The organism is Paenibacillus intestini (genome assembly GCF_030803945.1).
Classification (GTDB): domain Bacteria; phylum Bacillota; class Bacilli; order Paenibacillales; family Paenibacillaceae; genus Paenibacillus; species Paenibacillus polysaccharolyticus.
Map to the genome: position 1 here is coordinate 346,029 of NZ_JAURUN010000003.1, position 57,671 is coordinate 403,699.

The window sequence follows — 57,671 nt, forward strand, 5'->3', positions numbered from 1 at the left end:
GCGGTGGATATTCCGTTTCTGGCACTAGGTGGAAACTCCATTCTTGCCTATCAATTACTTGATAAGTTGTCTGCACACATGGGACGTGAACTGGGACAGGAAGTACTCGTCTTTGGCAGAACGGTACAGGAAATGGTCGAATATCTTCAGGAACTTCCCGAAGAGAACAGGTCACTCGAAAATGAAATACGCCCGGATAATCAGTTGAACGTACACCGAGCGATTGCAATAACAGGGTTGTCCCTTCGGCTTCCTGATGCAGATACACAAGAGGAGTTCTGGAGCAATCTCGTTCAAGGATTGGACAGTGTGGATCAGGTGAGTCCGGAACGAGCTGTACGCTCCAAACGGCCGGATTGGACAGATTGGATTGGAGAATTAAAGAACCCGGATACTTTTGACCACGAATTTTTTGAAATGCCGACGGAACAGGCTTCATTTATGGATCCGCAGCACCGCAAATTGCTGGAGGTTGCCTATGAGGCGCTCGAGGATGCAGGCATGATCGTGGATCAGGAGGAAAAACGTGATGTCGGTGTATATGTTGGTATTAACCCCAGCTCCTACTTTGATCTCGTTGTAGATTACATGAATCGTAGCAAGGGATTCGAGGTGCACTCTCATGCGATGGTTGGCAATATGTCCAATATCGCAGCGGCATCGATCTCACACTTATACAATTTCACGGGCCCGGCGCTGGCCATTGATACCGCTTGTTCTTCCTTTCTCGTAGCCTTGACGCAAGCAGTGGCAGCGATTCAGGACAAACGTATCTCTGGCGCAGTTGTAGGCGGAGCAAGCATTTTGGCAACACCTCATGTGCACCAGTTATCACGTAATGCGGGAATATGCTCTTCTACACAACATACCAAGGTGTTTGATCAGGGAGCTGATGGTTCGGTTATTGGTGAGGGTGCAGTAGTTGTATACCTGGAGCCGCTAACAGAGGCAGTTCGCGCAAATAAACATATCTATGGCGTGATCCGTGGCACAGCGGTGAATAACGATGGGTACTCTTTAGGTATTATGGCACCTAATCCTCAGGGGCAATATGAAGTGCTACGAGCTGCATATAACGATGCCAATCTGAATCCAAAAGAAATCTCGTATATCGAGGCGCATGGATCAGGAACAAGAATTGGAGATCCCATTGAAGTGAATGCGTTACTCCGTCTGTTTCAGGAGAAAGGATACGGCGAAGGCACCTCTATCGGTCTAGGCTCGGTCAAAACCAATATAGGACATTTATTCGCAGCATCCAGTGGAGCTAGTCTGGCCAAAGTTTTGCTTAGTATGCAGCACAAGGAACTTCCTCCAAGTCTGCATATGAATAACCCTAATCCAGCTCTTCGCCTGGAACAGTCTCCTTTTTATATCGTTAATGAGCATAAAGATTGGACGGTACCCCAAGGAAAAACGCGTAAAGCTGGTATTAGTTCATTTGGTCTTGGCGGCACGAATGCCCATATTGTGCTGGAGGAGTGGAATGCACCGGCAGTCTGGAGACAGGACACGGAACGGGATCAATTGTTAACCTTCTCTGCCAAGTCAGAGCAGGCGTTGCAAAAGCTGATTCATAGTACGAAAAAGTATCTGGAAGAACATCCGGATCTCCGACTAACGGACGTGTGCTTCACACGGAACAGGTATCGAAAGCATTACCGTTATCGTGCCGCTGTCGCAGTAAAAGAGACCGGGGAGTGGAGTCAGGAAAGCTTGCAATTTGGCTTCAAAAAGAGAAGCCGAGCCGCCCGTGTCAACATCGTTGTTGGAGGAAATAAGTTGGAATTGGCTGATCAGGAGTATTGGGCGAACCTACTCGAATCCCTCATGCGTATCGTACCTTCCATCCAGGAGGTTCGTGGCATTGACGGTGGAGAACAAATGCTGTCCCAGCTCAAGCTGAACGATAAGGCGGATTCCACCCAGGCTCCAGATAAGCCGACAATCACGCTGAATCGCAGCAAAATAACATTCGGAAGTATTCAGGATGCAAACTGCCCGATGGCGAGTGCAGATATTGTTGTAATGCTGGCTACTTGTGATGGGGTCGAACCTGCGGGAGGTACAGGCAAAGAGAGTTATATCCACTTGTCCGGAGCGACAACGCTTACTATGGAAACACAATTAGCCTTGTTGCTGGGACAGCTCTACGTGCGTGGTGCTTCACTGGATTGGGAACAGTTGCATCCCGATGGAACGGGCCAGATCGTGCATTTACCAGCGCATCCATTCGAGCCACATGTACATTGGGTAGGGGCGAATCAGGGAACGGAGGTCTTGATATGACAAGAGAAGAGATTGAAGGGTTTATTAAAGGGGAAATCGCTGCCGCACTGAAACAGGAACCTGATGAGATTGATGAAGAAACGAATTTCTTGAAAATAGGGGTTTCTTCCGTCCAGGCACTCAAAATTATAAATCGTACACGTAAACATCTGCAGGTGGATATTAGTCCTGTTGCGTTGTTTGAATACAAGACGATTGCAGAATTCGCTTCATATCTTCATGAATCGCTTCTTCAAGGGGAGGCAGTCGAATGATTGAACTGGATTCGAAACAGGAGCAAGAGATTCTCCATGAAGCCGAGTTATTTGCTACCCGTGAGATTCGTCCTTATGCCTGGCAAATTCAGGAGCAGCAGTCTATCCCCCGCTCGTTAATTCGTGCTATGGCCGAAAGAGGGTATTTAGCTGCATCTATTCCACATGAGTATGGGGGAATGGGTCTTGGTCCCAAAGCATACGGACTGTTAACGGAAGTATTTGGTAAAGCACTTCCGGCGGTTCGAAGCTTATTGACGGTACATACTTCACTGGTGAGCGAAACTTTGGTACGTTTCGGATCGCCAGATCAAAAGTCGTCCTGGCTACCCAAGTTGGTCCGTGGGGAATGGATCGGAGCGTTTGGACTGACAGAGCCCGAGATCGGGTCGGATGCCAAAAACGTAAAGACAACTTGGCGGGAAGAAGCGGACTGTTATGTACTTAATGGAAAGAAAAAGTGGATTACCTTTGGAGACGTAGCGGATGTGTTCATTATTGTTGCCTCCCAAGAAGGGAGGAGTACAGCATTCTGGGTTGAACGTCAGTTTGACGGTGTGCAGACGCAAGCCATCGAGGGTGTAATGGTTGGTGGCGAGACAGGAATCGCTGAAATTGATCTTCATGAAGTTCGTGTGCCCAAAAGCCATCTGATTGGGCGTATGCACGAAGGCTTTGAGTACATCGTAAGCGGTGCGCTTGATCAGGGCAGATATAGCATCGCTTGGGCAGGACTCGCTATAGCGCAGGAGGCTTTGGACTCCATGGTGACCTATTCACGCAAGCGAAAGCAATTTGACCAAAAACTCAGTCATTTCCAGCTCATCCGCGGCATGATTGGTGATGCAGTAACGAAAGTCCATGCAGCAAGAGCGCTATGTTTGCGGGCAGCCGAGCTTAGAGAAGCCAAGGACCCGCAGGCTGTCATGGAAACAACGATTGCTAAATATTTTACATCCAAAATTGCAGTAGAAGTGGCAAATGATGCGCTCCAGGTTCATGGAGCCAATGGAATTAGCAGTGAGTATCCGGTATCCAGACTGTACAAGGAGGCTAAAATCCTGGAGATTATTGAAGGCTCCTCCCAGATGCAGCAGGAGATGATCTCACACTATGGGCTGAAAACCTATTACAAGCGTGGCGGTGGGCTATGACGATCTGCGCATTATTTCCAGGGCAAGGTAGCCAATATATCGGGATGTGCAGTGATCTCTTAGAGAGAGAAACGGAAGTCCGGTTGATTTTTGCCGAAGCGAGTGAGGTTATCGGGTTTGATCTCAGAGATTTGATTCTGGCCGGCTCACTGGAGCAACTGACACAATCCGAATATGCTCAGCCCGCTGTACTTACAGCAAGTTATGCGTTGTTTGATTCCTTCGTTCGCCGGACTGGAATTAATCCAGATTATGCGATTGGTCACAGCCTGGGTGAGATCTCTGCTTTGGTGGCTGCTGGTGCATTAAAGTTTGCAGATGCAGTCCGCTTTTCGGCTTCACGGGGGGCATTGATGCATCGTGCAATACAGGAACAGAAGGGCAGAGCAGGAATTGTCGTTGATATGAGTCAAGCAGAACTCGAAAACATCGTTGCCAATATTCGAGAGGTTCATTACGTGACTATCTCGGGGTATAACTCACCTAACCAATTCGTTGTTGCAGGTGAGGTGGGAGGTTTGCGTTTGCTGGATGATCTCGTGGATCAAGCTGGAGGGGAATTCATTCCCTTCCGCATGATGCCTATGAAAGCAGATGCGCCATATCATAGCGAACTGATGCAATTTATCCAGCCTGAGATGGACGCAATGGTATCTAAGCTTTCCTTTACCGAGCCTGCATTTGCGATATGTTCCACAGTGAATGGAGAGTTCATCCAAGCAGCAGAGGATATCCCAAGGTTACTGACAGCTCAGCTGTTGCAGCCGATTCACTGGATTCAGGCTTTAGCGCAAATTCGGCGGTTGGGTGCGAGCATTTGGATGGATGTCGGGCCAGGCCAGAGTGTGAGAAATATGATTGCCGAGTACGACACTTCAATCACTGCCTATTCGTTGGATGATTCGCAGGATCAGTCGAAGCTCCTGGCAATGTATGCGGCAGGGATTCAAACATACCGGGGAGGAGAAGCGCGATGATTACTACAAATATGATGGCGTATAACCAGCGAGTGAAACAACACCTTCCTGGCGGTGTGCACTATAATTTCCATCTTCCCTGGGAGGAGACACCGCTACACTTTGCCCATGCATCCCGAAGCAGGGTAACCGATATGAACGGCCGTGAGTATCTGGATCTCTATGCCCGCTTTGGTGCACTTATTGTAGGGCACGGTAACGAGGAATATAACGAATGCCTGAAGGATACGATTGATCGTGTTCTGTCGGTAAGCCATTGTGATCTGGACGCTGAGGCATTGGAGTTAATCCACCAATATGTACCTTCGGCTGAGATGATTCGGTTTGGGTTATCGGGTACAGAAATTGTGCAAAATGCACTGCGCCTTGCCCGCGCCTGGACAGGCAAAAATCGCTTTGTTCGTTTTGAAGGTCATTATCATGGCAATTCAGATAACATTATGGGCGGTAAAACGCCCAGAACAGGTTTGCCTGTACCTTCGGACTATCCTGGTGACATGAAGGGAACACAGGGAAGGGCAAGGGATGTCATGGAATCCCAATCCTATCTGCTACCTTGGAACGATGCTGCCCGTTTGGAAGAATTGTTTGTTGAACATGGTGATGACATTGCAGCAGTAATCATGGAGCCGGTTTGTGTTAACGGAGGCGGAGTCATGCCAGCTCCAGGTTATCTGCAAAGAGTGAGACAACTATGTGATCATCATCAGGTTGTACTTATTTTTGATGAGATCATTACAGGGTTTCGTATGGGACTTGGCGGGGCTCAGGAGATGTTTGGTGTTACGCCCGACCTGACTACGCTGGGAAAAGCGATTGCTGGCGGCGGTGTTCCCGTGTCTGCTCTAGTTGGCCGAGCCGATATCATGAAGCTGCTGGTGGACAAAAAAGTAATTCATGCGGGAACGTTTAACGGTTATCCGTTAGGTACAGCCGCGGTGAAAGCAACGCTCGAAATGTTGGGCCGCAATGGAGGAGAAGCCATGAATCGTATGAATCTTCACGCCGAGATGATTCATGACATTCTCACAAGGGAAGCAGCGAAGGTGGGGCTCCCCCTTGTTGTTCAAGGCCCAGCGGGATGCGCTTCCTATCATTGTTGCACCGAAGAACTTAGCAGTACGGCCGATTATACATTTGAATTGATGTCCTTTGATATTTTGTTGAATGGCAAGCTCGCGGAACACGGTATTCTTGTATCGACACTCTCTCGCATGTATCCGAACATTATGCTGGACATGAAAGATGTGGCCTGGTTCAGCGAGCGTGTCCCTGCGGCGATTGCGGAGATGAAAGAGCTCTACGATGAACTTGTCTAATACCGCCAGATCAATAGGAGGTGAGGTTAGGTATGCATAATCAGCTCATTGCAATCATTGGCGCAGGCGTTATGGGATGTGCTACAGCACTGGATGTTGCCAGAGCGGGGTATCGGGTCATTTTGCAGGATCATTCAGAGTCCGTGATCCTTCAGGCACCTGATGTCATACGTCGTGAATACCGTTCAGCCTGTTTCTTGAAACAAGGATACGGTGAGGTCCCGCTCGATATCATCATGGATCGAATTTCGTTCCAAATACAGGACGAAGGTGTGGAAGAGGCTAACGTCATTATTGAAAATGTGACCGAAAATATAGAGTCCAAAAAGGAAGTTTATGCGCGTTTGAGTCAAAAGGCCCGTCCAGATGCTCTTTACGCGTTGAACACAAGCTGTATTTCAGTAACCAAGCTGGCCTCCTTTTTACCTGATCCAAGACGCGCCATAGGTGTACATCTGATGAATCCGGTTCCGGTTAAATCGATGGTGGAGGTGATCAAAGGGCATCATACAACACCTGAGACAGAGCAAGAGATGGTAGCGTTTCTGGAGTCTCTCGGCAAAAATCCGGTCGTCATCGAGGATCTGCCGGGTTTTGTATCGAACCGACTCTCGCATTTGTTAATGAATGAAGCAGCCTTTATTGTGCAGGATGGTATCGCTACAGCTGAGCAGGTCGATGCCATTATGAAAAAGGGGTTTAGTTATCAGATGGGCCCGCTGGAAACAGCAGATCTGATCGGTCTCGATACCGTTGTGCATTCGCTTAAAGTGCTGTACGACAGTTATCAGGACCCCAAATTCCGCTGTTGTCCGCTATTGCAGAAAATGGTGGATGCTGGACACTGGGGACGCAAGACGGGGCAAGGGTTCTATGCCTATTAACGAAAGGGAGGCATGACCATGGAGAGGTTGAAGGATATCAAATGTGTCGTATGGGATCTGGATCACACGATCTGGGATGGAGTCTTACTTGAATCCGGAGATGTGAAGCTAAGGGCGCGCATAAAGGAGGTGATTGAACAATTAGACCGCCGCGGAATACTGCACTCCATTGCCAGTAAAAATGACGCAGAGCTGGCTTGGGCCAAACTTACCGAATTGGGCATTGCCGAGTATTTTTTATACCCCGAGATTCATTGGGATGCGAAGTCCATATCCATTCAGCGTATTCAGCAGAACATCAATATCGGAATGGATGCCATCTTGTTTGTGGACGACCAGCCTTTTGAACTGGAGGAAGTGAAAAGTGTACATGCGGATGTTCAGGTTCTTCATGCAGATCACTATGAGACGATGCTGAATGATCCGAGACTGATGCCTCGCTTTATTACAGCAGACTCTTCCCGCAGAAGACAGATGTATCAGGCAGATACACTTCGAAAGCAGGCGGAAGAACAGTATGAAGGTCCTTCGGAGAAGTTTCTGGCTTCACTTGGTATGAAGTTTACGATCTATGAAGCGACAGAGGATGATCTTCAGCGAGCGGAAGAACTCACGGTTCGTACCAATCAGTTGAATGCTACAGGGATCACTTACAGTTATGAGGAACTACATCAGTTGATGACTTCACAGGATTACTTGCTATTGGTGTGTGAACTTGAAGACAAGTACGGAACATATGGAAAGATCGGGCTCGCGCTTATTCATAAGCAGCCGGATATATGGAGACTGAACATGTTGCTGATGTCATGCCGCGTCATGTCAAGGGGGGCAGGAAGTGTATTGCTCACTTATATTATGCGTGAAGCGAGGCAACAGGGTAAGCAGATGCTTGCTGATTTCAGAGAAACCGGGAGAAACCGGATGATGAATATCAGCTATCGTTTTGCTGGTTTTACACAGCTGTCTGCAGATCCTGACGGAAAGATCGTCTTTTCGCATGATCTGAAGCAGGTTGTGGAGTTTCCGGACTATATTGAAGTTTGTGTGCCTGAAAGACAACATCAATAACAAGGGGGAAGAGCAGTGGATTATCGTCAGGAAATTCGAGAGTTTATTGGAAACAATCTTACCATGGAACATGAGGACGCTCAAATTAGCGACAACGACAACTATTTTGAAATGAGATTTGTCAACTCACTCTTTGCGATGCGTTTAGTGGATTTTGTAGAGCGCAGATTCCAGATTGAGATCGGAAATGATGATCTGGACTTGGCCAATTTCAGTACCATTAACCGTTTGCATGATCTCATTGAGAGAAAGCTTGCTGCCAAGGAGGTGGCACGATGATAACAGCCAATCAGTCATCTGTTCGTCCAGTGTCTAGCCCGGCAGCCAGTCCTTCCAATAAGTATATGTACCTGTTTCTGGCGATGTCCTTCGGTACTTGTTATGGTATTGCCAGCTTGTTCATGTTCTTTCCTGATTTTATTGTACCAATCACTGGTGAACTGCATCTGATGCATCCGTTAGCTATCGTTGCTCTGTACTCTCCTTCCATTGCCGGATTGATTACATGTTATTTAATGGGTGGCAAAGACGCGCTGAAAGGCATGTTCTTGAAGCTGGTTCCGCGAAAAAAAGATCTGTTCTGGATTCCTGTAATTATCGGTATTTCCATCGTATTTGCTTCATCGATGCATTTTGGCTCCCTGCTATTCGGCATACCGGTCCCCGATCTGACATATAGTGTACCGGAAATGATCTGGCTTGGCATTTTGAACTTGTTCAAGGAGACGGGGCTCATCGGCGGTTTATTTGGCTGGATTGGATTCTTACTTCCCTTCTTGCAAGGCAAGTTGAAAAACAATGTAACAAGTGGTCTGATTACAGGATTCCTGTTTGGACTATGGGTGCTTCCGGGTTATCTGATTTCATCTTTTGGCACCTCAACCACATACATATACTACGTGGTGCAGCTTATGGCGTTTATCGTATTTCAGAGCTACATCTTCAATGCTACCAGAGGTACGCTGTTATTTTACCTTTTGGCTTTCTGGCTTGTTGCTACAGGAAGTCAGATCGATCTGTATTACTTCAATCCGCAAGTACAGATCATGCAATTTTTCTTTTTCGTAACCTCGGCAATTATCATTCATATCGTCTTTAAACGCAAAAAAGTTGACACAACGCTCCAGACATTTCCTGCATATGTTCTAGACGCGAAATAAGCAATTAACGGTGGTGATGGAGTGATGGCAGAGACTTATCTTGAACGACTGCAGAAGGGCAGGGGGAACAGGCAGGTGATCTGTTTTCCTTATCTGGGTGGACACTCTCGGAGTTTTTATCCTTTAGTATCTCACCTTCCGGATACGGAAATATGGGCATTTACACCTCCCGGTCACGGGATGAATTCGGAAGAGCCTCTGGAACATATGCAACAACTTGTAGAGCTTTATACGAACGAACTGTTGCCTATAATTAAATCTGGCGCAACCTTGTTTGGGCACAGCTTGGGCGGAATTACAGCTTATTATGTTGCTCAGCGGTTACAACAGGAGCTTCCAGATGTAGCAAAGACATTGCGTCTTGTATTATCTGCCTGCAATACGCCTGCTGAATGTGGATTGAACCGTTATGACCAGATGTCTGATGAGCATCTGATTGATCACCTTTTTTCCTATGACGGTCTACCTAAAGAGCTCATCCACGAAAAAGAACTTTTGCAGTATTTCATGCCTGTAATTCGGGCAGATTTTCGCATGCTGGAATCCGCAGCGACACTTGAATGTCAGCCGCTTTCAGTGCCAGTGCTGTTTCTGTGGGGAGAACGGGACAATGCCGTTCCCCTTCAGTCAGCGCTCAAATGGGAACGATATTTTGATGTACCGATGAAGCTTCAGACCATTCGAGAGGGGACACATATGTTCATCATGCACCACCCTTCAACAGTGGCGCATTATCTGACAAGCTTTATGACTCCAGAAGTAGAACGACTGAACATAGTAGATAGATGAGAGGAGCCATGTTAGTTTATGCTGCTGAGAATGCTGAGAAACGACTTAATGAGGAAAAAAGGAATTACGGCTGCGCTGTTTATTTTTGTCCTGCTCGCTGCTTTGCTGGTATCTTCCGGTTCTCGAATGATCATGGAACTGACGAGTTCCATTCAGTATTTGTTCTCTGAATCGAAGACACCTCATTTTGTGCAAATGCACTCTGGAGATCTGGATCAGGCCAAAGTGAACACATGGGCTGAAGGAAATGCAATGGTTGAGCAACATCAGATTGTCGAGATGGTTAACATCAATGGAGCCAACCTTTATCTTGGTACAGAGTCCGAGAAAAATACCGTCATGGATATTGACTTTGTTACACAAAATCAGCAATTCGACTATTTACTGAATCTGAATAGTGAGATTATCCAAGTTCGTGATGGCGAGATTGCTGTACCTGTGTATTATTTACAGCAAAATAAATTAAATATCGGTGACCAGGTTCGGATCAATAATGGGGCTTTTGAGCGTTCATACACCATTGTTGATTTTGTGCGTGATGCACAGATGAATCCATCTGTTGTGCACTCGAAGCGTTTTATCGTAAGCCCGGATGATCTGGGGCAATTGAAGCAAGGGGTCGGAGAGATGGAATATCTCATTGAGTTCCGACTGCATGATCCTGCCAAAACAAGTGAGTTCACCCAAGCCTATCAAAATGCAGGGCTTCCTAACGCTGGCCCGGTGGTGACCTATGGTTTGTTCCAGATTCTCAATGGGATGACAGACGGAATTATTGCAGCCGTTATTATTTTGGTCAGTCTGGTGCTGATTCTGATTGCGATGCTGTGTATTCGTTTTACCATGCTTGCCACTATTGAGGAAGATTACCGCGAGATCAGCGTCATGAAAGCCATTGGTATCTCAGAGAAAGATATCAAGCGGCTCTATTTGGTCAAATATGTGTTTATGGCGGGTTTGGCTTCCATCTTGGGTTACATCGCTTCCCTCGGAGTGAACCAGCTTTTTGTATCTAATATTATGCTGTATATGGGGAAAGCACCGGCTACATTACTGCATTTCGCCGTGCCTCTACTCGCAGCAGGTTTGATTTTCACCATGGTTGTTCTATTCTGCCGCGCTGTGCTTCGTCGTTTTCGTTCGATCTCTGCTGTGGAGGCCCTTCGCACTGGAAGTTTGGGGGATACACAGATCGTTCGCAACCGTTTAAACCTGTCACGTAATCGCTGGTCTTCCGTGCCTGTTTTCCTTGGGTTAAAAGACGTGATGCAGCGTGTCAAAATGTTCCGTTTGTTATTATTCGTATTCATCGTCAGCTCATTTATTATGATCGTACCGCTTAACTTTTTGAACACACTTCAGGCTCCAAGCTTCATATCTTATATGGGTGTAGGGCAAAGTGATATTCGAATTGATCTTAGGCATACGAATGATGTAGAGCAGCGTTATGCTCGTTTGGTGAATCAAATTGAAAACGATGCAGATGTTCAAAAATATTCACCTCTCGTAACAAGCCAGTTCAAGATTCGTAATGCAGAAGGTAGCTACGATAATCTGAGCGTGGAGAGCGGAGATTTCAGTATATTTCCTTTGTCTTATCTAAGTGGAAATGCCCCAGCAACAGATCGTGAGATTGCTCTCTCGGATGCAAACAGCAATGATCTCAAACTTAAAACGGGGGATCAGCTGACCTTGCAAGTGGGCGGTCAAGACCAAGTGATGACGGTCAGCGGCATTTATCAGGATGTGACGAATGGCGGAAAAACAGCAAAGGCGCTTTTGCCATACAACAAAGATAGTGTGCTCTGGTATGTAGTCAGCTTGGATCTGAAAGACCGCGGTGTGATGGCTGCCAAAATTGCAACATACGAGAAAGATTTCTCGCCAGCGCGTGTAACGGATCTTCAAGGATACTTGAATCAAACGCTTGGTGGTACGATTCAGCAATTAAAGCTGGTGACCACACTTGCACTGGCCATCGGAGTATTCATTTCTATTTTGATTACCTCACTGTTCCTGCAGATGATGGTTGCCAAAGATAACAACGATATTGCTGTATTGCGAAGCATCGGCTTTGCGTTATCCAAGATCAAATTGAAGTATGTCGTCATGTCACTGGTCATCCTCATTGTAGGTGTAGCCGCAGGCACAATCTTATCCAATACACTGGGTCCAATGCTGGTGAGTGGCATTATGTCCTCTTTTGGTGCTTCAAAGATTGTATTTGTAATTGATCCGGTGCAGGCGTATGTACTCTGTCCATTGCTGCTGGCAGGAACGATCATTATTACAGCCTGGATCAGCATTCAGTCGATTCGGGAAACTAGCATTTCGAAAATGATAGTGGAATAGGGAGGCATAACGAAGATGACAACAATACTAGAAGCTAGAGATGTGAATAAATCCGTAGCGATTGGCGAGAATGAAGAACAGCGCATTCTGAAAGATATTAATCTGCAACTCAAAAAAGGAGAGTTTGTCTCCATTATGGGCCCATCCGGTTCGGGTAAATCGACCCTGCTCTATAACATCAGTGGCATGGATCAAATCAGTGCAGGCAGTGTGTTTTTCAACGGTAAACAAATATCGGCTTTCCCGGAGAAAGATTTGGCGAGTCTACGCTTGACCAAAATGGGTTTTATTTTCCAGAACATTCATCTGCTCAAAAATTTAAATCTGCTCGACAACATCATCCTTTCTGCTTATCTGGCCAAAAACAGCAACCGGGACACGATTAACAACCGTGCAATGTCATTAATGAAAAAAATGGGAATCGACGAACTGGCTGAGCATAACATTACCCAAGCTTCAGGGGGACAACTGCAACGGATTGCGATATGCCGGGCTTTGATCAACAATCCGGATATTTTGTTCGGAGATGAACCTACTGGAGCGCTGAATTCAAAATCAACACATGAGATCATGGACATTCTTGGCGATATTAATGCCACAGGAACAACGATTTTGCTCGTTACACATGATGTTAAAGTTGCAGCCCGCTCGGAACGAGTACTGTTTATGATGGACGGCAATCTGGTTGCAGACAAAAACATCGGAAAGTATGACCGGGACAAACAGGATTTGAAGGCGAGAGAAAGTCGGTTAGGACAATGGTTGACGGAAATGGGGTTCTAAACTTAGAGCTTCATGACTAGAATAGACCGACAGTCGGTCGAGAGGTAATGGAGGACAGAATATGAGATTGATGAAAAATCCGGAGGAACGCAGAAATGAAATTTTGGATGCAGCCGAAATTCTGTTCGTGACCAAAGGGTATACCAAAGCAACGATTATGGATATCCTCCAGGCTTGTGATATTGCCAAAGGCACATTCTATTACTACTTCCAGTCCAAAGAGGAGGTTATGCATGCCATCGTTATGCGTTTTATTATGAGCGGCGAAGCTGCGGCGAGGCGTGTCGTGGCAGATCCCGAGCTCAGCGCGCATGATAAAATTTTCCGCATCATTATGACCCAGAATCAGCCTGATGATCGCAAGCTTGGCGTGATCGAGCAACTGCACAGCGTGCAAAATGTAGAAATGCATCAAAAAAGTCTGGTTGAAACGGTTCTCCGTCTCAGTCCCATTCTGGCAGAAGTCGTGGAACAGGGCATTCAGGAGGGGGTATTTCATACCCCTGCTCCTCAGGAGAGCATTGAGTTTTTACTTGTTTCCTCGCAGTTTTTGCTGGATCAGGGCATTTTTCATTGGCAGGAAGAAGAATTTCAGAAGAAGGTTAGAGCTTTCAGTCAGATTATGGAACGGGTTCTGGGTGCTGAACATGGAAGTTTTGCCTATGTAACGGAATTATATTTCCCACATCAAGCTTAACAAGTAAAGGAGTCGTAACCATGGAACAAACTGCTCACAAATCATTTGGTAAATTTCTGATTGTCTGGTTTGGTCAATTGATCTCGATGATTGGTATCGGACTGACCGCGTTCTCTCTGGGGGTATATGCCTTCGAAAAAACAAATACGGCAACCAGCGTTGCGCTGATTACGCTATTTACGTTTTTGCCCAACATCTTGCTTCGCCCGATCGGAGGGGTGATGGCTGACCGATTTGACCGCCGTACGATGATGATTATTGGTGACCTTGGCTCTGCGGCTGGTCTGGTCTTTATTCTGTCGATCATGCTCACGGGTGATATCCAGTTATGGCATATCTATGTGGGTGTGGCGTTCAGCTCGGTGTTCTCGGCGCTGCAAAGTCCGGCATATAAAGCGTCAGCAACTGACTTGCTGGATAAGGATCAGTTCTCCAAGGGCAGTGGCCTAGTGCAACTTGCTGAATCTTCCAAGTTTTTATTTTCACCGATTATCGCAGGTATTCTGCTTAGCGTGACAACGATTGAAGTTATTATGATCATTAACATTGCGACGTTCCTGGTTGCCATTCTGGCCGTACTCGTTATTCGCAAGAGCATGAAGGTGGAGCGAGAGGAAAAGGACGATCGCAACTGGCTGACCGATATTCAGGAAGGCTGGAGAGAGGTTGTCACCAACAAAGGTGTGTTGCTACTCGTTATTATCATTTCTCTGGTTACCTTCTATCTCGGGTTCCTAGAGACACTCATTGGCCCAATGTTGCTCTCATTCACCGATGCCAAAACACTCGGAACGTTTCAGTCCGTTAGTGCGATCGGTATGCTGATCAGCAGCTTGTGCATCGGTATTTTCACCATGACGAAGAAATATGCGAGTGTGCTGGTTGCAGGTTTGGTCATGTGTGGTCTGGCGTTCTCCTTACTGGGTGTTTCGACGAACATTTACTTTATTATCTTTGCGGGTTTTCTGTTCCTGTCCTCCCTGCCATTTGTTAATATGAGTGCAGATGTATTGGTGCGGAACAATATTGCCAATGAAAAGCAGGGCAGAGTGTGGGGGATTATCGGTATCCTGTCCCAGCTTGGTTTCATTATCGCGTACAGTTTGGCTGGATTTCTGGCGGACCATGTGTTTAACCCACTGCTAGTGGAGGGGGGAGCGCTGGCATCCTCCGTGGGTCAGATCATCGGAACCGGACCTGGCAGAGGCATAGCGTTGCTGTTTATCATTGCGGGCCTGTTCGTTATTCTGATTGCGATTATCACGTCACGTTTGAAAATGATCAAATCACTGGAGCAGAGCAGTGATATCGCTTCACCTCCCGATGTGGGCGGTCTTGCGCATGATTAATACATTTATAGTGTTGTAGGAAGCAAGATAGCCCTCCGTCTGATCCGTGTATACCGTTCTTAACCTTAAACGGCGTACAGTTGGTTCAGACGAGGGCTTTTTTTGTATAAAAGCTACAATCCGGTCTAACCTTTCACTGCACCGGAAGTCAGACCTCCTACAATATACTTTTGCCCGATGAGGAATACGATCAGAACTGGCAGCGAGGTGAGTACGATATCGGCGCTGACTAGATTCCATTTGGCGCTGAATTGTCCGAAAAAATTGTAAACCGCCAGCGTCATTGGCCACATCTCTACGGTGTTCAGCATATAGAGCGGCGCCGTGAACTCATTCCAGACACTCAGAAAATTCAGAACAAATACGGTAACCAGCACCGAGGTTAACAAAGGTACAATGATTCGAAGAAACAGCTTGATTCCATTGCAACCATCCATAATTGCAGCTTCATCCAGCTCTTTCGGAATGTTGCCCACAAACGCATACGTGATGAACAGGGAGATGGGAATGCCCATCGCGGTATAGAGCAGAATCATGCCTGCGTGGGAGTTGATCATCCCGAGTGATTTCATCACTTCCATGAGCGGAATATAGTTTAGTGGCAGTGTGATGCCCAGAATCAGAAAAAAGTACAAAAACTTGCTCAGTTTCGAATGATTGCGGGATAACGTGAACGCAGAGAACGCCACGACAAACACCAGCAGCAGAGATGACACGCCCGAGTGCAGCAGACTGTTAAAAAAGGAACCTCCCAAGTGTCCTTGCTCATAGACGATTTTATAATTTTCAAACATAAATTTCTCGGGAAGCGTAAGCCTCAGTACCTTGGCTTCGGCGTCTGACTTGAATGAATTCAATAGGATAACGGCAAATGGAATCAGTACAACCAGACTTAATAGCCAGGCGAGTACATTTAACGTCAGAGACATGATTTTTTTTCGAAACCGCATATTAATATTCCACCTTTCGATTCATCAAACGAATGATGAAGAAAGAGATGATCGCCATGATGACAAAGAGAATGGTAGATAGCGCGCTCCCGAGCCCCCAGTATCCTTTGGCAAAAGATGAATAAACGGCCGTATTGATCACATCCGTAGCATTGCCCGGGCCCCCGTTTGTCAGAACGTATACCGCATCAAAGACACGCAGGCCATACGTAATATTGAGGACGGTGGCAATGGTGATGGTAGGCAGCAGCATAGGTATGGTAATACGGAACAGCTTTTGAATAAAGCCCGCACCATCGATGGATGCAGCTTCATAATAATCCCGTGGAATGGCGAGCAGTCCCGCGATAAAAAGCACCATGATATACCCCATGCCTTTCCACGTATCGACGGCCATAATCGATGGCATCGCCCAAGTGAGAGAGCCCAGCCAGTTCTGGGCGAGTGCATCCAAACCGATGGAACGCAGTGTAACATTAACGAACCCGTTGTTCGGATCAAGCAGGCTTTTGAACACCAGACCTACAATCAGGAAGGAGAGGACTTGGGGCGAAAAGATAATCATCCGATGCCAGTTGGCAGCTTTTACACCGCTGACCAGCAGCAGGGCAAGGAACAAGCCCAGAACGGTTTTGGCGAAGGAGGTAACCACCGTAAACAGCACTGTATTTTTAATGAAAAGCAGATAGGTCGGATCACCTGCCAGAATCGTGCGGAAATGCTCCAAACCAATAAAGTTTTTCTCCGAACTGTAGCTGTTCCAATCGGTGAAAGAATAATAGGTACCCAGCAGGGCAGGAGCAACGATGAACAACACATATAGTAAAATCGCTCCGGATGAGAAATACCAAGGGTAGATTTTGTTCGTATTCATAACCCGTAACACCAATCCTTCCTGCCAAACGGGAAGAAGCACCCCAGCGTTTGACCAATGGAGTAACTCCATTCCAGTTGTGCATTTGTTTCCGAAATAACCTTCGGCTGTTACTGCCACTTCTCATCCTTCAGCACTTTGGCTTGTTCGGCGCGGCGTTTATCAATATTTTGCAGAATCTGATCAGGGGTCATCGCTCCCGCAAACATGCCTGACAAGTCTTTACCGATATCCATCCACTGTGGATCGATATATTTTACGGCAGCCTGCATGACGGTGCCCTTCTCATGATTTTTCTCATAATCAATGTAGTCCTGTGTCAGCTTCGGTTCGATCTCGGGCCAGCAGATCGTCAGATTTCCTTCGCCTCCATCAAACACCTGTTGCAGATGTTCATGCTCGGTAATCCAGCGGAAAAACTTCAACACTTCTTCGGGATGTTTGCTGTTTTTGTTGCCAAACATGGCCGCTGAACCGCCGGGGTTCACACCAATCGTCTGATTGTCTCCCCAAGGCATCACGAAGAATCCCATATTATCTTTCATCGCCGGATAGGCTTCAGAGACTTCCTTTTCCGTGCCTGGAACACGCAGCAGCATTGCAGCTTTTTCCTGTCCAAATGCTTCAATGCCCGCTTCTACTGTATTGGATAAGAAGTCTTTGCCGAAATAGCCAAGATCAGCAAATTCTTTCAATTGCTCGATAACGGTCTTCAATTGGGTCAAGTCTGCGACCTTCATCTCATTATTGTTCAGCTTTTCATAGGTTCCTGCGGCCTTCTGCTCATAGTTCGGCCCGGTCTCGAACAACGGCAGCACCTGATACCAGCCGCTTGCTGGAGCTTGATAGAATGGAATAATATCTTTATCCTTAATTTTCTGGCTAATCGCTTTGAATTCGGCATAGGTCGTAGGAGGCTCAATACCTAGGTCAGCAAAGATACGTTTGTTATAGTACACATACCAGATTTTCGTAGGGGCAAAAGAAACCCCGTATACCTTGTCATTATGACTGACGGTAGGCAAGATCTCTTCTGACATCCGTCCCGTAAACTCCTCATTGGTCAGATCAATTGCATTTTCTTCTGGTCTGACATTGGCTGGCATGCTCAGCGGGTCTACATCTACATTGAAAATATCAGGAGCCTCACCGGAAGCCAGTTTTACCTTGATCAGATCACGCCACTGCGCGTCAGGAACCACCTGAAAATCAATTTTGACCCCGGTTTCCTGCTCGTATTCCTTCGCCATCGTCTGCATAATCCCCGTTCGTGGAATACCGGATTGGCTTGTGCCGAAGGTCAGTGTGACCTTGCCTGTGCCTTCCGCGTTTTTGTTCGAGTTGCAGCCAGCAAGCAGCAGGACAGAGAGAAGCAACATACTTGTCATTGAAAAAAGAAATCGTTTTCTCATTTTGAACCTCCCTAAAATTCAATCATTTATGCACTTGCCGAAACGCTTTATGTAAGCGTATTCTTATGTGGATAACTTTACTTTGAATAACGAGTAGGCTCAATAGACAAAAGCGTTCTTCGAGGTGGACATTTTCGAAGTCATCGAAGATACGCAGATGTTGATAATGAAGACGGGGGTATGGAATTGCGGTATCGATTCAGAACATTACAACAGAGTTTGTTTGCGTATTATTCAGCGGTATTTATTACGTTTTCCCTTATTGTGGCTGGCCTGTTATATGTGTATCTCACCAGTGATATTCGTCATCGAAGTGAAGAGCAGCAAAAACAATTGGGGTTGTCCATTGTTAGTCATCTGGATCAGGAAGTTGTGAAAATGAACAATTTCTCCATGAACATCGTATATTCCAATCTGGTCAAGGAGCATTTCAGTCATTACTTGTCTCCGGCAGAGGGGGTTGAACGAACGATGACAAGTGACCCCTCGCTGTATAAGGACACGACTACACTCATTGATGTCATTATGGCGATTATTAGCAGCTCCAATACGGCCAAACAGGCTAACATTTACGATGTGAATGGAAAGATGCTGGGGGCGGGAGTATTCAACGGACAGCTTCCGGTAGATCTGAAGCAGCGCCCCTGGTATAAGGAAACCTGGGAACGGAGTGGCTGGCGTGTCATTCGTCTGTTACAAGGTGGTGCATTGCCCATGCCCACCGGGGAAGGGAGAACGGATCAACCTTATATCTCGCTTACACGGGTTTACAAGGATGGCAATTACGTCAGTCAGGGTGTCGTTGAAATTTTGCAGCTTGCCGAAGACCTATTCCAGTATTTGCACGAACTGCAAGCAGGTAATAAGGAACTTCGAGTTTATGTGCTGGATGAGCAGGATACCTTGTTGTACCCGCTTCCTTCAGCCACGATAGATGCTGATTCCTCTTCAGCTGGCTATTCGGAAGATATGAAACTGATTCAACATCGTACATCTCCGCCTGAAACGATGCAGGAAGTCACCCATTCGCCTACGGGGTCAAGGCAGATGATGACGTATATGACATCGCAGGAAACCGGATGGACTGTTGTTGTCATGCAGTCCAAGCAGTCCCTTTTCGCCAATCTGAACCGGATGGCATTGATCTTTGCAGGTGCTACGCTAGCAACCCTGTTGATTATTTTGATGTTTTCGTATCTGATCTCGAAAAGGGTTACTCTGCCGCTTCATCGGTTGCAGCGCATTATCCAGAAAACAGGTGAAAACGACCTGATGTCAGGTCAGGAGGCTGGTCAGTTGTTATTCAAGCTGGACCATCCTGCGTCCATCCGGGAATTGGCAGAGCTGAATGATACCTTCATCCGGTTGAATCAGCAGCTTGTGCAGTCTTTTCAAGACCAGATGGCCATCAAATCCCGGGAAACAGAGGCGAGGTTGCTGGCATTGCAGTCACAGATGAACCCGCATTTTCTATACAACAACATTACCAATATAAGCATCATGGCGGAGGAGGGCATGAATAAACAGATCGTGGTGTTCTGCGATCATATCGCTTCTATGCTTCGTTACATCTCTACTTCTGGTAAAAACGGCGTCCCGTTATCTCACGAACTTGAGTATTGTGAACGGTATCTTGAATGTATGAAAATTCGCTTTGAGGATGATTTGCACTACGAGTTCTCGATCCCTGATGAGATGAAAGATATCCGGGTTCCGATGTTGATCATTCAGCCTTTGCTCGAAAATACGATGAAATACGGTTTGAGTGATACACTGCCATGGAAATTGCATATCACAGGTGAATTGCATATCGATCAGGAGAGCTGGCAGATTCACGTTGAAGATAATGGCCCAGGCATGGAGCCTGAAACGCTCGCACAACTTGTGCATTATATCGATGAATCTCAGGAATGGGATCAAATGCCTCAGCTTGAGATTAACGGGATGGGACTCAAAAATATCTGGGCTCGCTTGAAGTTGTGGTATGGTCCGGCAGCCAGGATGTGTATCGAAAACAAATCTACCGGCGGTGTCAGCATTCGTATAAGAGGTTCCATTCGAAAGGAGTAGGGTCGAACGTATGAATATAATGATGAAATACAGAACCATAATTGTAGAGGATGAGGCTTTAATTCGTCGTAATGTGTCACGAAAGTTCAAAGAGCTGAATACACGGTTTGAAGTCATCGGGGAGGCGAGAAATGGTCAGGAGGCGTTGCAACTTATCGAACAGAGTGTACCTGATCTGGTCATTACCGACATTCAGATGCCCGTGATGAACGGGCTTGAACTAGCAAAATATCTTTATTTTGCTTACCCGCATGTTAAAATTGTTATCCTTAGCGGGTATCATGAGTTCGAATATGCACGGCAGGCGATCCATTATAAAGTCGAAGATTATTTACTTAAACCGTTGTCGGAAGAACAGCTTCGTGCGCTGCTGGATGCGATGGAGCTGAAGCTTGGAAGCGCTGTGGATTCACTGTCACATGTAAGTGTCGTGCTGGAGGATCAGGTGAAAACGGAAGATATTGCAGCGTCAGTTAAGCTCTATCTCAAACAAAACTACATGCATGAGATTACATTGCAGGATATGGCAGCACAGATGCATTTCAGCGTAGACTATCTGGGGAAATGTTTTAAAAAGGTAACAGGGGAGACACCATTGAAATACTTGACGGGTCTGAGACTAAACGAGGCAAAACGTCTGCTTGCAGCGTATGAGCATATGGATATCAAGACCATTGGCGGAGCGGTAGGGTATGCGGATTCACATTATTTTAGCAGGATTTTCAAAAACAAAACGGGCCTGTATCCGAGCGAGTATCGGCAACAGTGGGAGGAACAAAAAAAGCTCTGTCCATGGATCAAGACAATCCCGATGGGCTGAGCTGATTATTGGGATAATGCTTCTTCCGTAATTTTGCGGATATCAAACGGGGAACGGTTACCTTCTTCAATGATGTCAGGCAGAATGTGATTGAGGAAATAACGAACACAGTGGAGGTCAATATTTTTGATCTTGATCAATGCGTAGCGGTACATGACAATGAATTCTTTTTCCGTATTGCCACGTTGTAGCTCTGCAAATGCTTCATACACTTGATCCATTTTATCAGCTACTTCAAGGATAAGCCCTTCAACGGAGTTGTCTTTACCTTCGCGCAGTTGTCTGCGGAAAATATCTTGAAACTCAGGTGGGATATTCTCATTAATAAAATGGGATACCATGCCTTCTTCCACCTGTTGCAACATGGAACGAAGCTCCAGCGAGTAGTGTTTAACCGGTGTTTTGATATCACCAATGAAAATTTCGCCATAATCATGGCTACTGGTGATCTCGTATAGCTTCTTCCAATCGATACTTACACCTTGCTGTTCTTCGATATCGGCGAGTGTTTTGGCGTATTGTACGACTTTCCAGGAGTGAGCAGATACACAATGTTCTTCGAATTTGAATTTGCCAGGGGTACGAATGATACGTTCAAGATCGTTCAGTGATCGGAAGTACGTATGGATTCCCATAAATGTGATCATCCTTTGCTAGTTTGGGTGGTCGATACACCGACTATACTGTGGTTATGTTAACCGAAGATTAACGATCTATACACCCTATGTAAATTTGTAAAAGGAAGATCAAAAAGCCATGTGGGATGCTGAATCAGATTCAGTATCTCACATGGCTTTGAGTATATGTGAAAGTAAGGATATCTTGTATTCATGAAACTATTGATAGTAATACTATCAGGAACATAGTCTGCAGGAGGTGTATTATGCTTTTTTGCGTACCGGTGAAGTGTACCAGTAGGCCATACCAACAAACAGGGCGCCGCCGATGATGTTACCAAGTGTGACCGGAATCATATTGTGGAACCAACCAGCCAGCGAGATCGTATCCGGGTGGTTAGGCAACAGCCACGCCAGGGACAGGAGGGTCATGTTGGCTACACTGTGCTCATAACCGCTTGCGATAAAGGCATACAGACACCACCAGATGAGAACCAGTTTGGCGATATCTTCTTTGGAGCGGGCAGACATCCAGATGGCTAGACATACGAGCCAGTTACAGAGAATGCCGCGGAAGAAAAGCTCAGTTACTGGAGCACTCATTTTTTTGGCAGAAACAACGAACAGAAGATGCTCCGGGGTGGCTGCTTTGAACAGACCGCTCCCTACAATCAGCAGGCTGAGCAGGACGGCACCGATCAAGTTGCCGAGAAAAACAAGTCCCCAGTTTTTTAGCGTATCATTCACTGTGGTTCGTCCGGCGAGTGTGCTCATCGTAAAAAACATGTTGTTCCCTGTGAACAGTTCTGACCCGGCAAAGATCACCAGCGTCAGGGCGAGTCCGAAGGACATGCCCATCAGCATCGTTTGCAGTGGTGAGTGTGCGGCAAGCAGCGGAGCCCCGATACTAAAAATCAGGATAATGCCGAGCCCCACATATGCGCCTGCCATTAAGGCAGCGACCATGTAACGTGGCAAACTTGCATTCATCTGATCTCTCTTTTTGACGGCAGCTTCAATAATTCCTTCAACACTTGGTGTATACATCACGGTTTCCCCCATTAGTCAACATCAATCGCAATCCCCATTGTTACGGTAGAGCAGAGGTTATACAGCAATCCAGACCTGGTCATTCTCTACCTTGACCGGATACATCTGCACTTGACCGTTGTCTGGTGCTTGCACCTGACCTGTTGTCAAATCAATTTTCCAGTCGTACAGCGGATCATAGAGATAGTGTCCAGAGACAATGCCTTCCGCCAGCGGCCCACCCTTAGGGTGGGGGTTATGGTTGTCAGCAGCAAAGATGGTGCCATCCGAAGCACGGAATACCGCAAGCTGCAGATCTTCGATCTCGACAACTCTGCCAATGCGTGGCAGAAATTCATTTATAGCTCCAGCCGGGAAATACGTGCCTGTTTGTTTGGTTGTCATCGTAAACCACTCCTTTTGTATCAATTTGTTTCTCTATTTGAATCCCATATAATCTAATTTGGTTTATGGGCGAGCCGTAACTTCAATGCTATGGAACATTTTGCTTTGGCCTTCTTCATCACGAATCGCTTTTTGCCATGGTTCTTCCACCTGTGCAAGGGCAAACTCGATCCGTTCCATCAACGCTTTACGTTCCTCAACGTTATCCACAACAACCGAGCGGATGTGCTCCAGACCCATACGTTCTACCCATTCGGAAGTACGCTCCAGATAGTTACCTGTCTCGCGGTAGTACTGCATGATAGCTCCGCACAATTCGATCAGTTCATCATCGGTTTTGACTTTGCACAGCGAGTCAGCGAGCCTTGCTTTGATTCCGCCGTTACCACCGATGAAGATTTCCCAGCCGCCGTCATTGCCGACGATCCCGATATCCTTCGTACATGCTTCTGCACAGTTCCGAGGACAGCCGTTCACGGCATATTTGAATTTGGCTGGCAGATCGAGACGTTCAAATTTACGTTCGATTCTCGCACCCATGGCCATCGAATCCTGTGTGCCGAAGCGGCAGAATTGGGAGCCAACACATGTTTTAACCGTACGAAGCGATTTCGCGTAAGCGTAACCCGAAGGCATATCCAGCTCAGCCCATACTTTAGTCAAATCTTCTTTTTTGACGCCGATGAGATCAAGACGCTGACCGCCTGTCACTTTAACCGCTTTGATATCATATTTAACCGAAACGTCAGCGATCTTTTTCAGATCGGCTGGTGTCGTTACCCCGCCGTACATCCGAGGTACAACGGTGTATGTTCCGTCTTTTTGAATATTGGCGTTCATACGTTCGTTAACAAACCGGGATTCTTTTTCATCTTCGTGTGTGTCCGGATAAATCATGCCCAGATAGTAGTTGATGGCCGGACGACACTTCGAGCAGCCCTCAGGCTGGCTCCAACCAAGTACATTCATGACTTCCTTGCTCGTTTGCAAGCCTTTTTCCCGGATTTCAGCTACAATCTCATCCCGTCCGAGAGTTGTACAGCTGCAGATTCCCTGTTTGCCACCGGCAGTGAAATTATCTCCAAGCACGTATTGTAAAATCTGTTCAACCACTGGTTTGCATCCTCCGCAAGAGCGGGTTGCACCTGTGCAGGCTTTAATCTCGTCAACTGTAGTTAGACCCTGATTGGTGATGACATCCACGATGGCGCCTTTGGTTACGCCGTTACATCCACAAACGATCTCATCCACCGGCATCGTTTCAACAGACGTCGTTTTTTTATGACCGCCGCAACCTGTACCCATAAGGGAACTGTACAATTCATCTGTCATTTCAGTCTGGTTTTTGATCAGTTTCTGCAGTTCAGCGGAATCCGTAATGTCACCAAAGAGTACAGCACCTACCATTTTGTTGTCACGAAGCAGGATTTTTTTGTACGTTCGTTTCCAGTCGTCTTTTTGCGAAATTACGTTATGTTCCGGGCTATCAATGAATTCGCCAGTAGAGAAGACGTCTACACCCGAAATTTTCAATTTGGTGGATACAACCGAGCCTTCATACGGAGCTGTTTCGACTCCGCAAATATGTTTCGCAAGAATCATTCCTTGTTCAAACAGTGGCGCCACAAGTCCGTAACACACACCGCGATGTTCATTACATTCTCCGACAGAGTAAACGTCTTTCAGTGAAGTCTGCATGTAGTCATCCACGATGATACCTCGGTTGACTTCGATCCCACTCTCCCGAGCTACCGCTATATTCGGTTTAATACCAACCGCCATGACCACAAAATCAACATTCAGCACAGATTCGTCGGCAAAACGAATACCTTCAACCCGTTCACCACCCAGTAGTTCGGAAGTTTGAGCGCCCATTTTGAACTTGATTCCCTGACGTTCCAGTTCAGCTTTCAACATGGCAGAAGCCTGAGGATCGAGCTGGCGTTCCATCAGATCATCCATAAGATGCACAACAGTAACGTCCATACCGAGTTGCACAAGTCCCTTTGCAGCTTCCAGGCCTAGCAGTCCGCCCCCGATGACAGCTGCTTTTTTGTATGCTTTTGCAGCTTCCAGCATGATATTGCAATCGGCGATATCGCGGAAACCAACGACACCCTGCTTGTCATGTCCGGGTACAGGGAGGATGAAAGAATTTGACCCTGTTGCAATGATAATTTTGTCATACGGAGCACGGTGTCCATCTTCGGTTACTACTTCACGAGTCTCGGCATCAATGCGGGCAACCGTGGTTCCTGTGTGAAGCGTAATGCCGTAGTCCTCGTACCAGTGGAGATCATTAAGGACAATGTCATCCAGCGTTTTACTACCTTCAAGTACGTAGGACAACATAATACGATTGTAGTTAGGATAAGGTTCTGTACCAAAAACCGTAATATCAAAGCGTGAAGTTAATTTTAGAATTTGTTCCACCGTGCTGATTCCGGCCATACCATTACCGATGACGACTAATTTTTCTTTATTTCCGTTCATGTGTGTAGCCCTCCCTTGGATAAACCTGTACATTTACCAACATTTTTAATGGCTTATATTTGAATTATACATCGACTAACTCAATCATAATGTGATTTATTTCACTAATTACGATAGAACATTCATATTAAAATAAGTGTGATGACCGTCACGAAAACAAAAATATTTTTAGAAATGAGAAATACGAACTATTGTTCTTATTTTTGGTTCGAGGTATGATCATAGTGGGGTCGGTTACGTTCCCTATTTTCTCGAAAGGACGTTTTTGCATCATGATGGGAAGATCCCACCTGATTATCGGTACAGGCGTTTCACTTTCAGTGTTGCAACTCCTTGGAATGCAGGTTACTGCTCCGGCTGTAACCGTTGCACTAATAGGATCGTTGTTGCCAGATATTGATGAGCCTAATTCATTGCTGGTATCGAAAGCATTGCCGAGCAGTTTGATTCGACTGTTGCAGACGATTCTTTTGCCTGCGGCTGTGTTTGTGTATTTTTACGTTCCGGCCAAACCGTGGAATCTGCTACTTGCTGTATTCATTGGGCTTGTGTCGTTCCTGCCTTCGCGATCACTGCGTAAAGTATTGATGTTTGCCATTGGACTGGGCTTGGTCTTTTATGGTCATGCTTTTGCTCCGTGGAATCTGATTGCAGGCAGCCTGCTTATGCTGTGCACGACACTTACACACAGGGGCTTAACCCATACCTTGTATGGAACAGCTGTTTGGACGGGGTTACTGTACAGTACAACGCAGCAGCAAGGCCCAGAAATTTGGGTCGCTGGAGGTTCCGCTTATGCTCTTCATCTGCTTGCCGATTCCTTGACGAATCGGGGGATTCGTCCATTGCCGCCATTAAAACTGCGTATTCGGGCAAATCTGATGAGTACGGGAACCAAACATGGAGCAGTTGTAGAAAATGTCTGTGTAATCCTGACACTGATTTTGGCATGGTTTGCATTCTCGCCTTTATTTCTGTAGTACAACCACAAACGCCAGCCCATTATTTATGGACTGGCGTTCTGAAATCAAGAGCTTAACTTGAGTAGTCGCTATGTTGACACGTCTCGAAATCGCTGTTGTTTGATTACACATCAAGAACAAGCAAGTTAGACTTTAGTAGGTGTACCGCTAAGTGTATCGATATCTGTAGAACCAAAGGCTAGTAAAACAACAAGAATAAGTACAATTAGCATTTCGGCAAAACCGACTCCATCAAACTCAGACATCACAGCCACCTCTTTTCATGCTTGCATTTAGGAATTTATACGCTGCTGAAAAGCCTGAATGACATCGTTCAGGGTCATATCTCGGCCCGTTTCATCCAAAAATTGTACTAGTTTATCTGAATTAGAGGGTTCAATCTTTTGGAGTGTTTTATACTGGCCCACTAATTCTACAACTAATGTGGCTTCTCTAAACAGCGTGACCGCATCCACTCTTAATTTCCCGCTAACCAATAACGCGGCAACAATCAATTCAAGTTTTTTACCTTTTAAATTGCCACTCAGAAGGGTATTTGCGGCATTAGTTTTTCTGGAACCTTTATTTGATTTTCCGTTCCTTCCCATTGCCATACAAAGTTCCCCCGCTGTTTGATGTATTGGTTCTTCATCTTTAGTTAACTAACCTTCCATTATCATATCTTATGTATCTCGTGCTCAACATGTTCAAACGATCCATATATTTATGTGACAATTAAAAAAAGAGATACCCCAAAAAAGATTCAATGAGGTATCCCTATAGTTTAAAGCTTTAAATCGTTGAATTATGCCTATATCAAGCGTTATTAATAATGGTTTCCATCGTTGAACGATCGAGACCTTTCACGAGCTTCACAATTAATTCTTTAGCCGCATCGTAATCATCCGTATGAATAATGGAAGAAGAGGTGTGAATATATCGGCTACAGATGCCAATTACGGTGGAAGGTACACCAATACCGCTCAAGTGAACCTGACCCGCGTCCGTCCCGCCCGGCGAGATGAAGTATTGTGTCTTGATCTTATTGGAAGCAGCAGTGTCCTTAACATACTCAACCATTCCACGATGCGTGAACATCCCTGGGTCGAAGATACGGAGCAATGCGCCCTGACCGATATGACCAAAGGACTGTTTGTCACCCGTCATGTCGTTCGCCGCACTACAGTCCAGAGCAAAGAAAATGTCCGGCTGAATGAGATTGGCTGCTGTACGTGCTCCGCGAAGTCCCAATTCTTCCTGAACCGTTGCACCGGAATAGAGGATATTCGGTAGCTTTTCTTTATGCAGTTCTTCTATCAGTTCAAGCGCTAGACCAACACCATAACGGTTATCCCAAGCTTTGGCCATAATTTTCTTAGGGTTAGCCATCGGTGTGAATTCACAAATCGGTACGATCTGCATTCCCGGATGAATCCCCCACGATTCTGCCTCCGCACGATCATCTGCGCCAATATCCAGATACATTGAATTCAAGTCTACGGGCTTGCTGCGCTGGGATTCATCCAGCAAGTGGGTAGGTGTAGAGCCGACAACGCCTGTAATCCGGCGCTCAGGAGTAATAATCTGAAGACGCTGTGAAAGCACAGCTTGACTCCACCATCCACCGAGCGGACGGAATTTGATCATACCTGTTTCCGTTATGCCTGTTGTCATGAAGCCAACTTCATCAAAATGTCCGGCCACCATGACTTTAGGGCCAGATTCATCTCCGCGCAGAACACCAAAGAGACTTCCCAGGCGATCCTGTACAAATTCATCGGTATATGCGGACAATTGCTCTTTCATCCAGCCGCGCAGTTCACGTTCGAAGCCGGAGGCGGAAGGGAATTCCGTTAATGTGCGAAACATGTCCAACGTTTTTTCATTCATGTGTTAACAACTCCTCTGTTGATATGTATATCAGGTCACAGTAAAACGGTTGCTGGCCTGGTGTCCTTTTTTTCGTACAAAGGACTCGTTATTAACCACTGGTCACATTATAGTATGAACCTTGCACAAGTGAATGTCCATGTTTATGTTACGTTTTTAAGGCATGATTTTGCGTGTTTAGTCTGGATTTTCCGTTTTTCTGTCCGCTGTTGTCTCAATCTTAGAGTTGCCTTCATGCATATGATTATAAAAGGGAGCCATATTCTTTGTAATCAGGCTGTCCTGTTAAACGACGTTTTAAGCGTAGGAAGGAGCCGGGATACAAGATGAAGCCTCCTGAAGAAGGAAATGAGAAGGTGCTGTTCATTGTACTCTTTATTTTACTCGTCATCATTCTTCTTTATTTATAGACCAAACAGGTTGTGAACTACAACTAAGCGGCGTGATTTATATAACTTCCCCATCTCTTTCATTTTGGAAACATCTGCTGTTTCTCGCCGGATACATAACCTTCCCGATAATAACAAACAATGTATAGAAGTGCTCCACAATCGCCATTCAGCTATAACTGCAAACCATTCACATAAAGGAGGTCCTGTGCTTGCCAGAACAATCTGCAACTGGAAAGAAGAAAACTTCATCGTTGTCGATGGATGAGAAGGAATATAAAAAAGTCGCCAAAAAACATGAACCTTCACGCCCAATTTTCAAAAATTGTATCAAAGCTTTTCTGGTGGGGGGAACCGTCTGTTTGATTGGACAAGCGATCCAGGAAGCGTTTATGGCTGGGTTGGACATGACATCTAAGGAGGCTTCCAGTCCTACTGTCGCGGTCATGATCCTGATCTCCGTGATTCTGACCTGTCTTGGTGTGTACGACAAAATTGCGCAGTGGGCGGGAGCGGGTACGGGTGTACCGGTGACGGGATTCGCGAATTCCATGTGTTCTGCTGCCTTGGAGCATCGTGCGGAGGGTCTGGTGCTCGGTGTTGGAGCAAATATGTTCAAGCTTGCCGGTTCCGTCATTGTTTTTGGGGTCGTTGCAGCTTTCATCATTGGAATTGTATATGCCTTTTTGGGCTTCGGAGGTGGACATCTATGAAAAGGCTGGGCCGCCAGACCTGGGAGTATGAACATCAGCCGCGAATTATAGGCAGAGCTACCGTTGTAGGCCCAGATGAAGGTAAGGGGCCGTTATCTTCTGATTTTGATTACATTTATGATAACCTTGAGATCGGTGAGAAAACGTGGGAAAAAGCAGAGCGTAAATTGCTGGAAAAAGCCTCTCAGCTCGCATTGGTGAACGCCAATATTACGAAGGAAGAACTGCATTATTTTGTCGGCGGGGATCTGATGAACCAGATTATCAGCAGTTCATTTTCGGCAAGGCAATTGGGTGCACCCTATCTTGGTGTATTTGGAGCCTGCTCAACCTCAATGGAGACGTTAGCCCTTGCGTCCATGATTGTCGATTCCGGTGCCGGCGATTACGTACTCGCTGGAACGGTGAGTCATAACTGTACGGTGGAAAAACAGTTTCGATATCCGACGGAGTATGGTTCCCAGAAACCGCCGTATGCACAGTACACCGTCACGGGTTCTGGCTGTGGTGTTGTTTCCCGCACAGGACAAGGCCCATATGTAGCAAAAGCCACGATTGGCCGGATTATGGATCTTGGTATCAAAGATCCTTTTAATATGGGTGCAGCGATGGCACCGGCAGCCGCCGATACGATTATTTCTCATTTTAGAGATACCGGGCTGGAGCCAGGATACTATGATCTCATCGTTACAGGTGATCTGGCTTCCGTCGGTTTGCCTATAACGAAGGAACTTTTGCATAAAGAAGGGATTCCGATGGAGCAGACTGTTTTTAACGATTGCGGACTCATGATCTATGATCGGGAGAATCAGCCTCAAGTCGTTGCCGGAGGAAGCGGCTGCGGGTGTTCTGCTACAGTTACTTATGGTCACATCCTGAACCGGATGCATAAAGGGGATCTGAAGCGTGTGCTTGTAGTTGCAACAGGAGCGCTCCTGTCTCCACTCTCATACCAGCAGGGTGAAAGCATTCCTTGTATAGCACATGCTGTCGCAATTGAACAGGAGGGGTAAGAGATATGCAATTTCTATGGGCTTTTATCGTAGGTGGTCTGATCTGTGTAATTGGACAGCTGTTGATGGATGGTGCGAAGCTAACACCCGCGCATACAATGAGTACACTGGTGGTGGCTGGCGCGGTAGCAGATGCCTTTGGTTTGTACGACCCTCTGGTGAAATTCGCTGGTGCAGGGGCGTCGGTTCCGATTACAAGTTTTGGAAATTCTTTGGTGCACGGAGCTTTAACTGAACTGGAAAAAGAGGGATGGATTGGCGTGATTACCGGTATTTTTGACCTCACCGCGGCAGGGATATCGTCGGCGATTATCTTTTCTTTTCTCGCGGCACTGGTTGTTCGTCCAAAAGGTTAAATTTAAAATATATACTGTGATAAGCAAAGGCTTCGGATCTATATGATCCGTGGCTTTTTTTTGTCGTACCGATGCGGTAAATGCGGTGAAGCTGACGACTGGAAACAAATTGTGAGTTCCTTCGAGTGTACTCGTGACGTTGGATCATGTACAATAAAAGGAAATCTGTATGCTTTTTTAGGAGGTTAGACCACATGCCTGTGCGCAAAGAGTCGATCCAAATCATCTCTGCAGTTCGTTCAAATCTGGAGTCCTGCATTATGGGGAAGTCCTTTGAAATTCAACTTTTACTTACAGCTTTGCTAGCAGGTGGACACGTTCTGATTGAAGATGTACCGGGAACGGGCAAAACACAGCTGATCAAAGCACTATCGAAATCCATGCGCGGGGAATACCGGCGTATTCAATGTAATCCTGATATCCTGCCAAGTGATATTACAGGAGTTTCTGTTTTCCATCCGAAGGATGAGCGTTTTTATTTCCGACCGGGTCCGGTTATGACCAATATTTTGCTCGCAGACGAGATTAACCGTGCAACGACGAAAACGCAATCTGCATTGCTTGAGGTCATGGAAGAGCGCAGTGTGACCGTAGACGGTGACACGTACGATCTCCCGCATCCTTTTATGCTCTGTGCTACACAGAATCCGATTGACTTTGAGGGGACGTATACGTTACCCGAAGCACAACTCGACCGCTTTATGTTAAAAATCAGTCTCGGTTATCCCGACAAGGATATTGAAAAGACGTTGCTGAAGCAACATCAGTCGGGCCAACCGGTAGATCGGCTTGAATCCGTGACTCACATGGATCAGATCTCGGCTATCCAGCAAGAGATTAAAGAAGTGTTCATTGGAGATCCTGTGATGGACTATCTGCTGGATGTTGTTCGCCACACGCGCACACACCCGTCTGTTTTATTAGGAGCTAGCCCAAGGGCTGCGATTTCCTTCATGATGGCCGTAAAAGCTTTTGCCTTCTTGCAAGAAAGAGACTACGTGCTACCGGATGATGTGAAAACGATGGCTCCGTATGTCATCTCTCATCGTATTGTACTTCGTCCCGAATCCAGATTGGACAGCATGAGCTCAGAGGCCGTTCTGAACGCTGTATTACAGCAGGTTCGTGTGCCTGTATCGATGGGGCAATAGTTGATGAGACCGCTTTTGACTACAGTCAATCGAGGCTTACGCCACCCTCGCGTATGGGGCATCGCCGTGGTGTGGATGTGCTGCGTTGCGTACGTTTTATTTCAAGGAGGAAAGACCTCACTTATGCTTTTGTCCATGGTGACGCTACTTTGCCTGTATCTTGCGATTGCTGGATTCAGCGGTGTGAAACGGGCTCAGGGCGTACGGAGGCTCTCTTCCGGACAGGATCATGAAGAACTGCTTCATGCCGGTGATCAGGTCCGCGTGAAGCTGAACTTGACCATTCCAGGATTTCTTCCGCTTCCTTATGTGGTCGTGCGTGAGATGTTACATCGACATAATGGGGAATCATGGTCATTTAAGGAAAGTCTGATCCCGAGTATGCGGGGAACGGGTGAACTTTCCTTTCAAACTCCGCCGCTTGAGCGGGGGAAATATGTTTTCTCGGAAACGGAATGTGCTAGCGAGGATATTTTTGGATTGATCGAACATCGTGGAACATTCAAGGCCAGCGGTGAATTTCGTGTTTTACCTCGTACGGTATTTATTCCTTATTGGCAGCTTTATGATCGCAAGTCACGCTTGTCTGGACCACAAACAGCCTTGACACGTTCACGCAGGGAAACAACCCAGATCAACGGTGTGCGTGACTACGTTTACGGGGACCGTCTTTCTCGCATTCACTGGAATGCCACAGCCAAAACAGGCAACTGGAAATCTAAAGAATTTGAACATGAGTCTGTGCCTAAAACCATCCTGGTACTCGATGCGCTCGCCGGAAGTTATCCGCACGGTGAAGCATTCGAACTGGCCGTTTCTACTACAGCTTCTCTGCTAGACTATGGCAGTAGGGAGCGCATGGGCATGGGGTTGTTAACCTTGGCTGATAAGTCATCCTTCATGCCTCCAAGTGAAAGTCTGATTGAACGGCAGAAGATGATGCATCATCTTGTGGATATCCAGGATAACGGAAAAGATGCTACCTTGTTGCCTGGAGTTGAGAAAATAGCGCGTCAGTTCCCACAGGGAGCTTATTTTGTTGTCGTTTCTCCACAAAAAGATGAAAAGATAATTGAGCTACTTCGTTGGGCAGATACACGTGGCATGACTCCATGTCACATTTTGATTGATTCCAATGAATCCCGCCAAAGTAAGGAATGGAACGCCATGTTGCGTGGCAGGGGCACGAGATCATTCACCGTTGCTCATCTGCAGGAGCTTCCAACGGTTATGGGGGGAGGTTCGGTATGAATGCCATAAGAAATGAAAGTTTGGGATTAAAAAGATCCTGGTATCATGCGGCATCTCTGCTATGGATTTTTCTCATTGCGCTGCAATGGATATCGTTCACCCAGGAGTCATGGTATACCGAGACAACTTCGCTGGTGCTGTGGACTCTGGCGGCTGTAAGTATTCTGGAGGTCATTCTTCCCTTTAGAATGCTGTATCGAACGATAATCAAGGCGGTTGTTCTCTTGTATATTTTGCATAAAACGTTGATTGATTACATGGTTTACATCCCTTATGGAACGCTAACAGAGCGTGTGGAGCAATTTATCTTGCACATGCCTCCGTATGTCTGGTTTTCTTTGTGTGCATGGGTGATGTTGGAGGCTGCACTTCGCCTTGTAAACTCAACCCGCCGTATTCTGGTGTTCCTGGGAGTTAATATCATATCTCTAGGCATCCTGGATTCATTTACTCAAATTCCGCTCTGGGTTGAGATCGCTTGGGTGATGTTTGCAGGTATGGGGTGGCTCGTATGTCAGCACTTCCGTAATTATCAGCTGCAGTACCCGCAGGGCTGGAAACGAATGATTCGGTATCCTTATAAAATACTGGCGAATATTGCTATCATATTCTCATTAATTATTGTTGCCAGTGTGAACATGCCGGAAATTCCGCCAACCTTGACCGATCCGTACACCGCTTGGCGGAATTACACGGGAACATCCGCAAATCAATCCGGGAATGGAGTACTGGATATTCCTACAGCGACGGAGTCAGGATACAGCCGCGAGGACAGTCAGCTTGGCGGAGGATTTAACTTTGATTACACCCCAGTCATGTCAATCACGACCAGTGACCGAAGCTACTGGCGAGGGGAAACGCGTTCTGAATATACGGGTACGGGCTGGGATGAGCCTGGACGTGCTTCTATGGAGAATGTGTCAGCCAGTCAAACGCTGGAAAATGAAGAGGCTGGTAAAGTAAAAACGAAAAAAGTCACGCAGAAAGTAACGATGTTGAATGACACGGTATATCCCATTTTGTTTGGTGCGTATTCCATATCACAAGTGAGCTTGGTGAATGGTGAAGAAAGAGCGGATCGTATGCTTTGGAATACAGAGCGGGCGGAGTTGCACGTGGTCACATCGCGTCAGCAACCGCAATATCCCAAAAACTATACGGTTGTATCCGAAGTGCCGATTATCGTGGAAGACGAGCTTCGTACCAAATCAGCAGATGCTCTGTATACCAGCAATCCGGCAGAGGACAAGTATTTACAATTACCTTCCCGATTCCCCGAAAGGGTAAAGGATCTCGCAGCCGAGGTTACTGCGTCTGCAAAAACACCGTATGAAAAAGTAGCATTACTGCAAGACTATTTACAACAAAACTTCAACTACACCAACAATCCGGATCTGTCCCGGAAAGTGAGCAATGATTTTGTTGAAGGTTTCTTGTTTGATATTCGTGAAGGGTATTGTGATTACTTTTCCACCGCGCTTGTGATGATGGCAAGGGCCGAAGGCATCCCAGCCAGATGGGTAAAAGGTTATGCACCTGGACAGATGTCCCTGAACTCGGACATGCAGGCTCCACGTCAGCCGGGTGCGCCCATTGAAACGACCTACACGGTTACGAATGCGGATGCTCATTCGTGGGCAGAGGTATATTTTGGCGAATACGGATGGATTCCGGTTGAAGCAACCCCGGGATTTGATATGCCATTGCTGACCGAATCACCTGAAGTCCAGCCGGCTGATCAGCCAGAAGATCAACCAGAGGAAGAACCGGTTCAAGAAGAAAAACAAGCACCAACGCCTGAGCAGACTACAAACATGATTCCAACCTTTGTGATCTGGATTGCCGCTGCTGTTATCGTACTGTGGGTAGCCTATATGTTCTGGCGCAACCGCCTTTCGTTGCGATTCTTGTTACTTCGCCTGCGGACCGGCAGACCGCTGACACCTGAACAGAAGGTGCTGGCTGAAACAGAACGCTGGATTCGTTATGCGAGAAGACGAGGTCTAACGCGCAGTGGTGACGAAACGCTTCGTGAGTCAGTAACTCGCTGGAGTCAGCTTAGACCATCTGCCCAAACGACTTTTGAAGAGTTATTAATGAAGTTTGAACAGACCCGCTACAGTCCGGCAACGGTAACCGCCGATGATTGGAAGGTTGTCTATCAGGCAGCTCTGAAGCTGCGGAAGGAACTGAAAGCGGAACGGGCATAGAACATGCCCGTCCCGTTTTTCCTTTTTTTAACGTGATAAAGGGTGTTTTCATTTTCAGGAAAGACAGATTTGTGATATAGTGTGTCGTATGAAACTGAGGTGACTTCTTTGTTTAAAATGTTAATGCCCAAGCTGCGTGTAGACACAGTTTTTGATATTGATTTGGATGAACTGTACGCTCAAGGGTATCGTGGAATCATAACTGACCTGGATAATACGCTTGTTGGAGCCAAAGCACCTGATGCTACACCAGAATTGATCGAATGGTTCGCGCGTGTAAAAGAGGTGGGATTCAAGCTGATGATTGTGTCCAATAACAATCTGAATCGGGTGTCCCTGTTTGCGACTCCGCTGGATATCCAGTTTGTGCATAGTGCACGCAAACCATCGAATGTACCGTTTCGTAAAGCAATGAAGATGATGGAGCTTGCTCCCGAAAAAACGATTGTTGTAGGAGATCAGATGCTTACCGACGTTTATGGAGGGAACAGACTTGGACTCTATACGGTTCTGGTGCTGCCCATTTCCATCGGAGATGAGGGCTTTATGACTCGCTTTAATCGGAGAGTAGAACGGATTGCCCTGTCGAATTTGCGTAAGAAAGGCTTATGGCTTGAGGAGGAAAAGAAGAAATGACAGAACCGCATAACGGCAATATTGCCGTAAGATGCAGTGGATGCGGCGTGAATTTGCAAACGGAAAATCCGGATTTGCCCGGATATCTTCCAGAAAAAGCACTTGACCGTGAACCGGTCATCTGCCAGCGCTGTTTCCGTATCAAAAATTATAATGAGTCATCATCTGTAACGGTGGATCAGGACGAGTTCCTGGCTCTGCTCAGCAAAATCGGGGATAAGGATGCACTCGTCATTCATATCGTTGATTTGTTTGATTTTGACGGCAGTATTATCTCTGGCTTGCAACGCTTTGTTGGAAACAATCCGGTACTGCTTGCCGTAAACAAAACGGACTTGGTGCCTAAAGTTACCAACTGGAACAAAGTTCGGAACTGGGTGCAAAAGCAAGCCAAAGAACAAGGCCTGCGGACAGTAGATGTTGTGCTCTGCAGTGCGAAGCAAAACCAAGGCTTTGACCGTCTGCTTGAGCTTGTTGGCACGTACCGTGGAGATCGGGATGTGTACGTTGTCGGTGGAACCAATGTCGGTAAATCGACACTGATTAACCGTTTGATCCGAGACTACAGCGATCTGGAACAGGAACTGACGACCTCGCGTTATCCGGGAACGACACTGGATATGGTGAACATTCCGCTAGACGATGGAAAATATATTATTGATACGCCGGGAATTGTGTATCCTTGGCGCTTCAGTGAAATTGTATCCCGTAAGGATCTGGCTGCAATTATGCCTGAGAAACCGCTTAAACCTGCGGTATATCAATTGAATTCCGGTCAGACACTGTTCTTCGGTGGGATGGCCAGGTTTGATTTTATTGAAGGGGATCGCCAATCGTTCACTTGTTTTATCAGCACTGCGCTGGATATTCATCGGACAAAATTGGAACGGGCAGATGATCTGTACCGTGATCACCTCGGAGAATTGCTTTCTCCGCCAACCCGTGAGAATGCCGCTGAGATGCCGGAATGGACGAGACATGAATTCCGGATTAAACGTGGCAGTCAGTCGGACATATTCATCTCTGGTCTGGGCTGGATCAAGGTTAACGGAGATAAGGGTGCTTTAGTGGCTGTCCATGTTCCAAAAGGCATTCGGGTGCAGATTCGTCCTTCCCTGATCTAGTTTGGATGGCGGGACCTAATTCCAACAACGGATCAGATCGGAGGCGTATCGATGTCAGCAGAAAATAAGTTCAATTCTTCACTTCCCGTACTGCTGGGTGTAATGGGTGACCCGATTGCTCATTCCAAATCTCCGGCCATGCATAATGCTGCTTTGCAAGCAGCAGGTGTGCACGGAATGTACATGCCGCTGCATGTGCAGCCTGATCAGCTCGAAGCTGCTATTCGTGGCATTGTTGCCTTGGGTTATCGGGGTGTTAATGTCACGATTCCGCATAAGGAGCAGGTGATGCAATACCTCGATGTGATCGATGACAGTGCTCGCTTAATTGGAGCAGTCAATACGATCGTGAACGAAAATGGCAAGCTGACAGGGTACAATACCGACGGAATCGGATATGTGCGCTCGTTGAAAGAAGAGGCTGTTCCTCAGCTTGAAGGGAAAAGGATCGCTGTTCTTGGCGCAGGCGGCGCGGCAAGAGGTGTTATCTATGCGCTTGCTCTGGAAAAGCCCGAACAGATCAGCATCCTGAACCGCACAGCTGACAGAGCACTTACTCTTGCTACGGATCTGCGAAGCCATGGTCTGGGAAACATCTCTGGCAACGGGATGCAGGATGCTCGAGCTGTACTTGCCACGGCAGATATCGTTATTAATACGACAGCAGCGGGCATGCATCCACATGTGGATGATGTTCCAGTTGATCCTGCATGGATTCGCGAAGGGGCAGCTGTTAGCGATCTGATATACAACCCGCTCGAAACCCGTCTGCTCCGTGAGTCCCGTTTGCGCGGATGCACCGTGCATGGCGGACTCGGAATGTTTGTTTATCAAGGGGCCGTTGCATTTGAACACTGGCTTGGCATTCCCGCCCCTGTTGACACGATGAGACGAGCAGTACTGGATAGTTTTGAAAAATAATAATTGAACGGCCAGGCTCTGAATCAGCCTAGGGCTACATGCAGGGCCTGCTCAACATAAGGAGTATGAAGTATTCATGTTAACTGGTAAACAAAAGCGCTTTTTGCGGTCACAAGCACATCATCTGACCCCTGTGTTTCAGATTGGTAAAGGGGGCACGAATGAGCATTTGTTCCGTCACATCGAAGAGGCCATTGAGAAGCGCGAACTGATGAAAGTTCAAGTGCTCAACAATAACCTTGACGATAAAAATGAAATTGCTGCAGAGGTAGCTCGTGAAACAGGCAGTGAGCTCGTACAAGTGATTGGGAGCACCATTATCCTCTACAAAGAATCACGTGACAATAAACAAATCGAACTTCCAAGATAAGGAGCGTGGCGCGGGTGAAGATCGGCATCATGGGCGGTACGTTTGATCCGATCCACATGGGGCATCTGCTGGCAGCAGAAGCGGCAAGGGATTCGCATGCTCTGGATGAAATCTGGTTTATGCCGTCTCATGTCCCGCCTCACAAACCCAGTGCAGGTGCGACGGGGCAACAGCGCCTGGAAATGACTGAGTTGGCTGTGAAGCAAGCTACTCAGTATGAGGTACTAGGTATCGAAATGGAGCTTGGCGGCGTATCTTATACGATTGACACCATGCGTGAATTGTGGCGCCGTTTCCCTGAGCATGAGTTTTATTTTATCATTGGGGCGGATATGGTGAATTACCTTCCCAAATGGGAAGAGATTGAAGAACTGGCGTCCAAAATGACCTTCATCGGTGTTGGACGTCCGGGCTTCCAGCTACATCTGGACGATTTACCGGATGCATTGCAGGGACGGGTTCTGCTGGCCGAGATGCCTCTTGTTGATATTTCATCTACGGCGATACGCAGACGACTGGCGAAGGGGCATTCGGTGCGGTTTATGATCCCCGATGCAGTTCATCAATACATTGTAAGGAGCGGTTTATATGGCACTAAGCCGTGAGGGGTTAATCGAGGCTGTCTCTGCACAGATGCCGGCCAAGCGCTGGAAACATACGCAGGGTGTCATGGAATCAGCCGTTGTCTTGGCTGAAAAGTATGGTGCTGATCCGGTAAAAGCGGATATAGCAGCGATTTTACATGACGTGGCCAAATATTGGCCAGTAGCCGAGATGGAAGCCGTTATTCGTGATAACGGATTAAATATTGAACTTTTACATCATGATAAGCAGCTTTGGCATTCGGAAGTGGGTGCCTTTGTAGCTGAACGGGATTATGGTGTGTCCGATTCAGAGATTATTAACGCCATTCGGTGGCATACTTCTGGTAGGGTAGGGATGAGCCTGCTGGACAAAGTGGTATGCCTTGCCGATTATATTGAGCCGGGACGTGATTTCCCGGGTGTAGAGTACATTCGTGAGCAGGCTCAGCGCAGTCTGGAGGAAGGTTTGATTGCCGGTTTTGATTCGACGATCAGCCTATTGCTCTCCCAGCGCCGTGTTATCTACCCGCTTACGGTGCTCTCACGTAATGACTTGATTGCACAATTATAGATTATGGAGGTTGGTTCATGACAGTATCATCGAAAGAACTTATGAACATGGTGGTTACCGCCGCTGACGATAAAAAGGCATCAAACATTGTAGCACTTGACCTGAACAATATTTCACTGGTTGCCGATTATTTTGTGATCTGCCACGGTAACTCCGATACACAGGTACAGGCGATTGCTACAGAGATTCGTAAACAGGCTCATGCAGCTGGTGCGACAATTAAAGGCATTGAAGGCATGGACTCTGCACGCTGGGTGCTGATGGATCTTGGCGATGTCGTGGTTCACGTATTCCACCGCGATGAGCGTGAATATTACAATATCGAGCGTCTCTGGTCTGATGCCAAAGTGGTGGAAACGGTATGAGTTTGATTGCAGGAACAGTCGTCTCGCTACCGGTTTCACGTGAAGTGTCTCCATTTGGCTATTTTTTGACGACAGGATCGGAAGATGTATTGCTTCACTACACCGAGCTGACTCGGGATATCAAGATTGGTGAAACGCTGGAGGTTTTTGTATTCTTTGATACAGAAGACCGCCTTGCTGTTACGATGAAAAAACCGTACCTCACGCTGGGTGAGATGGCTAAACTGGTCGTAGCTGATGTGCATCCGCGCCTTGGCTGCTTCCTGGAAATGGGTCTTGGTCGCCAGTTGTTGCTTCCAATCCGTGAGTTGCCTGAACTTGAAGAACTGCGTCCCCAAGTTGGGGATGAGGTGTTCGTGATCATGGAGCATGACAAGCAAGGACGTCTGCGTGCCAAATTGGCCGGAGAACGTGAACTTGCTCCGCTTGCCTTCCACGCGCCAACCACATGGTTGAATGAGTGGGTGGAAGCTCTGGTGTACAAGCCGCTTCAGATGGGTACATTTGTACTTGTTGATGGTGGTGTGCTTGGTTTTGGAGCGATTGGCATGATCCATTCTTCGGAGCGCAGTCATATGCTTCGTTTGGGTGAAAAGGTGAAATGTCGGGTTACGCTGGTGCGTGAAGACGGTCGTGTAAATTTGGCGATGACACAACGCAAAGAAGTTGGGCGTAACGAAGACGCAGACAAGCTGCTTGCTTTTATGAAAGAGCGCCCTATGGGCGGCATGCCTTATTCCGATGCGACACCGCCAGATATTATCAAGCAACGTTTTGGCATTAGTAAATCCGCGTTCAAACGTGCTCTCGGTAAGCTGATGAAAGATGGCTTGGTGGTACAAAAGGAAAACTGGACGTACTTGTCTGATTCTGCGCCAAAATCACAGCAGGAAGAGAAGTAGACACAGGCGAGGCATAGCCGAATACAGCATGGATGTTTCGAGTTAGAGCATTCATTTTGGTTGAAATGTTGCATGTATCATGGAGCCGATGCTTTATGCATCGGTTTAAGTAAGGCAGGGCCAGACTGGGTAAACACCGGAAGCCCTGCTTTTTAGTTTGAATTTTGATCCGATCCGATGAGGAAAATGAAATTGAAAGTGCGGTGCCGACATGTCTTACCGGAAATTTGCCTACGTTTACGATGAATTAATGGAAGATATGCCTTATCCGGACTGGATAAGGTTTGCAAGAACAGCTTGGGAACAACATGGCATGCCCATAAGTGTGGCTGAGCTTGGCTGCGGAACGGGGTCCATTACGATCCCGCTGGTGAACTCTGGCTTTGAAGTGACGGGTATTGATCTCTCCGCAGATATGTTATCTGTTGCGCGTAGCAAAATGGAAGCGACACCTCAGGGACACCGTCTGTACAGGGAAGGCAGTGTACGCTGGGTACAGCAGGATATGCGGGAGTGGAGAGTGCCTGAACCTGTAGACTCGGTCATTTCGTTCTGCGATTGCGTGAACTATTTGCTGGAATCTGAAGATGTCACTCGAACATTCGAGCGGACGTATGAAATGCTGAAGCCGGGAGGTACATTCTTGTTTGATGTACACCATCCAAATACCTTGATTCGGTATGATGAGGAACAGCCGTTTGTGTTAGATGAACGCTCAGTCTCATATATCTGGACGTGTGATTTTGATCAGGAGCGGTGTGAGATTGAGCATCATCTGAGCATTTTTTCTAGATTGGATGAGGGCAACAGAGATACGTATCAGCGATTCGAAGAAGTTCATACGCAACGCGCTTATGATCCAGACTGGATGAAGCTTGAATTAAGCAAAGCGGGTTTCCGGGATGTGAAGGTGTATGCAGACTTTGAGTGGAAAGAAGCTGGAGATCACGCACAGCGTCTGTTCTACGTGGCTGTAAAATGATTGTTTAAAGAGAAAATTATAATGAGCGACGCTAAACTAATTTATATGAATATGAATATGAATAAGAAACTGTCCTTGTGCAGCGTGTAAGTATGTTGCTCGAGGCAGTTTTTTTGAACATATATGATAAAAAGTATTGCCGCTTGAAGCAAAGAGAGACATAATGAATGAAAAAAGGAAAGCGTTTTCTTAACATGCAAACTATATTTCAATCACAGGGAGAGTTGTAGAGATGGAAAGTACATATAAAACGAGATTGTCCAAAGAACAGCTGGATCAGATCATTAAGCATCACCTTGCTGTAACGATTCAAGATTACGAGGAAATGATCGATGGCTGGGCAAACCATGCTTATAAAATTTTTCTTGACGATGGACGAAAAGTTGTCCTAAAAATCGCACCTGCGGCTACGACCAATCTAATGCGCTGTGAACAGGATTTAATGACGGCTGAAGTGGAAGCACTCCAGCTTGTTGCTGAGCTTAAGGATGTTCCTGTGCCTCTGGTACTCGCATATGATGCTTCACTACTCATGGCTCCCGCGCAGTATTTCATTATGGAGTTTATGCCCGGGGTTCCATACAACCAGGTGAAAGAAGATTTTACTGCCGAAGATCAGGAAGTGGTTGAACAGCAGTTAGGCTGGTACAACCAGCGAATTAACGAGATTAAGGGAGAGCGGTTTGGTTATTTTTCCGGAAAGGACAGACAACGTGCGACGTGGAGAGAAGCTTTCTTGATGCTCATGCATGATATGCTTGCAGATGGTGAAGAGGCAGGGGTTGATATCGGCATCGATTACAATGAGCTGAGACGGTTGATTGATGAGAAATCAGATGCACTGGATGAAGTGACAGAACCTTCCCTGATTAGCTGGGATCTGTGGGATGGCAATGTGCTGGTCCAGGATAAGCAAATTACGGCCATTATTGATTTTGAACGCTCATTATGGGGCGATCCGCTAATGGAGCATTATTTCAGTCATTTTAACTATACTCCGGGTTTTCTCAAAGGATATGGACGTGAGGTTGAGACAGAGAACGAGCGGAAGCGCAGAAGTTTATATGATTTGTATTTTGATCTTGCGCTCCGAATTGAATGTGATTACCGTAAGTATGATAACAAGGAGCATATCGAATCTACGATCCGTAATTTGCAGGAAGGCATTGAACGGTTTAGAAAAATGTGAGAATGCCAGTTGACATGTGAAGGGCAATAAAGTCTGACTTGAGAGAAAGAGATTGTGACATGTCATATTGACTTTGAGCTTGCATTTTTATATAATGCTTCCTATATTGTATACATATTTCGATGATAAGGATCAGTAGTGGGTGCTGTACATGACAGAGAGTCGGCGGTTGGTGCAAGCCGATTGACAGTATTTTGCGAACTCGCCTTGGAGAAATGCGGTGATTACAAAGTTCTATGCCTTGGGTGCAGGACTGGAAATCCGCATCGGTTAACCGCCGTTACAGGTCTAAAGGGAGTGGATGACGAAGCACGTTCGTCCGCTAACTAGGGTGGTACCACGGGAATTCAACCTCTCGTCCCTAGCGCTGCAAACGCTACGGGATGCTGAGGTTTTTTTTGTTGTTATAAAGCGCGTATAACCTGAAGGAGGAATTATAGATGAGTGAGAATCATCAGCCGAAGCACGGCTATCAGCCGCAAGTGATGGAGAAAAGTTGGCAGCAATATTGGGATGACAACAAAACGTTTAAAACAGGTGAGGACCCGTCCAAACCGAAGTTTTATGCACTGGATATGTTCCCATATCCGTCCGGTTCAGGACTGCACGTAGGTCACCCGGAAGGATATACTGCAACTGATATCGTATCCCGTTACAAACGGATGCGTGGATACAATGTGCTGCACCCAATGGGCTGGGACGCTTTTGGTCTGCCAGCAGAGCAGCACGCACTGGATACGGGGGAGCACCCGCGTCATATCACATTCCGCAACATTGACAATTTCCGTCGTCAGATCAAATCTCTCGGATTCTCATATGACTGGGATCGTGAGATCAGTACAACAGACCCTGAGTATTACAAATGGACACAGTGGATCTTTATTCAGCTGTACAATAAAGGGTTGGCCTATGTCGATGAAGTGCCGGTGAACTGGTGTGAAGCATTGGGCACGGTTCTGGCGAACGAAGAGGTTATTGACGGTAAGAGTGAACGTGGCGGACACCCGGTTGTACGTAAACCGATGCGTCAATGGGTACTGAAAATTACGGAATACGCAGAGCGTTTGCTGGAAGATCTGGAAGAGCTGGACTGGTCGGAAAGCATCAAGGATATGCAGCGTAACTGGATCGGCAAATCGACCGGGGCTGAAGTGGTTTTTGCCATCGAAGGCCGTGAAGAAGTAATCAAAGTATTCACAACCCGTGCAGATACATTGTTCGGTGCAAGTTTTGCCGTTCTGGCTCCAGAGCACGAATTGGTTGACGCGATTACATCCGAAGAACAGCGTGAGGCAGTGAAAGCTTATCAGGAGCAGGCTGCGCGTAAGAGTGATCTGGAACGTACGGACTTGGCAAAAGACAAAACAGGTGTGTTCACAGGTGTATATGCGATCAATCCGGTTAACGGAGCGAAGCTGCCGATCTGGATTGCTGACTATGTACTTGCTGGCTATGGTACAGGAGCTGTTATGGCTGTTCCGGGCCACGATGCACGTGACTGGGAATTCGCGAAGCAGTTTGACCTGAATATCATTGAAGTCATTGCCGGCGGAGATGTTACAAAAGAGGCGTATACAGGTGACGGCGCACATGTGAACTCCGATTTCCTGAACGGTTTGAACAATGAAGAAGCTGCGGCGAAAATGATCGCTTGGCTCGAAGAGAACGGCAAAGGACAAGGAAAAACAACGTACCGTCTGCGCGACTGGCTGTTCAGCCGTCAACGTTATTGGGGAGAGCCGATTCCGATTCTGCATCTGGAGGACGGGACGATGAAGACTGTGCCAGAAGATCAATTGCCACTGTTGCTGCCTGACATTGACCAGATCAAACCTTCAGGTACAGGGGAATCCCCACTGGCAAACGTGACCGATTGGGTAAATACGGTTGATCCGGAAACGGGTATGAAAGCTCGCCGTGAAACTAACACGATGCCACAATGGGCGGGAAGCTGCTGGTATTACCTGCGGTTTATCGATCCGCACAATGACAAGGAACTGATCTCACAGGAGAAACAACAGCAATGGTTGCCAGTTGACCTGTACATCGGTGGGGCAGAACATGCTGTACTACACTTGTTGTATGCTCGTTTCTGGCACAAAGTGCTGTATGATCTGGGTGTCGTACACACGAAAGAGCCGTTCCATAAGCTGGTTAACCAAGGTATGATTCTGGGAACCAACAATGAGAAAATGAGTAAATCTCGCGGTAATGTCATCAACCCGGATGAGATTGTTAACGAATTCGGTGCAGATACACTGCGTCTCTATGAGATGTTTATGGGTCCTCTGGAAGCGACTAAACCTTGGAACGCAAACGGGGTAGAGGGAATGTATCGTTTCCTGTCACGCGTATGGCGCCTGTTCATTAACGAAGATACTGGTGCGATTAATGAGAAAATTACAGCTGACGGTGGAACCGACGAGTTCAAACGCACAGCACACAAAACGATTAAAAAAGTGACGGAAGATCTGGAACATCTGCGCTTCAACACGGCGATCAGCCAATTGATGATCTTCATCAACGACGCGTACAAAGCAGAGACGCTGCCTCGCGAAGCGATGGAGAACTTCGTTCAATTGCTGTCACCTCTGGCGCCGCATATGGCAGAGGAACTGTGGAATCGTCTTGGACACGAGGGTGGAATCTCTTACGTAGCTTGGCCTGCATACGATGAGTCCATGACTGTGGATGCAGAAGTGGAAATCGTAGTTCAAGTGAACGGCAAAATTGTAACTCGTGCGACGATCGCGAAGGATCTGGATGCACAGGGAATGCAGGACTACACGATGGAACTTGCACCTGTGAAACAGGCGCTGGAAGGCAAGACTATTCGCAAAGTCATTGCCGTTCCAGGCAAACTGGTTAATATTGTTGCCGGTTAATCTCGCTGGCACGGAATACCTCATCCAGTTTGACTAAATCTTCATCGTATTTTTCATGTGTTGTATGGATCAGACTATCAAAAACACCATCGAGGTTGTTTCTCAGCAGCGCAAGTGCCTGAGCGGTTATTCCGCCAGGTACGGCGACACGGGCTTGAAGTTCTTGTGGAGTATAACCTCCCTCGGTGAGCAGTTTGCCTGTACCTAGAAGCATCTCACCGGCAAGGGCGCAGGCGTCGGCACGTTTGATACCTGTCAAGCGCACAGCACTTTCAATCCATTGCTCCAAAAAGAAGGATATGAATGCAGGGCCACAGCTGGAGAAGTCAGATGTGATTCGAGTGCAGGCTTCATCCACTTGATAAGGTTTGCCGATATGACTCATTAGGCCTTCGAGCAGTGAGCGATCTTCTGCCGTCATACGTTCACCATGGATGAATAGGCTTGCTCCGCTGCCGACCTGATGTGTAACACTGGGGATAACCTTGGAGACTTTGCAAGGAAGCGAAGATTCCAGATGGCGCAGCTGCACGGGGCTGGTGATCGAGACAATTATGTGATTGGAATTCACAACAGGCAGGATATCATCAATGACATGTCTGAATTCCAGCGGTTTCACGCACAGGAAGATGATGTTGCTGCGAATGACTGTTTCCCGATTGCTCTGTGATTCATGCAGCCCTGGATAACGGAGGGAAAGCTGACGTACTTTGGATGGAGTTCGATTGCTTGCTGCAATCTGACGGGGTTCGAGTGCACCGGATTGGATCAGGGCATAGATCAACAGACTGCCCATGCTGCCGGTTCCGATAAATCCAACCTTCATTGGTTTAGGCCTCCTTTCATGCTTTACGGTAATGGCGCAGTTTCTTCCCTCTATTGTATGCATCAGGGTCTGGTTCACATGACATGAAATTATGTAACTTAGATAAGCGAAATCATGAAACGGTTCGGAAGCACCGCCCGTGTTCGAAATGATCTCTATTTTGAATATGAGGGAGTGTGCGGAAGATGAGACGGAACAAAGCGTTGTCCATTGCTGCAGCAGTGGTTGGATGTGTACTAATATTATGGTCGGGCAAAAGTGAACAGCCACCTAGCGGCTGGGAACCGATGCAGCTCGGCTCCAATCAGCCGACAAGTGAGCAGAATTCTTCTGCGATACAGTCGGCTGCTTTGGTTCCCGAGAATGTAGCTGATGCTGCGCCTAAAGATGGGGTGAGCGGTAGGCAATTGGACGACGCAGCTCCAGCACAGGAGTCGAAGGTTCGGGAGCCTAATGTTGCTCCTGCTGTGTCAGGCAATGCACCAGCTCAACCACAGGCCCAGGTGAATGAAAGCCGTTCATCTGTATCTGAAGCAGAAGCAACATCTAAACCAGCTGACGAAACAACCAGTGAGACGGCAGATCACGGTAAGATCGATGTGAATACTGCACCTGTCAACAAACTCACGGAGCTTCCGGGGATTGGACAGAAGAAAGCTCAGGCCATTGTGGATTATCGCAATGCGCATGGTCCTTTTGCCAAAGTTAGCGATCTTACCAAGGTGAAGGGCATAGGCATGAAGATGCTGGAGAAGATGGCTCCCTATGTACAGATTCGTTAAAAGTTCAGCATAATAGTAATAGGTTCAAGGCGAGAGGAGAAAACGGCATGAGTGCAACAGAGCTTCGCAAGGACTGGGATACGTATTTTATGGACATTGCTTATATGGTATCGACACGTTCCCGTTGTCCGCGCCGGCACGTAGGAGCTGTGCTGGTTCAAGGGAAAAAGTTGCTGGGTACTGCCTATAACGGAGCACCGATGGGAGTGGCGGATTGCTCTGAGGCAGGCTGCATGATATCGGAAGAATATGAACTTGTAGTCACGGACGGACAGGAAGAAATGGTTAAAAAGCAACGCTGTATTCGTACCATCCATGCGGAGCAGAATTTGCTTTTATTCACGGATCGGATTGACCGCGAAGGTTCCTCTGTATATGTAACCGATGAGCCTTGCTGGACATGTGCCAACATGCTGGCGAACAGTGGTGTTACGGAGATTGTATTTCATCGCTCATATCCCAAAGATACGAGTAAAGTAAAAAATATGATGCATCAGAAAGGCATTTCGTTCCGTAGACTGGAGAATTACCAGCCTCCACGGGAGACTATGATGACCGTAAGCAATTAGCAAGAACTTATATAGAACAGGTTAAATGATTCAGATCATGTCAGAACAGATGACACCTGGGATATCTTTTATTTTCAATATTAATTAGTTTCATACGTATGGGGAAGAACCTCCGGCTAGCCTGAATGGGCTTCGGGGGTTTTTTGTGTATTTATTGCCTTGGAGATGAGCAGAAGGGAGAGGGACAGAATGAAAGGAAGACCATTGCTTCGCTTTACAATCTTTTGGTTGTGCGGTAGTGGCATGGCGTGTTTATTGACGGGATGGACTTTATTTTGGGGAGTAGTCGGGGCGATGGCATGTCTTCCACTCTTACTTCGTTTCATGAATATTCGTGGGTGGTCGATTCTTCTTTTAGTTATTGCTTTTGCAGGTGGTTTAATACAGTGGGAGTGGAATGATTTTCGTAATTATAGTACATTGCCAGCATATTTACATCGATCTACTGACGTAATTGATGGGTTAGATGTTCAAGTTGAAGGGGAACTTGTATCGGATGTGCAGGTTGATGGGGATCGGGCAGGTTTTGAGATGCAGGTTTCTTCTCTTAGGCTGTATGAAGAGACAGATAAGGAAGTCAAGAATCAAGATTCTTCGCCAGATCCTTCCTTGCAATCACTAAAGTCACAAGCGACTTCGGACAAAATGAATGAAAGAGTCATTGTACAAGTCCGATTAATGGAAGAGCAGGAACAGCATACAGCAGCATCTTGGAAGCGAGGGGATAAGCTGAAACTGTCAGGCTCGATAGTTCTTCCTGGTGAAGCCAGGAATTTTGGGGGATTTGACTATCGTAGCTATCTAAGGACGCAGTATATCCATTGGATGGTCAAAGTGAAGGGGGCCAGTTCGGTTCATGCTTCGTCTCCTGAAGGGCTGGGGAAAATAAACATTCTACGGTGGACAGATTCGGCAAGACTACTGCTCGGTTCGGCGGTAGATCGGTTGTTTCCTGAACCGCATGCCGGTTACATGAAAGGTCTGATCATCGGAATGGCGAAGGATATTGATCCAGGTACGTACGGTCAATTCTCACAGCTCGGATTAACTCATATCCTCGCCATCTCGGGTACACATGTTGCAGTGTATGTGGCTTCATTGCTCATGCTTTTATCATGGCTGAGATTAACAAGAGAGACAGCTCTAACGATTGTGCTGGTTCTCGTGCCAGCATATGTACTGCTCTCGGGCTGTTCTCCATCGGTCATTCGGGCAGGTATGATGTCGATGATCGGTCTGTATATGGCGAAGCGTGGACTTGCCAGAGATGGTATTCAGATCATCAGTGCAGCGGCTTTGCTCATGCTCTGGTGGAATCCTTATTTTTTATTAAATGTGAGTTTTCAACTCTCTTTTCTGGTGACGGCGGGACTGATGATTTATATGCCGCTTATTAACAGGTTGTTCAGCAAATGGCCCAAATCGCTGGCAGCGACAGCTTCGGTTACGGTAACAGCGCAACTGATTTCTTTTCCAGTGACGATTCTGTACTTCAATCAGTTCTCGTTGCTGTCTTTTGCAGCCAACTTTTTGCTGGTGTCTTTGATTAGTGCTGTAGTGCTTCCCTTAGGTACGGTTGCGATGATTCTATCATTTGTGTGGCTTCCGCTTGCGAAACTTCTGGCATGGATTGCGATTCAGTTGAATCAACTTACCTTTCTCAGTGTGGAATGGATGAACAGTTTGCCAGGTTTTGTGATGATCTGGCCTACACCTTCCTTATTATGGATTGCATCCTATTATGTGATTTTATATGTGTTGCTTTATTTGCTCCATCAGCGGAGCGGCGGTGAGATATCCCAAAATATTCATGTTGCAGAAGAGGATACAGCGCCACTTGATATGTCTTCACGAGGTGCTACACAAAGGGGCTCTACACTAGCATTAGGCTTCAATTCTTCACGGTCTGTTGACACTCAATCACTTTACACAGCGAAAGCGAACAATCGCTTGCAACTTTCAGCGCGCGATCCCTTGCCTACTCGAAGAGCAACATCAGATCATGGTTCACTCTCTACTCTTGGCGCAAGTATCGCCTGGCCTGAGTATGCAAGTGCATTTACATCTAGAGGTGCAGCCTTCTATAGCGAAGTACGCATGAGCCAAGCGAAGCGATGGTTATGTGGTGTGCTTGCCGTCGGTTTTGTAGCAGGATTATGGTGGGCATATCAGACGCCACGTCCTGCGGGAACAGGTGTAGTTCAATTTCTGGACATTGGTCAGGGAGACAGTACATTGATAACAACACCAGAAGGCAAACATATCCTTGTAGATGGCGGAGGCACGGTTAATTTTGGGGGGAGCGAACACTCGTGGAAAACAAGGCGTGATCCGTATGAGGTGGGAGCTAAAGTTGTTGTTCCTTTATTAAAAAAGAGAGGCATTCACCAGCTTGATGCTGTCATTGTGACTCATGCGGATCAGGATCATGCCGGTGGCCTTCAGTCCGTACTGGAGCAAATTCCAGTGAAACGCTTCATCTTTAACGGAACGACGAGTGGAAAGGAGAAATTCGATCAGTTGCTGGACACAGCGGTGCAACGCCAAATCCCACTATTCGCTACACATCAGGGCATGACCTATAAGCCCGATTCAGAAACGGCTTTATATTTTATCTCACCAGAGCGGAGTGGACCTAATCCAACAGGAGATCTGCCTGTTCTTGAGAATCAGAACGGTGGGTCGGTTGTTTTTTTGCTGGAGATGGCGGGTACGTCTATGCTATTCACCGGAGATATGGAAGCGGCAACGGAACAGGATGTGCTGTATGACATTCAGGATGGTTCGCTGGCGACCTCTTTTCAGCAGGACGTTCAAAAATCGGGGAGAACTGTTGCGGACAGCGAGACGAATGTAGTTGTGCCTGAATGGATGGGAAGTCTAGCGGAAAATGGCAGAGATCATCGTTCTTCAACGGTAGTTACCGTACCGCGACTACAATCACATCTATCTATAGATGTACTCAAGGTCGCCCACCATGGTAGCAAGACATCATCCTCAGAAGCATGGCTTCAGTATTGGAATGCCAAATCTGCACTGATCTCTGCAGGGGTTAACAATACCTATGGTCATCCCAACCCAGACGTAATGAAACGTTTGGAAGCAGTAGGTTCCCGGATTTATCGGACGGACCGGATGGGTGAGGTGCAGATGAGCGTGAAAGATGGGGAGATAAGTGTGCGGTGTAAGCTGGCTCCGAGATAAGAGTGGAATCATAAAGTCTGAAGGATACTTGAAGGATATTTGGTTATTTTTGCCGAATAGTATTAGGCTTGGCTTAGGAGGGGTCAAATGAAAAATTTAGTTTACTAGATACATAGAGAGAAGGGAACGTATAGGAATGCTACTATTCAAAAAAGCACGAGTTAGAACGTTTACATTGTGGATCGGGATTCTGGTTCTTAGTGTTCTGATGGGGATACCTGGAGCATTTGCTTCGTCTGAGTCGAATCGTTCTATTCATTCTGTTCTTGACCGTAATAACTATCTGCTAAATGATGGAACCTTGTGGTCAAAAGGAAGTATTGCTGGAGTGTGGACACAAAATCATAATTTAATCGGAATCTCAGGATCATATAATGGAGTTGTTTTTGGTTGGACTGCGGATGATCAAGTTATTATGTGGGATATGAATAATCCTCATCTGCCAACAACCAAACAATTCAAAGGAGTTAATAAGGTATATGGTAATGGATGGGTTCAGCTTCAGGATGGGAGCCTGTATAAGTTTAGAGATCAGGAGAAAGTTCTGGATTCTGCTCTAGATGTAAGTTCCTATTCGTATGGAAGTGACATCACCGACACCATTTTGTCTTCATCAGGTGATATATATTATTCAAAATATAGTAAAATTCGAAAAGCTGGAAATGTAGCTAACGCTACCGCAATTGCAGCAAATAATGTTTTTGCAGCAGTATTAAAAGATGACAACTCGGTAGTTATTGTCAATATGTTGTATCAGGAAGAGCAAATTACGATTGCTAATGATGTCCAATCTTTGATCTGGTGGGGAAACGAGTATAAACTACTTGCGGTGAAAAAGGATGGAACAGTCTGGAATTATGACAGAAATGACAATTACAAGGGTGAGCAGTTACCGGGACTAAACAATGTATCCAGAATGGTGTATTCACTTGATCTGGACGAATTATATGCACAGTTACAGGATGGCTCGTGGGCTGTATATCATAGTGGGAAGTTAACTTCTCTATCGGCACCGACTCTGAATCAAGTAACGCTTACGGCATCAACCAAGGAAGCTAATATCGGAGACACAGTCACACTTACTGTTCAGGAGAATTATAGTAACGGGTTCAAAACAAAACGTGCGCCTCTGCCTGGTGAAATTACGTTGGAACAGTCGCAAGTAGCTCTGATTCTGCCAGAAGGCAAGCTGAAAGCAACAGGCATGGGAACTACAAAAGTGATGCTGAAAATAGGGGATAAGTCTTCCGATACACAACTGACCGTTAACTCTCAACAGAAATTGACAGGAGCTGAATTATTAAACGGAAATGTGTATTTACCTGTACAATCTGTCTTCAAAATGCTAGGAGCCAAAATCGATGTTCAGGGAGTTCGTTTCAAGATACAGATGGGAAATGACCTTATCACACTGACAAAGGGAAGTGCAGTAGCAGATTTCAACGATAAAGCGATCACAATGAAAGGTAAGGTGCAGACCATTAACGGGCAAACCGTATTTCCTGCGGAACTTTTAAAACAAGTGGCACGTATACAGGTAAATTGGGATACTGAGTTGAAACAAGCCAAAGTGTTCGTTGGAAATGCTGCTTTTGTGGTGGAGTCGAAGGATACGCTTGCTTTGATTAAGAAAAAAGAGTTGGGAAATCTGAGCCGGTTCATTGGCAAGTCCTATTGGATTAATAGTGATACAAGCCTAGGGCAACGCTTTAGTAAATTGACTATCACCGATATTAAAATTGAAAAAGGGAAGTATGATGAACGAAGCTACTCCATTGTTTTCCGTAATACCAAGGGTAAAAGCGTTATTGCTTATGCAGGCGGGTTTCCATCGAGTGTAACGGAGATGTTGGCAGATTCAGATCAATTCTTTTCTTACGATCCCTATAAAAAATACAACTGGTCTTCATCTACATGGAAGAAAATCATTGCGGGTGAAGTAGCTCTAGGGATGAATACTACACAAGCGCGTCTGGCATGGGGAGATCCAAACAGTATTACGCAAGAAGCAAGCTCAAAAGGAAAAATTGAAGTTTGGGTTTATGCAAGTTCTGCAGGAGTCAGAGCTTTAGGATTCCTCAGTGGAAAGTTGATAGCCATTTATTAATTTTTTTAAAGTCTAGTTCTTTTTGTATAACTACTTACAATATAACACAAGAAAAAGCCCTGTTATCCATAACTCTCTTCAAAAGAGAATTAAGAGAAAGGGCTTTTTTCATATTCGTTCTGATTACTGAATATAAATGGGAATAGTGAATTATTCCACGCCGTCCTTGAAATGTTTATCCCAATGTTTATCACCTTTGTGCAAAATGTCTTCAACGGTTTTTTCGAGTGTCGCCAGTAGTTGTGCTCTGACATCCAGTACCGTTTCTCTGTACAAGCGTTCTTCCGATCCGACGATTTTATCGCCGTATAACGCCTGCGCAGCTACATATTTCCGATGTTCCTCAACCAGGGTGTCGATTGATTCCAAAGCGTGCTCCACAAAGTGGGAAATGCTTTGATATTCCTTTGGCATTTGTTCTTTTAATTGTTGAATTTTCGCTAGAGCTGGCATGCTCATCACCTCGTCTTATGAATGTAAATTTACAATACACCATTTTCATGAAAAATGCATTAAAAAAAGCTTAAATTTGGACAAATTTCGACTTTTTTTATTTTTAGGCCTTTAAAAGTACTTAACCATAATGTATGCCGTTGCATTTATTTTGAGTCGTGTAAGTACTGGAATTCGTGATGTCAGACGTTTGATGACTACGTTTGCATTTTCTGTTATTCTAAGATAAGATTCGGCGGCCCTTATACATATGCCGTTATTTTGTGATGGAAAATTAAAATATACTTAACTTTGCAACAATTTTATCGATGATTACGTCAGTAAGGTTGCAGGGAGAGGGGGATCCTTTGTGGTAGAGCCGGAACTCATCAGAGCCGCTCAATCGGGCGATCGCGACGCTCTAATTACCCTATTGCGGGAGATTGAACAGCACGTCTATCGGACCGCATATTACATTCTAAATAATGAACAGGACGCCTTGGATGCTGCGCAGGAAGCGTTGATCCGCATTTACACCAAGATTAATTCTTATGAAGAAAAAGCCCAGTTCAAAACCTGGGTGCAACGCATCGTAACGAATATCTGCATTGACAAGTTCAGAAGAACTAAGCCATCGGTGTCTATAGATGAGCATGAAATGGTTTTTCAGGATAAGCAGGATGTAGAATTTGAAGTGATGTCTACTTATGTAGCCAAGGACATTCAAGATGCGATCAACAAGTTGCCAGAGCATCATCGGACCGTCATTGTTCTAAGATATTTGCAAGATTTATCCTATAACGAAATTGCGGATTGTCTCGATCTTCCGCTAAATACGGTAAAGTCTTACTTATTTAGAGCCAGACAACAGTTACAAAATCTACTACAGGAGTATCAGAAAGGTGGTGTGACAGGATGAAATGCGAAGAGGTGGTGGAATGGATGCACCGGTATCTGGATCATGATCTGGGCGAGGCGGAAACGACGCAGATGCTACAGCATGTGGCCAAGTGTCCGGAGTGCGCCGAAAATTTTAGTATGCTCAGAGCTCTATCCAGGGAACTGGAAGATTTGCCGCAAGTAAGCCCGAAGTTCAGTCTGGTTGATGCGATTATGCCTCAATTGGATGCGATTGACGAAGCGCGAAAAGAACAAAGCAGTACCGTGCAAGAAATGAGTCCTGTCCCTGCGGCATTTGAGAGTCTAAAGCGCTCAAGTTCTAGTGAGCAGAAAGCGAAAACCAAATGGCTTAATTCGATGGTGGGACGGATGTCTGTGGGTGCAGCGGCCGCGGCTGTTGTATTGGGATTTGCCATCTGGGGATATCAGCCAGAGCAGATTGAGAATGCAGATTCGATGCTGATGAGCTCGGGGGCACCGCAAGATAGCAACAGTGAAGAGCAGTCTGCACAGAGGATGTATCTGAAAAACGATCAAGGAGACATAACGAACCAAGCAGAAGGCAGTGCGATTGCGCCTGACTCGTCAAATGATCCGGTGACGGAAGGTTCAATGCAACCGAATGCGGATCAACCTGACGAGAGCAACGGAACAGAACTGAAAACTCCAGAAGCTCCAGGTGATCAAGAGTCAGTAAAACCTTCCGCAGAAGGGCCGTCATCTCAAGACAAAGGCAAGCAAGAGGTAAATTCAAGTCCTTCTTCTGACTCTGGTAATACTCAGAAGAGCATGGATTCAGGTCAGGGAACGGAGCAGAAAAAGCCGGATACAAGTGAAGGTAGTGCTTCCACTCCTAATGACAAGGATGGAAGAAGTGCGTCCGAATCAAACGATGAGCTCGACGAGACATTTTCGGCTCAAACGATCATTCCAAACCAGGATACCCCGGCTCAAGGCAGTGAAACTGACAATGCAGGAACTGGAACGGAATCGGGTGCTACTGGAGGTCAGCAGGGACTAATGGCTCCTGAACAGGGAATCGCTGCACCGACAGGGACAAAAGAATGGAAATCACCGGATGGTTCTTATGTTGTTATGCTACTCGGTGACCAGTTAAGTATTTATGCGAAATCTGCGAATGATCCGGATGTTCTGAATCTGATTGAGCAACGGAGTGTAGAAGGTACGTTAAAGTCGGGAAGTTGGTCCAAAGACAGCCAGCAGTTCAATTATGAAATGGACAAAGACGGAGCGACTACAAAGGATACCTTCAAAGTCAGTACCTCATCTAATGTATCACCTGCGAAATAGCTCCATTATAAGGTTTCTGCAGGGCAATTAGAGAGAACCTTTTCTAATGAACAAGCATATACTGGATCTAACTAAAGAACGTCCTATCTCTGATCCAACAACTGACGTCGTATGACCGCACGCCAGCTATTTCTAGAATGGCTGTGCCTGCGTTTATATAGATGCAGAACAGTGGGCCTTTATCCATACATGGATGAAGGTCCCTTTGTTGTCTTGTGTATTTTCTGGTAGGATAAAAGGGATAAGGAGGCACGGTGGATGGATGTAAAAAGCGCAACAAAGGCAATACGCAGCGGAGAAACTGCGCCAATCTATGTGCTGTATGGAACGGAGAAGTACCAGATACAGCAGTTCACAGAGATGTTAAAAACGCATGTTATTGAAGAGGAGCATCAGGATTTTGCGGTTATTCCCTATGATCTCTCCGAAACACCGATCGAGGTTGTTGTGGAAGAAGCAGAGACGGTTCCCTTTCTCGTTCCGCGTAAATTGATTATTGTAAGGGACACCAGTTTGTTTACCGCGGGAAAGGAATCCAAAATAGAGCATCAGGTGGATCGCTTGATTACATATATGGATAATCCCGCTGATTACAGCACGATCGTTTTTTTGGCGCAAGGAGATAAGCTGGATGAGCGGAAGAAACTAGTAAAAGCAGCCAAGAAACAAGCGGTTGTGTTGGCCTTTGCACCGCTAAGTGGAGAAGAATTGATCCAATGGATTGTGAAACTCGCGAAACAGAGAGAGGTAACCTTTGAAGCTGGGGCAGCAGATACGCTAATCAGTTATGCTGGAACGGGACTGCAAGGGTTATCTGCCGAAGTGGATAAGCTTTGTTTGTTTGCAGGAAACGGAGGAACGATTCGCCGCGCAGATATCGAGTCACTGGTGGCTCGTAGCACGGAGCAGAACGTATTTGCACTTGTGGAGGAACTGGCTAATCTGAGGTTAGAAAAAGCACTTGCACTCTTTTATGAACTTTTGAAGCAACGTGAAGAACCGATCAAGATTGCAGCGCTGATTGCGCGGCAGTTCCGTATTATGATTCAGGTCAAGGAACTTGGGCAACAAAGTTACTCACAGCAGCAGATCGCCAGTCAACTTGGCTTGCATCCGTACGCTATCAAAATTGCCGGGGAACAGGCTCGGAAATTCGATGCTGACCGGTTGCGAAAGATTTTGAGTCACTTGAGTGAGCTGGATTATCAGATGAAAACAGGAGCCGTGGATAAGGTTCTTGGCCTGGAGTTATTTTTGTTAAGACTTGGAGCATAGCCGTAGGCAAAAACAAAAAAACAACCTGAGAGTTCTCCATCTGTTGATATTTCAAC

The 57,671-nt window shown here is 46.5% G+C and carries 52 protein-coding genes and 1 other annotated feature (1 of these 53 only partly in view); of the genes, 41 read left to right on the plus strand and 11 right to left on the minus strand.

The window, feature by feature from the left end:
- The 14 genes from J2T16_RS10770 to J2T16_RS10835 all read left to right on the plus strand — a co-directional run.
- Window positions 1–2,289, plus strand: the 3' portion of a protein-coding gene (locus tag J2T16_RS10770; RefSeq protein WP_499018330.1) for a beta-ketoacyl synthase N-terminal-like domain-containing protein. It extends 1,854 nt beyond the left edge of the window; 2,289 of the gene's 4,143 nt are visible here — the last part of the coding sequence; its start codon lies off the left edge, out of view; its stop codon occupies window positions 2,287–2,289.
- The gene (locus tag J2T16_RS10775; RefSeq protein WP_090914993.1) at window positions 2,286–2,543 is read left to right on the plus strand and encodes an acyl carrier protein; all 258 of its coding nucleotides are present in this window, start codon (window positions 2,286–2,288) and stop codon (window positions 2,541–2,543) included. Before J2T16_RS10770 ends, J2T16_RS10775 begins: the two co-directional genes overlap by 4 nt.
- Entirely contained in the window at window positions 2,540–3,697 is a 1,158-nt protein-coding gene (locus J2T16_RS10780) for an acyl-CoA dehydrogenase family protein (RefSeq protein WP_154887944.1), read from the plus strand. Before J2T16_RS10775 ends, J2T16_RS10780 begins: the two co-directional genes overlap by 4 nt.
- Complete coding sequence (locus tag J2T16_RS10785) at window positions 3,694–4,674, plus strand: ACP S-malonyltransferase (protein ID WP_154887946.1); 981 nt, start codon at window positions 3,694–3,696, stop codon at window positions 4,672–4,674. The genes J2T16_RS10780 and J2T16_RS10785 overlap by 4 nt, the downstream gene beginning before the upstream one ends.
- Window positions 4,671–5,993 (plus strand): aspartate aminotransferase family protein, encoded by a 1,323-nt coding sequence (locus J2T16_RS10790; RefSeq protein WP_186809609.1) that lies wholly within the window; start codon window positions 4,671–4,673, stop codon window positions 5,991–5,993. Before J2T16_RS10785 ends, J2T16_RS10790 begins: the two co-directional genes overlap by 4 nt.
- A 32-nt stretch (window positions 5,994–6,025) precedes the next feature.
- Window positions 6,026–6,877, plus strand: coding sequence for a 3-hydroxyacyl-CoA dehydrogenase family protein (locus J2T16_RS10795; RefSeq protein ID WP_090914987.1), 852 nt, complete (start codon window positions 6,026–6,028; stop codon window positions 6,875–6,877).
- An 18-nt stretch (window positions 6,878–6,895) separates the two neighbouring features.
- The gene (locus J2T16_RS10800; protein ID WP_154887949.1) at window positions 6,896–7,945 is read left to right on the plus strand and encodes an HAD-IIIC family phosphatase; all 1,050 of its coding nucleotides are present in this window, start codon (window positions 6,896–6,898) and stop codon (window positions 7,943–7,945) included.
- Between the two features lie 15 nt (window positions 7,946–7,960).
- Entirely contained in the window at window positions 7,961–8,224 is a 264-nt protein-coding gene (locus tag J2T16_RS10805; protein ID WP_090914983.1) for an acyl carrier protein, read from the plus strand.
- Entirely contained in the window at window positions 8,221–9,105 is an 885-nt protein-coding gene (locus J2T16_RS10810) for a hypothetical protein (protein WP_186811628.1), read from the plus strand. The genes J2T16_RS10805 and J2T16_RS10810 overlap by 4 nt, the downstream gene beginning before the upstream one ends.
- A 24-nt stretch (window positions 9,106–9,129) precedes the next feature.
- Complete coding sequence (locus J2T16_RS10815) at window positions 9,130–9,894, plus strand: thioesterase II family protein (protein WP_341181142.1); 765 nt, start codon at window positions 9,130–9,132, stop codon at window positions 9,892–9,894.
- An 18-nt stretch (window positions 9,895–9,912) separates the two neighbouring features.
- Window positions 9,913–12,246 carry an ABC transporter permease gene (locus J2T16_RS10820; RefSeq protein ID WP_341181141.1) on the plus strand — a complete coding sequence of 778 codons (2,334 nt, stop codon included), beginning with the start codon at window positions 9,913–9,915 and terminating at the stop codon, window positions 12,244–12,246.
- 15 nt (window positions 12,247–12,261) lie between these two features.
- A complete protein-coding gene (locus J2T16_RS10825; RefSeq protein ID WP_090914977.1) occupies window positions 12,262–13,029 on the plus strand; it encodes an ABC transporter ATP-binding protein in 768 nt (255 codons plus the stop codon).
- A gap of 61 nt (window positions 13,030–13,090) precedes the next feature.
- Entirely contained in the window at window positions 13,091–13,726 is a 636-nt protein-coding gene (locus tag J2T16_RS10830) for a TetR/AcrR family transcriptional regulator (protein ID WP_154983237.1), read from the plus strand.
- Window positions 13,727–13,746: 20 nt separating this feature from the next.
- Window positions 13,747–15,075, plus strand: a complete 1,329-nt coding sequence (locus J2T16_RS10835) for an MFS transporter (protein WP_499018331.1) — start codon at window positions 13,747–13,749, stop codon at window positions 15,073–15,075.
- 125 nt (window positions 15,076–15,200) lie between these two features.
- Here the strand turns inward: J2T16_RS10835 and J2T16_RS10840 are convergent, their stop codons facing one another.
- The 3 genes from J2T16_RS10840 to J2T16_RS10850 form a co-directional block, all read right to left on the minus strand.
- Entirely contained in the window at window positions 15,201–16,025 is an 825-nt protein-coding gene (locus J2T16_RS10840) for a carbohydrate ABC transporter permease (RefSeq protein ID WP_154983235.1), read from the minus strand.
- Window position 16,026: 1 nt separating this feature from the next.
- Window positions 16,027–16,899, minus strand: coding sequence for a carbohydrate ABC transporter permease (locus tag J2T16_RS10845; RefSeq protein WP_154887959.1), 873 nt, complete (start codon window positions 16,897–16,899; stop codon window positions 16,027–16,029).
- 110 nt (window positions 16,900–17,009) lie between these two features.
- The gene (locus tag J2T16_RS10850; RefSeq protein WP_339831715.1) at window positions 17,010–18,311 is read right to left on the minus strand and encodes an ABC transporter substrate-binding protein; all 1,302 of its coding nucleotides are present in this window, start codon (window positions 18,309–18,311) and stop codon (window positions 17,010–17,012) included.
- 180 nt (window positions 18,312–18,491) lie between these two features.
- Between J2T16_RS10850 and J2T16_RS10855 the strand changes: the two genes are divergently transcribed.
- Window positions 18,492–20,381, plus strand: a complete 1,890-nt coding sequence (locus J2T16_RS10855) for a cache domain-containing sensor histidine kinase (RefSeq protein ID WP_339831712.1) — start codon at window positions 18,492–18,494, stop codon at window positions 20,379–20,381.
- Window positions 20,382–20,403: 22 nt separating this feature from the next.
- Entirely contained in the window at window positions 20,404–21,201 is a 798-nt protein-coding gene (locus J2T16_RS10860; RefSeq protein WP_499018332.1) for a response regulator transcription factor, read from the plus strand.
- Between the two features lie 5 nt (window positions 21,202–21,206).
- Here the strand turns inward: J2T16_RS10860 and J2T16_RS10865 are convergent, their stop codons facing one another.
- The 4 genes from J2T16_RS10865 to nirB all read right to left on the minus strand — a co-directional run bounded on the left by J2T16_RS10865 (window position 21,207) and on the right by nirB (window position 25,745).
- A complete protein-coding gene (locus J2T16_RS10865; protein ID WP_090914967.1) occupies window positions 21,207–21,836 on the minus strand; it encodes a YfbR-like 5'-deoxynucleotidase in 630 nt (209 codons plus the stop codon).
- Window positions 21,837–22,082: 246 nt separating this feature from the next.
- Window positions 22,083–22,865: a formate/nitrite transporter family protein gene (locus J2T16_RS10870; RefSeq protein ID WP_145332246.1), complete on the minus strand. Its 783-nt coding sequence runs from the start codon at window positions 22,863–22,865 to the stop codon at window positions 22,083–22,085.
- 60 nt (window positions 22,866–22,925) lie between these two features.
- A complete protein-coding gene (nirD, locus tag J2T16_RS10875) occupies window positions 22,926–23,252 on the minus strand; it encodes a nitrite reductase small subunit NirD (RefSeq protein WP_221788896.1) in 327 nt (108 codons plus the stop codon).
- 63 nt (window positions 23,253–23,315) lie between these two features.
- Complete coding sequence (gene nirB / locus J2T16_RS10880; RefSeq protein WP_090914960.1) at window positions 23,316–25,745, minus strand: nitrite reductase large subunit NirB; 2,430 nt, start codon at window positions 25,743–25,745, stop codon at window positions 23,316–23,318.
- 272 nt (window positions 25,746–26,017) lie between these two features.
- Between nirB and J2T16_RS10885 the strand changes: the two genes are divergently transcribed.
- Entirely contained in the window at window positions 26,018–26,725 is a 708-nt protein-coding gene (locus tag J2T16_RS10885; RefSeq protein WP_308722840.1) for a metal-dependent hydrolase, read from the plus strand.
- Window positions 26,726–27,000: 275 nt separating this feature from the next.
- Here J2T16_RS10885 and J2T16_RS10890 read toward each other — a convergent pair whose 3' ends face one another.
- On the minus strand, window positions 27,001–27,321 hold the full coding sequence (locus J2T16_RS10890) for a hypothetical protein (protein ID WP_154887971.1): 321 nt from the start codon (window positions 27,319–27,321) through the stop codon (window positions 27,001–27,003).
- Between the two features lie 202 nt (window positions 27,322–27,523).
- Window positions 27,524–28,597 carry a M42 family metallopeptidase gene (locus J2T16_RS10895; protein WP_499018334.1) on the minus strand — a complete coding sequence of 358 codons (1,074 nt, stop codon included), beginning with the start codon at window positions 28,595–28,597 and terminating at the stop codon, window positions 27,524–27,526.
- Window positions 28,598–29,246: 649 nt separating this feature from the next.
- On the opposite strand from J2T16_RS10895, the gene spoVAC reads away from it, so the two are divergent.
- From spoVAC to leuS, 17 genes are all read left to right on the plus strand, one after another.
- Window positions 29,247–29,699 carry a stage V sporulation protein AC gene (gene spoVAC / locus J2T16_RS10900; protein WP_090915634.1) on the plus strand — a complete coding sequence of 151 codons (453 nt, stop codon included), beginning with the start codon at window positions 29,247–29,249 and terminating at the stop codon, window positions 29,697–29,699.
- Window positions 29,696–30,712, plus strand: coding sequence for a stage V sporulation protein AD (gene spoVAD / locus J2T16_RS10905; RefSeq protein WP_154887975.1), 1,017 nt, complete (start codon window positions 29,696–29,698; stop codon window positions 30,710–30,712). The genes spoVAC and spoVAD overlap by 4 nt, the downstream gene beginning before the upstream one ends.
- Window positions 30,713–30,717: 5 nt before the next feature.
- On the plus strand, window positions 30,718–31,068 hold the full coding sequence (gene spoVAE / locus J2T16_RS10910; protein ID WP_090914950.1) for a stage V sporulation protein AE: 351 nt from the start codon (window positions 30,718–30,720) through the stop codon (window positions 31,066–31,068).
- Window positions 31,069–31,262: 194 nt separating this feature from the next.
- Complete coding sequence (locus J2T16_RS10915; protein ID WP_090914948.1) at window positions 31,263–32,219, plus strand: AAA family ATPase; 957 nt, start codon at window positions 31,263–31,265, stop codon at window positions 32,217–32,219.
- A 3-nt stretch (window positions 32,220–32,222) separates the two neighbouring features.
- Window positions 32,223–33,470 carry a DUF58 domain-containing protein gene (locus tag J2T16_RS10920; protein ID WP_154888615.1) on the plus strand — a complete coding sequence of 416 codons (1,248 nt, stop codon included), beginning with the start codon at window positions 32,223–32,225 and terminating at the stop codon, window positions 33,468–33,470.
- On the plus strand, window positions 33,467–35,680 hold the full coding sequence (locus tag J2T16_RS10925) for a DUF4129 domain-containing transglutaminase family protein (RefSeq protein ID WP_221788900.1): 2,214 nt from the start codon (window positions 33,467–33,469) through the stop codon (window positions 35,678–35,680). The genes J2T16_RS10920 and J2T16_RS10925 overlap by 4 nt, the downstream gene beginning before the upstream one ends.
- A 108-nt stretch (window positions 35,681–35,788) precedes the next feature.
- The gene (locus J2T16_RS10930) at window positions 35,789–36,316 is read left to right on the plus strand and encodes a YqeG family HAD IIIA-type phosphatase (RefSeq protein WP_090914942.1); all 528 of its coding nucleotides are present in this window, start codon (window positions 35,789–35,791) and stop codon (window positions 36,314–36,316) included.
- Complete coding sequence (gene yqeH / locus J2T16_RS10935) at window positions 36,313–37,440, plus strand: ribosome biogenesis GTPase YqeH (RefSeq protein ID WP_499018335.1); 1,128 nt, start codon at window positions 36,313–36,315, stop codon at window positions 37,438–37,440. The genes J2T16_RS10930 and yqeH overlap by 4 nt, the downstream gene beginning before the upstream one ends.
- 51 nt (window positions 37,441–37,491) lie before the next feature.
- On the plus strand, window positions 37,492–38,361 hold the full coding sequence (gene aroE / locus J2T16_RS10940) for a shikimate dehydrogenase (RefSeq protein ID WP_221788902.1): 870 nt from the start codon (window positions 37,492–37,494) through the stop codon (window positions 38,359–38,361).
- 76 nt (window positions 38,362–38,437) lie between these two features.
- Complete coding sequence (yhbY, locus tag J2T16_RS10945; RefSeq protein ID WP_090914936.1) at window positions 38,438–38,731, plus strand: ribosome assembly RNA-binding protein YhbY; 294 nt, start codon at window positions 38,438–38,440, stop codon at window positions 38,729–38,731.
- Window positions 38,732–38,745: 14 nt separating this feature from the next.
- Entirely contained in the window at window positions 38,746–39,336 is a 591-nt protein-coding gene (locus tag J2T16_RS10950) for a nicotinate-nucleotide adenylyltransferase (RefSeq protein ID WP_090914933.1), read from the plus strand.
- Window positions 39,320–39,886: a bis(5'-nucleosyl)-tetraphosphatase (symmetrical) YqeK gene (gene yqeK / locus J2T16_RS10955; protein ID WP_154887983.1), complete on the plus strand. Its 567-nt coding sequence runs from the start codon at window positions 39,320–39,322 to the stop codon at window positions 39,884–39,886. Before J2T16_RS10950 ends, yqeK begins: the two co-directional genes overlap by 17 nt.
- A gap of 17 nt (window positions 39,887–39,903) precedes the next feature.
- Window positions 39,904–40,251, plus strand: coding sequence for a ribosome silencing factor (gene rsfS, locus J2T16_RS10960; protein WP_090914928.1), 348 nt, complete (start codon window positions 39,904–39,906; stop codon window positions 40,249–40,251).
- Window positions 40,248–41,153 (plus strand): CvfB family protein, encoded by a 906-nt coding sequence (locus tag J2T16_RS10965; protein ID WP_090914926.1) that lies wholly within the window; start codon window positions 40,248–40,250, stop codon window positions 41,151–41,153. The genes rsfS and J2T16_RS10965 overlap by 4 nt, the downstream gene beginning before the upstream one ends.
- Before the next feature lie 211 nt (window positions 41,154–41,364).
- Window positions 41,365–42,135, plus strand: a complete 771-nt coding sequence (locus J2T16_RS10970) for a class I SAM-dependent DNA methyltransferase (RefSeq protein ID WP_499018336.1) — start codon at window positions 41,365–41,367, stop codon at window positions 42,133–42,135.
- 232 nt (window positions 42,136–42,367) lie between these two features.
- Complete coding sequence (locus J2T16_RS10975; RefSeq protein ID WP_221788906.1) at window positions 42,368–43,324, plus strand: phosphotransferase family protein; 957 nt, start codon at window positions 42,368–42,370, stop codon at window positions 43,322–43,324.
- A 113-nt stretch (window positions 43,325–43,437) separates the two neighbouring features.
- Window positions 43,438–43,690: a binding site (T-box leader), on the plus strand.
- Between the two features lie 74 nt (window positions 43,691–43,764).
- The gene (gene leuS, locus J2T16_RS10980) at window positions 43,765–46,209 is read left to right on the plus strand and encodes a leucine--tRNA ligase (RefSeq protein ID WP_499018337.1); all 2,445 of its coding nucleotides are present in this window, start codon (window positions 43,765–43,767) and stop codon (window positions 46,207–46,209) included.
- On the opposite strand, the gene comER is transcribed toward leuS, so the two are convergent.
- Window positions 46,190–47,035, minus strand: coding sequence for a late competence protein ComER (comER, locus tag J2T16_RS10985; protein WP_123062606.1), 846 nt, complete (start codon window positions 47,033–47,035; stop codon window positions 46,190–46,192). The genes leuS and comER overlap by 20 nt on opposite strands.
- A 185-nt stretch (window positions 47,036–47,220) precedes the next feature.
- On the opposite strand from comER, the gene J2T16_RS10990 reads away from it, so the two are divergent.
- From J2T16_RS10990 to J2T16_RS11005, 4 genes are all read left to right on the plus strand, one after another.
- The gene (locus J2T16_RS10990; protein WP_260510904.1) at window positions 47,221–47,817 is read left to right on the plus strand and encodes a ComEA family DNA-binding protein; all 597 of its coding nucleotides are present in this window, start codon (window positions 47,221–47,223) and stop codon (window positions 47,815–47,817) included.
- Window positions 47,818–47,864: 47 nt separating this feature from the next.
- Window positions 47,865–48,386 (plus strand): deoxycytidylate deaminase, encoded by a 522-nt coding sequence (locus tag J2T16_RS10995; RefSeq protein ID WP_090914912.1) that lies wholly within the window; start codon window positions 47,865–47,867, stop codon window positions 48,384–48,386.
- A gap of 189 nt (window positions 48,387–48,575) precedes the next feature.
- Window positions 48,576–51,590: a ComEC/Rec2 family competence protein gene (locus J2T16_RS11000; RefSeq protein WP_499018338.1), complete on the plus strand. Its 3,015-nt coding sequence runs from the start codon at window positions 48,576–48,578 to the stop codon at window positions 51,588–51,590.
- Between the two features lie 136 nt (window positions 51,591–51,726).
- Window positions 51,727–53,697, plus strand: a complete 1,971-nt coding sequence (locus J2T16_RS11005; RefSeq protein WP_221788910.1) for a copper amine oxidase N-terminal domain-containing protein — start codon at window positions 51,727–51,729, stop codon at window positions 53,695–53,697.
- 150 nt (window positions 53,698–53,847) lie between these two features.
- Here J2T16_RS11005 and J2T16_RS11010 read toward each other — a convergent pair whose 3' ends face one another.
- Window positions 53,848–54,150, minus strand: a complete 303-nt coding sequence (locus J2T16_RS11010; RefSeq protein WP_090914824.1) for a hypothetical protein — start codon at window positions 54,148–54,150, stop codon at window positions 53,848–53,850.
- A 349-nt stretch (window positions 54,151–54,499) separates the two neighbouring features.
- Here J2T16_RS11010 and J2T16_RS11015 point away from each other — a divergent pair, with 349 nt between their 5' ends.
- From J2T16_RS11015 to holA, 3 genes are all read left to right on the plus strand, one after another.
- Window positions 54,500–55,048 carry an RNA polymerase sigma factor gene (locus J2T16_RS11015; protein ID WP_090914823.1) on the plus strand — a complete coding sequence of 183 codons (549 nt, stop codon included), beginning with the start codon at window positions 54,500–54,502 and terminating at the stop codon, window positions 55,046–55,048.
- On the plus strand, window positions 55,045–56,340 hold the full coding sequence (locus J2T16_RS11020; protein WP_499018340.1) for an anti-sigma factor family protein: 1,296 nt from the start codon (window positions 55,045–55,047) through the stop codon (window positions 56,338–56,340). Before J2T16_RS11015 ends, J2T16_RS11020 begins: the two co-directional genes overlap by 4 nt.
- Before the next feature lie 258 nt (window positions 56,341–56,598).
- Window positions 56,599–57,615: a DNA polymerase III subunit delta gene (gene holA / locus J2T16_RS11025; protein ID WP_090914819.1), complete on the plus strand. Its 1,017-nt coding sequence runs from the start codon at window positions 56,599–56,601 to the stop codon at window positions 57,613–57,615.
- Window positions 57,616–57,671 lie beyond the last annotated feature (56 nt).

Excerpts from the sequence above, each read along its gene's own strand:
- J2T16_RS10830 (WP_154983237.1), top strand. The coding sequence starts at position 13,091 with ATGAGATTGATGAAAAATCCGGAGGAACGCAGAAATGAAATTTTGGAT.
- J2T16_RS10970 (WP_499018336.1), top strand. The coding sequence starts at position 41,365 with ATGTCTTACCGGAAATTTGCCTACGTTTACGATGAATTAATGGAAGAT.
- yqeH (WP_499018335.1), top strand. The coding sequence starts at position 36,313 with ATGACAGAACCGCATAACGGCAATATTGCCGTAAGATGCAGTGGATGC.
- J2T16_RS10780 (WP_154887944.1), top strand. The coding sequence starts at position 2,540 with ATGATTGAACTGGATTCGAAACAGGAGCAAGAGATTCTCCATGAAGCC.
- aroE (WP_221788902.1), top strand. The coding sequence starts at position 37,492 with ATGTCAGCAGAAAATAAGTTCAATTCTTCACTTCCCGTACTGCTGGGT.
- J2T16_RS10795 (WP_090914987.1), top strand. The coding sequence starts at position 6,026 with ATGCATAATCAGCTCATTGCAATCATTGGCGCAGGCGTTATGGGATGT.
- J2T16_RS10835 (WP_499018331.1), top strand. The coding sequence starts at position 13,747 with ATGGAACAAACTGCTCACAAATCATTTGGTAAATTTCTGATTGTCTGG.
- J2T16_RS10800 (WP_154887949.1), top strand. The coding sequence starts at position 6,896 with ATGGAGAGGTTGAAGGATATCAAATGTGTCGTATGGGATCTGGATCAC.
- J2T16_RS10815 (WP_341181142.1), top strand. The coding sequence starts at position 9,130 with ATGGCAGAGACTTATCTTGAACGACTGCAGAAGGGCAGGGGGAACAGG.
- spoVAC (WP_090915634.1), top strand. The coding sequence starts at position 29,247 with ATGGATGAGAAGGAATATAAAAAAGTCGCCAAAAAACATGAACCTTCA.
- J2T16_RS11005 (WP_221788910.1), top strand. The coding sequence starts at position 51,727 with ATGCTACTATTCAAAAAAGCACGAGTTAGAACGTTTACATTGTGGATC.
- comER (WP_123062606.1), bottom strand. The coding sequence starts at position 47,035 with ATGAAGGTTGGATTTATCGGAACCGGCAGCATGGGCAGTCTGTTGATC.
- nirB (WP_090914960.1), bottom strand. The coding sequence starts at position 25,745 with ATGAACGGAAATAAAGAAAAATTAGTCGTCATCGGTAATGGTATGGCC.
- J2T16_RS10775 (WP_090914993.1), top strand. The coding sequence starts at position 2,286 with ATGACAAGAGAAGAGATTGAAGGGTTTATTAAAGGGGAAATCGCTGCC.
- holA (WP_090914819.1), top strand. The coding sequence starts at position 56,599 with ATGGATGTAAAAAGCGCAACAAAGGCAATACGCAGCGGAGAAACTGCG.
- nirD (WP_221788896.1), bottom strand. The coding sequence starts at position 23,252 with ATGACAACCAAACAAACAGGCACGTATTTCCCGGCTGGAGCTATAAAT.
- J2T16_RS10865 (WP_090914967.1), bottom strand. The coding sequence starts at position 21,836 with ATGGGAATCCATACGTACTTCCGATCACTGAACGATCTTGAACGTATC.
- yqeK (WP_154887983.1), top strand. The coding sequence starts at position 39,320 with ATGGCACTAAGCCGTGAGGGGTTAATCGAGGCTGTCTCTGCACAGATG.
- J2T16_RS10920 (WP_154888615.1), top strand. The coding sequence starts at position 32,223 with ATGAGACCGCTTTTGACTACAGTCAATCGAGGCTTACGCCACCCTCGC.
- J2T16_RS11010 (WP_090914824.1), bottom strand. The coding sequence starts at position 54,150 with ATGCCAGCTCTAGCGAAAATTCAACAATTAAAAGAACAAATGCCAAAG.
- J2T16_RS11020 (WP_499018340.1), top strand. The coding sequence starts at position 55,045 with ATGAAATGCGAAGAGGTGGTGGAATGGATGCACCGGTATCTGGATCAT.
- J2T16_RS10925 (WP_221788900.1), top strand. The coding sequence starts at position 33,467 with ATGAATGCCATAAGAAATGAAAGTTTGGGATTAAAAAGATCCTGGTAT.
- J2T16_RS10995 (WP_090914912.1), top strand. The coding sequence starts at position 47,865 with ATGAGTGCAACAGAGCTTCGCAAGGACTGGGATACGTATTTTATGGAC.
- yhbY (WP_090914936.1), top strand. The coding sequence starts at position 38,438 with ATGTTAACTGGTAAACAAAAGCGCTTTTTGCGGTCACAAGCACATCAT.
- J2T16_RS10820 (WP_341181141.1), top strand. The coding sequence starts at position 9,913 with ATGCTGCTGAGAATGCTGAGAAACGACTTAATGAGGAAAAAAGGAATT.
- J2T16_RS10890 (WP_154887971.1), bottom strand. The coding sequence starts at position 27,321 with ATGGCAATGGGAAGGAACGGAAAATCAAATAAAGGTTCCAGAAAAACT.
- rsfS (WP_090914928.1), top strand. The coding sequence starts at position 39,904 with ATGACAGTATCATCGAAAGAACTTATGAACATGGTGGTTACCGCCGCT.
- J2T16_RS10790 (WP_186809609.1), top strand. The coding sequence starts at position 4,671 with ATGATTACTACAAATATGATGGCGTATAACCAGCGAGTGAAACAACAC.
- J2T16_RS10860 (WP_499018332.1), top strand. The coding sequence starts at position 20,404 with ATGAAATACAGAACCATAATTGTAGAGGATGAGGCTTTAATTCGTCGT.
- J2T16_RS10810 (WP_186811628.1), top strand. The coding sequence starts at position 8,221 with ATGATAACAGCCAATCAGTCATCTGTTCGTCCAGTGTCTAGCCCGGCA.
- J2T16_RS10840 (WP_154983235.1), bottom strand. The coding sequence starts at position 16,025 with ATGCGGTTTCGAAAAAAAATCATGTCTCTGACGTTAAATGTACTCGCC.
- J2T16_RS10845 (WP_154887959.1), bottom strand. The coding sequence starts at position 16,899 with ATGAATACGAACAAAATCTACCCTTGGTATTTCTCATCCGGAGCGATT.
- J2T16_RS10895 (WP_499018334.1), bottom strand. The coding sequence starts at position 28,597 with ATGAATGAAAAAACGTTGGACATGTTTCGCACATTAACGGAATTCCCT.
- J2T16_RS10855 (WP_339831712.1), top strand. The coding sequence starts at position 18,492 with ATGGAATTGCGGTATCGATTCAGAACATTACAACAGAGTTTGTTTGCG.
- J2T16_RS10870 (WP_145332246.1), bottom strand. The coding sequence starts at position 22,865 with ATGTATACACCAAGTGTTGAAGGAATTATTGAAGCTGCCGTCAAAAAG.
- J2T16_RS10885 (WP_308722840.1), top strand. The coding sequence starts at position 26,018 with ATGATGGGAAGATCCCACCTGATTATCGGTACAGGCGTTTCACTTTCA.
- J2T16_RS10850 (WP_339831715.1), bottom strand. The coding sequence starts at position 18,311 with ATGAGAAAACGATTTCTTTTTTCAATGACAAGTATGTTGCTTCTCTCT.
- spoVAD (WP_154887975.1), top strand. The coding sequence starts at position 29,696 with ATGAAAAGGCTGGGCCGCCAGACCTGGGAGTATGAACATCAGCCGCGA.
- spoVAE (WP_090914950.1), top strand. The coding sequence starts at position 30,718 with ATGCAATTTCTATGGGCTTTTATCGTAGGTGGTCTGATCTGTGTAATT.
- J2T16_RS10825 (WP_090914977.1), top strand. The coding sequence starts at position 12,262 with ATGACAACAATACTAGAAGCTAGAGATGTGAATAAATCCGTAGCGATT.
- J2T16_RS11000 (WP_499018338.1), top strand. The coding sequence starts at position 48,576 with ATGAAAGGAAGACCATTGCTTCGCTTTACAATCTTTTGGTTGTGCGGT.
- J2T16_RS10990 (WP_260510904.1), top strand. The coding sequence starts at position 47,221 with ATGAGACGGAACAAAGCGTTGTCCATTGCTGCAGCAGTGGTTGGATGT.
- J2T16_RS10915 (WP_090914948.1), top strand. The coding sequence starts at position 31,263 with ATGCCTGTGCGCAAAGAGTCGATCCAAATCATCTCTGCAGTTCGTTCA.
- J2T16_RS10975 (WP_221788906.1), top strand. The coding sequence starts at position 42,368 with ATGGAAAGTACATATAAAACGAGATTGTCCAAAGAACAGCTGGATCAG.
- J2T16_RS10965 (WP_090914926.1), top strand. The coding sequence starts at position 40,248 with ATGAGTTTGATTGCAGGAACAGTCGTCTCGCTACCGGTTTCACGTGAA.
- leuS (WP_499018337.1), top strand. The coding sequence starts at position 43,765 with ATGAGTGAGAATCATCAGCCGAAGCACGGCTATCAGCCGCAAGTGATG.
- J2T16_RS10785 (WP_154887946.1), top strand. The coding sequence starts at position 3,694 with ATGACGATCTGCGCATTATTTCCAGGGCAAGGTAGCCAATATATCGGG.